This is a genomic window from Streptomyces sp. NPDC039736 (assembly GCF_055596485.1).
This window is the reverse complement of sequence record NZ_JBVIUQ010000006.1, coordinates 34,519-92,189: the sequence shown is the minus strand read 5'-3', so window position 1 is coordinate 92,189 and position 57,671 is coordinate 34,519. Positions and strand designations below refer to the sequence as shown.

At 73.6% G+C, this 57,671-nt stretch carries 43 protein-coding genes (1 of these 43 running past the window's edge); 16 read left to right on the top strand and 27 right to left on the bottom strand.

What is annotated here, in order from left to right; genetic code table 11:
• A protein-coding gene (gene purN / locus ACZ56L_RS19840; RefSeq protein ID WP_468691713.1) for a phosphoribosylglycinamide formyltransferase crosses the window boundary here: on the bottom strand, positions 1-480 show its 5' portion. The gene continues 186 nt to the left of window position 1, outside the view; the window shows 480 of its 666 coding nt (coding positions 1-480); its start codon is at positions 478-480; its stop codon lies off the left edge, out of view.
• Positions 481-825: 345 nt separating this feature from the next.
• Here purN and ACZ56L_RS19835 point away from each other — a divergent pair, with 345 nt between their 5' ends.
• A complete protein-coding gene (locus ACZ56L_RS19835) occupies positions 826-1,584 on the top strand; it encodes a hypothetical protein (protein WP_468691711.1) in 759 nt (252 codons plus the stop codon).
• Between the two features lie 40 nt (positions 1,585-1,624).
• Here the strand turns inward: ACZ56L_RS19835 and ACZ56L_RS19830 are convergent, their stop codons facing one another.
• Entirely contained in the window at positions 1,625-3,439 is a 1,815-nt protein-coding gene (locus tag ACZ56L_RS19830; RefSeq protein ID WP_471065327.1) for a cell division protein PerM, read from the bottom strand.
• 131 nt (positions 3,440-3,570) lie between these two features.
• Here ACZ56L_RS19830 and ACZ56L_RS19825 point away from each other — a divergent pair, with 131 nt between their 5' ends.
• Positions 3,571-4,914 carry a sigma factor-like helix-turn-helix DNA-binding protein gene (locus ACZ56L_RS19825; RefSeq protein ID WP_471065325.1) on the top strand — a complete coding sequence of 448 codons (1,344 nt, stop codon included), beginning with the start codon at positions 3,571-3,573 and terminating at the stop codon, positions 4,912-4,914.
• A 118-nt stretch (positions 4,915-5,032) separates the two neighbouring features.
• On the opposite strand, the gene sucD is transcribed toward ACZ56L_RS19825, so the two are convergent.
• The 6 genes from sucD to ACZ56L_RS19795 all read right to left on the bottom strand — a co-directional run bounded on the left by sucD (position 5,033) and on the right by ACZ56L_RS19795 (position 12,917).
• A complete protein-coding gene (sucD, locus tag ACZ56L_RS19820) occupies positions 5,033-5,917 on the bottom strand; it encodes a succinate--CoA ligase subunit alpha (RefSeq protein ID WP_345228861.1) in 885 nt (294 codons plus the stop codon).
• A 21-nt stretch (positions 5,918-5,938) separates the two neighbouring features.
• Positions 5,939-7,120, bottom strand: coding sequence for an ADP-forming succinate--CoA ligase subunit beta (sucC, locus tag ACZ56L_RS19815; RefSeq protein WP_345228862.1), 1,182 nt, complete (start codon positions 7,118-7,120; stop codon positions 5,939-5,941).
• A gap of 250 nt (positions 7,121-7,370) precedes the next feature.
• Complete coding sequence (locus ACZ56L_RS19810) at positions 7,371-8,555, bottom strand: VWA domain-containing protein (RefSeq protein ID WP_471065323.1); 1,185 nt, start codon at positions 8,553-8,555, stop codon at positions 7,371-7,373.
• Positions 8,552-11,203 carry a DUF5682 family protein gene (locus ACZ56L_RS19805; protein ID WP_471065321.1) on the bottom strand — a complete coding sequence of 884 codons (2,652 nt, stop codon included), beginning with the start codon at positions 11,201-11,203 and terminating at the stop codon, positions 8,552-8,554. Before ACZ56L_RS19805 ends, ACZ56L_RS19810 begins: the two co-directional genes overlap by 4 nt.
• Positions 11,200-12,327 (bottom strand): ATP-binding protein, encoded by a 1,128-nt coding sequence (locus ACZ56L_RS19800; RefSeq protein WP_401756661.1) that lies wholly within the window; start codon positions 12,325-12,327, stop codon positions 11,200-11,202. Before ACZ56L_RS19800 ends, ACZ56L_RS19805 begins: the two co-directional genes overlap by 4 nt.
• A 140-nt stretch (positions 12,328-12,467) precedes the next feature.
• Complete coding sequence (locus ACZ56L_RS19795) at positions 12,468-12,917, bottom strand: hypothetical protein (protein WP_345228866.1); 450 nt, start codon at positions 12,915-12,917, stop codon at positions 12,468-12,470.
• Positions 12,918-13,046: 129 nt separating this feature from the next.
• On the opposite strand from ACZ56L_RS19795, the gene ACZ56L_RS19790 reads away from it, so the two are divergent.
• Together ACZ56L_RS19790 and ACZ56L_RS19785 are read left to right on the top strand one after the other, a co-directional pair.
• A complete protein-coding gene (locus ACZ56L_RS19790; RefSeq protein ID WP_471065318.1) occupies positions 13,047-14,417 on the top strand; it encodes an SWIM zinc finger family protein in 1,371 nt (456 codons plus the stop codon).
• 199 nt (positions 14,418-14,616) lie between these two features.
• Complete coding sequence (locus ACZ56L_RS19785; protein WP_471065316.1) at positions 14,617-16,221, top strand: DUF5691 domain-containing protein; 1,605 nt, start codon at positions 14,617-14,619, stop codon at positions 16,219-16,221.
• Between the two features lie 462 nt (positions 16,222-16,683).
• Here ACZ56L_RS19785 and ACZ56L_RS19780 read toward each other — a convergent pair whose 3' ends face one another.
• Positions 16,684-17,097, bottom strand: a complete 414-nt coding sequence (locus ACZ56L_RS19780) for a cobalamin B12-binding domain-containing protein (protein ID WP_345228869.1) — start codon at positions 17,095-17,097, stop codon at positions 16,684-16,686.
• A 405-nt stretch (positions 17,098-17,502) separates the two neighbouring features.
• On the opposite strand from ACZ56L_RS19780, the gene ACZ56L_RS19775 reads away from it, so the two are divergent.
• Both ACZ56L_RS19775 and ACZ56L_RS19770 read left to right on the top strand, forming a co-directional pair.
• Positions 17,503-18,336 carry an esterase/lipase family protein gene (locus ACZ56L_RS19775; RefSeq protein ID WP_471065314.1) on the top strand — a complete coding sequence of 278 codons (834 nt, stop codon included), beginning with the start codon at positions 17,503-17,505 and terminating at the stop codon, positions 18,334-18,336.
• Between the two features lie 165 nt (positions 18,337-18,501).
• Complete coding sequence (locus ACZ56L_RS19770) at positions 18,502-20,154, top strand: M23 family metallopeptidase (protein WP_471065312.1); 1,653 nt, start codon at positions 18,502-18,504, stop codon at positions 20,152-20,154.
• Positions 20,155-20,225: 71 nt separating this feature from the next.
• On the opposite strand, the gene pcrA is transcribed toward ACZ56L_RS19770, so the two are convergent.
• The gene (gene pcrA, locus ACZ56L_RS19765) at positions 20,226-22,712 is read right to left on the bottom strand and encodes a DNA helicase PcrA (RefSeq protein WP_345228872.1); all 2,487 of its coding nucleotides are present in this window, start codon (positions 22,710-22,712) and stop codon (positions 20,226-20,228) included.
• A 132-nt stretch (positions 22,713-22,844) separates the two neighbouring features.
• The gene (locus ACZ56L_RS19760) at positions 22,845-23,198 is read right to left on the bottom strand and encodes a hypothetical protein (RefSeq protein WP_345228873.1); all 354 of its coding nucleotides are present in this window, start codon (positions 23,196-23,198) and stop codon (positions 22,845-22,847) included.
• 254 nt (positions 23,199-23,452) lie between these two features.
• On the opposite strand from ACZ56L_RS19760, the gene ACZ56L_RS19755 reads away from it, so the two are divergent.
• The gene (locus tag ACZ56L_RS19755) at positions 23,453-24,520 is read left to right on the top strand and encodes a C40 family peptidase (protein WP_468691686.1); all 1,068 of its coding nucleotides are present in this window, start codon (positions 23,453-23,455) and stop codon (positions 24,518-24,520) included.
• An 84-nt stretch (positions 24,521-24,604) separates the two neighbouring features.
• Positions 24,605-24,772, top strand: coding sequence for a hypothetical protein (locus ACZ56L_RS19750; protein WP_471065309.1), 168 nt, complete (start codon positions 24,605-24,607; stop codon positions 24,770-24,772).
• Positions 24,773-24,867: 95 nt separating this feature from the next.
• Here the strand turns inward: ACZ56L_RS19750 and ACZ56L_RS19745 are convergent, their stop codons facing one another.
• The 3 genes from ACZ56L_RS19745 to ACZ56L_RS19735 form a co-directional block, all read right to left on the bottom strand.
• Positions 24,868-25,986 (bottom strand): alpha/beta hydrolase, encoded by a 1,119-nt coding sequence (locus ACZ56L_RS19745; RefSeq protein WP_345228876.1) that lies wholly within the window; start codon positions 25,984-25,986, stop codon positions 24,868-24,870.
• A gap of 64 nt (positions 25,987-26,050) precedes the next feature.
• Positions 26,051-26,749, bottom strand: a complete 699-nt coding sequence (locus ACZ56L_RS19740) for a response regulator transcription factor (RefSeq protein ID WP_345228877.1) — start codon at positions 26,747-26,749, stop codon at positions 26,051-26,053.
• Positions 26,746-28,059 carry an ATP-binding protein gene (locus tag ACZ56L_RS19735; protein WP_345228878.1) on the bottom strand — a complete coding sequence of 438 codons (1,314 nt, stop codon included), beginning with the start codon at positions 28,057-28,059 and terminating at the stop codon, positions 26,746-26,748. Before ACZ56L_RS19735 ends, ACZ56L_RS19740 begins: the two co-directional genes overlap by 4 nt.
• Positions 28,060-28,200: 141 nt before the next feature.
• Between ACZ56L_RS19735 and ACZ56L_RS19730 the strand changes: the two genes are divergently transcribed.
• Positions 28,201-29,499 carry a PspC domain-containing protein gene (locus ACZ56L_RS19730; RefSeq protein ID WP_468691682.1) on the top strand — a complete coding sequence of 433 codons (1,299 nt, stop codon included), beginning with the start codon at positions 28,201-28,203 and terminating at the stop codon, positions 29,497-29,499.
• Positions 29,486-29,749 carry a hypothetical protein gene (locus ACZ56L_RS19725; RefSeq protein WP_471065306.1) on the top strand — a complete coding sequence of 88 codons (264 nt, stop codon included), beginning with the start codon at positions 29,486-29,488 and terminating at the stop codon, positions 29,747-29,749. The genes ACZ56L_RS19730 and ACZ56L_RS19725 overlap by 14 nt, the downstream gene beginning before the upstream one ends.
• Here ACZ56L_RS19725 and ACZ56L_RS19720 read toward each other — a convergent pair.
• The 6 genes from ACZ56L_RS19720 to guaA form a co-directional block, all read right to left on the bottom strand.
• Positions 29,656-30,177 (bottom strand): DoxX family protein, encoded by a 522-nt coding sequence (locus ACZ56L_RS19720; RefSeq protein ID WP_471065305.1) that lies wholly within the window; start codon positions 30,175-30,177, stop codon positions 29,656-29,658. The two genes, ACZ56L_RS19725 and ACZ56L_RS19720, sit on opposite strands and share 94 nt — an antisense overlap.
• A 91-nt stretch (positions 30,178-30,268) precedes the next feature.
• Complete coding sequence (locus ACZ56L_RS19715) at positions 30,269-31,546, bottom strand: hypothetical protein (RefSeq protein WP_471065304.1); 1,278 nt, start codon at positions 31,544-31,546, stop codon at positions 30,269-30,271.
• A 106-nt stretch (positions 31,547-31,652) separates the two neighbouring features.
• Positions 31,653-32,246, bottom strand: a complete 594-nt coding sequence (locus ACZ56L_RS19710; protein ID WP_471065303.1) for a hypothetical protein — start codon at positions 32,244-32,246, stop codon at positions 31,653-31,655.
• A 37-nt stretch (positions 32,247-32,283) separates the two neighbouring features.
• Positions 32,284-33,081, bottom strand: a complete 798-nt coding sequence (locus ACZ56L_RS19705) for a class II aldolase/adducin family protein (RefSeq protein ID WP_345228884.1) — start codon at positions 33,079-33,081, stop codon at positions 32,284-32,286.
• Positions 33,082-33,121: 40 nt separating this feature from the next.
• The gene (locus ACZ56L_RS19700; protein WP_401756683.1) at positions 33,122-33,730 is read right to left on the bottom strand and encodes a Uma2 family endonuclease; all 609 of its coding nucleotides are present in this window, start codon (positions 33,728-33,730) and stop codon (positions 33,122-33,124) included.
• Positions 33,731-33,855: 125 nt separating this feature from the next.
• Complete coding sequence (guaA, locus tag ACZ56L_RS19695) at positions 33,856-35,430, bottom strand: glutamine-hydrolyzing GMP synthase (RefSeq protein ID WP_345228886.1); 1,575 nt, start codon at positions 35,428-35,430, stop codon at positions 33,856-33,858.
• Between the two features lie 348 nt (positions 35,431-35,778).
• On the opposite strand from guaA, the gene ACZ56L_RS19690 reads away from it, so the two are divergent.
• Together ACZ56L_RS19690 and ACZ56L_RS19685 are read left to right on the top strand one after the other, a co-directional pair.
• Positions 35,779-36,087 carry a chorismate mutase gene (locus tag ACZ56L_RS19690; RefSeq protein ID WP_471065301.1) on the top strand — a complete coding sequence of 103 codons (309 nt, stop codon included), beginning with the start codon at positions 35,779-35,781 and terminating at the stop codon, positions 36,085-36,087.
• A gap of 458 nt (positions 36,088-36,545) precedes the next feature.
• Positions 36,546-37,676, top strand: a complete 1,131-nt coding sequence (locus tag ACZ56L_RS19685; protein ID WP_471065299.1) for an LAETG motif-containing sortase-dependent surface protein — start codon at positions 36,546-36,548, stop codon at positions 37,674-37,676.
• Between the two features lie 79 nt (positions 37,677-37,755).
• Here the strand turns inward: ACZ56L_RS19685 and ACZ56L_RS19680 are convergent, their stop codons facing one another.
• The 7 genes from ACZ56L_RS19680 to ACZ56L_RS19650 all read right to left on the bottom strand — a co-directional run bounded on the left by ACZ56L_RS19680 (position 37,756) and on the right by ACZ56L_RS19650 (position 52,646).
• Positions 37,756-39,606: a GMC family oxidoreductase gene (locus ACZ56L_RS19680; RefSeq protein ID WP_345228889.1), complete on the bottom strand. Its 1,851-nt coding sequence runs from the start codon at positions 39,604-39,606 to the stop codon at positions 37,756-37,758.
• 85 nt (positions 39,607-39,691) lie between these two features.
• Positions 39,692-41,308 (bottom strand): succinic semialdehyde dehydrogenase, encoded by a 1,617-nt coding sequence (locus tag ACZ56L_RS19675; RefSeq protein WP_345228890.1) that lies wholly within the window; start codon positions 41,306-41,308, stop codon positions 39,692-39,694.
• Positions 41,309-41,430: 122 nt separating this feature from the next.
• Positions 41,431-43,134 (bottom strand): serine/threonine-protein kinase, encoded by a 1,704-nt coding sequence (locus tag ACZ56L_RS19670; protein WP_471065296.1) that lies wholly within the window; start codon positions 43,132-43,134, stop codon positions 41,431-41,433.
• Between the two features lie 105 nt (positions 43,135-43,239).
• Positions 43,240-44,985, bottom strand: coding sequence for a serine/threonine-protein kinase (locus ACZ56L_RS19665; protein ID WP_471065708.1), 1,746 nt, complete (start codon positions 44,983-44,985; stop codon positions 43,240-43,242).
• Positions 44,986-45,239: 254 nt separating this feature from the next.
• Positions 45,240-47,975: a protein kinase domain-containing protein gene (locus ACZ56L_RS19660; RefSeq protein WP_471065294.1), complete on the bottom strand. Its 2,736-nt coding sequence runs from the start codon at positions 47,973-47,975 to the stop codon at positions 45,240-45,242.
• A gap of 197 nt (positions 47,976-48,172) precedes the next feature.
• Positions 48,173-50,629: a serine/threonine-protein kinase gene (locus tag ACZ56L_RS19655; protein WP_471065292.1), complete on the bottom strand. Its 2,457-nt coding sequence runs from the start codon at positions 50,627-50,629 to the stop codon at positions 48,173-48,175.
• 310 nt (positions 50,630-50,939) lie between these two features.
• Complete coding sequence (locus ACZ56L_RS19650; RefSeq protein ID WP_345228894.1) at positions 50,940-52,646, bottom strand: glycerol-3-phosphate dehydrogenase/oxidase; 1,707 nt, start codon at positions 52,644-52,646, stop codon at positions 50,940-50,942.
• Positions 52,647-52,968: 322 nt separating this feature from the next.
• On the opposite strand from ACZ56L_RS19650, the gene ACZ56L_RS19645 reads away from it, so the two are divergent.
• The 4 genes from ACZ56L_RS19645 (at position 52,969) to ACZ56L_RS19630 (ending at position 57,547) form a co-directional block, all read left to right on the top strand.
• A complete protein-coding gene (locus tag ACZ56L_RS19645; RefSeq protein ID WP_471065290.1) occupies positions 52,969-54,231 on the top strand; it encodes a nucleotide sugar dehydrogenase in 1,263 nt (420 codons plus the stop codon).
• 95 nt (positions 54,232-54,326) lie between these two features.
• Positions 54,327-55,280, top strand: coding sequence for a hypothetical protein (locus ACZ56L_RS19640; RefSeq protein WP_471065288.1), 954 nt, complete (start codon positions 54,327-54,329; stop codon positions 55,278-55,280).
• A gap of 2 nt (positions 55,281-55,282) precedes the next feature.
• Positions 55,283-56,860: a M16 family metallopeptidase gene (locus ACZ56L_RS19635; protein ID WP_471065286.1), complete on the top strand. Its 1,578-nt coding sequence runs from the start codon at positions 55,283-55,285 to the stop codon at positions 56,858-56,860.
• 105 nt (positions 56,861-56,965) lie between these two features.
• Entirely contained in the window at positions 56,966-57,547 is a 582-nt protein-coding gene (locus ACZ56L_RS19630) for a hypothetical protein (RefSeq protein ID WP_471065284.1), read from the top strand.
• The last annotated feature ends 124 nt before the right edge of the window (positions 57,548-57,671 follow it).

Sequence of the window (57,671 nt, the reverse complement as noted above, 5' to 3'; positions counted from 1 at the left end):
GTCGTCGACGAAGTGGACGGTGCACCCGGTGACCTTCGCGCCGTACGCGAGAGCGTCGCGGACGCCGTGCGCACCGGGAAAACTGGGCAGCAGGGCGGGGTGCGTGTTGACCACGCGCCCGCCGAACCGGGCGAGGAAATTCCTGCCCACGATCTTCATGAACCCGGCCGAGACGACCAGGTCGGGCTCGTACGCGGCGGTCCGGGCCGTCAGCGCCGCGTCCCACTCCTCGCGCGTCCCGTAATCCTTCACCCGGCACACGAACGTGGGGATCGCGGCGTTCCTCGCCCGCTCCAGGCCGACGATGCCGTCGCGGTCGGCGCCGACCGCGACGATCTCCGCGCCGTAGTGGGGGACCGCGTCGATGACGTCGAGCAGGGCTTGGAGGTTCGTACCGGACCCGGAGACCAGGACCACCAGACGGGCGGGGCGTCCGGAGGGGGGCGGGAAGGCGGAAGCGGAGGGGGGCGGGGAGGCCACGGCGGGTCTCTTTCTCGCGGCTCGTGCGGTTTCTGGGCGCGAACGCGGCTTTGTGGGGTCGTACGAAGGAATCGCAGCCCGCTGTACGGGGAACCCTACGAAGGCGCCGGACGTCAGCAACGATACCGGCACACCGGCCCGCCCCCACGGGACGGGTGCACCCGCGCCAGGTAGCGTCAGGGCAGGACTCGCATCCCGTCACGGGCCCGGCGTCGCCGCCGGGCCGCCGCCGGGCCGCGGGCCCGGCCCTCACCCGGCCGGGCACCAACGACACACGACCTTCCGCACCGCGGAGCACAACGCTCCGGGCACCGACGGAAGGTCCGAGGGGAAGACGTTCACCAGATGACGGACCGACGCCGCGACGCGGCCCCGAGCCGCCACCCGTTCCCGCTGCCGCAGCACTCGGCCGGCGGTGGGCTCCTGCTGCGGGACCGCAAGGGCGGCGGGGAGACGGACGCCGCGCCGGACTCGTCCGCCCCGCCCCGGGACGACAATCCGTTCGCGCCGCCGCCGGAGGGCACGCCGGACCGGCCCTGGCAGCCGCGGAAGCCGTCCGGGTCCTCGGAGGACTCGGGTACGGGTACGGGCTCGGGCTGGGGCGGCCAGTGGAGCAACCGTCAGCCGGGCCGCGGCAGCGGCGGCTTCGGCGGCCCGCAGTCCCCGGGTCGCGGCCAGAACGGACCGGAGGGCCAGGACGGCGGACCGGGCCACGGGCTGCGCTGGGACCCGACGGACCCGGTCCAGCGGCGCGCCCGGTACGCGCTGCTCGCGGGCATGTGGGCGTTCTTCTTCGCGGTGTTCACGCTGCGGGAGATCGCGCTGCTGCTGGGCGCGCTGGCGCTGTACTGGGGCATCAGCTCGCTGCGCAACCGCACCGAGGCGGACCCGGCCACGAGCACCCGCCCGCAGACGACGGCGGCGGTGAGCGGGCTGGTCACGGCGGGCCTGGCGCTGCTGATCGTGGCGGCGACGTTCACGGCGCAGCTCGTGTACCGGGACTACTACACGTGCGTGGCCGACTCCCTGACGAAGTCGGCCCAGGTGGCCTGCAACGAGGAACTGCCGAAGTCCCTGGTGCCGATGCTCGGGGTGCGGGAGTAGGCAGCCGCGCGGGGTTCGGGCAAGGGAGGGGGAGGAACCGTCATCCGCCGGGGGCGGGCGGCGGCTCCTCCCCCTCGTCCCGCACCTCCGCCGCGATCCCCCCGGACCCCTCCCGCAGCGCGGCCCACCGCACGTCACGCGCCCCGCTGTCGTGCCGGGAGCCGTGTTCGGGCGACGAGCGCACGGCTGTGCCGGGGGGCCCGGACGCGTAGGCGGCCCGCGCCGGGGGCGTGGAGGACGGGACGGCTGGTACGGGGGGTGCGTGTTCGGGGGCCGGGGGCCAGGGGCCCGCGGGCCCGGAGGGCGCGGGCAGGGAGGCCGCCTGCGCGGAGACACCGGGGTGCCGCGTCGCCGGAGTCGGAACCACCGCCGGAATCGGACCCGCCGCCGGAACCGGAACCACTGCCGGCGTCGGACCCGCCGCCGGAACCGCCGTCGGCGTCGGAGCCGCGTCCGCGGCCGGAAGCACGGCCGGGGGCCTTCGCCACCCCGCCCTTTCCCGCAGCCGCCAGGCCCTCATCCCCAGCGCCGCCGGCACCCCCACCAGCACCACCCACCCCGCCGCCGCCAGGCCCGCCGCCCACCCCACCGGCCCGAACTCCGCCAGCCGGCCCACCCCGAGCGGCCCGCCCGACGCCGCCGCGAGCACCGCCGTCAGCGCCCCGCACGCCCCGCCCGCCAGGGCCACCGCCCCGGCCGTCCGCCGCCGCCCCCAGGCCTCCTCCCGTACGGCACAGACGGGCGCGGCCACCCGTACGACCATCCACGCGACCACCACGGCGGCGGCCAACGGCACCCCCGCGGCCGCCCAGTTGAGCGCCGTCCCGCGGCCTTCGCCGGGCAGTGCGGCCAGCAGCGGGAAGGGCGGCACCGCACCCGTCCCCGCTGCGGCCAGCGGGGCGACCGTCGCGCCCGCGCCCGCCTCGAAGCCCGCCCCGAGGCCGTAACACGCGCCCCACACCGCCGCGTTCGGGGCGAGTGCGAGGGCGAGCAGCAGCACCCCGACGCGTCCCGACCACTCCCCCGCGAGCCGCACGAAGGTCTCCTGGGCGAGATCCGCGTGCCACCCCAGCGAAATCCCGACGAGCAGGGCGCCGCCGCCCACCAGCACCGCGACCCCCGCGCCCGCCGCGCGCGCCGCCACCGTGAGCCGGGGGGGCGTAAGTGCGCGCCGCACGCCCCCCGGAACCCAGTGCGGCAGCGGTCCGCGCGGCCGTCCGTACGCCCGCCACACCCCGGCAGCGGTGGCGGCCCCCACCACGAGCGGCAGGTGCAGTGCCGTGCTGCCGGCCGTCGCGGGCAGCGGACCACCGGCCGCGTGCGCCGCCGCCAGCGCTCCCACCAGCAGGTATCCGAGCGTCACGCCTCCGAACGCCTGCCACCGGGACGCGGCGCTCCGTGTCGCCCCGTCCTCGCCGTCCTCCTCGCAGGCGTCCCGCGCGGTGCGGTGGGCCAGCCACAGTGGCAGCACCGAGCACAGCAGCGGGGTCAGCCCGACGGGCGCGGCGACGGCGTCGAGCGTGTCGTGCCGCACGAGGTCCGCCCCGTGGGCGAGCAGCCAGAGCCCGGCGGCGACGCGCAGCGCGGCACCGGCCCCCGCGTCCGGGTACGGCGAACTGATCCACAGCACCATCGCCAGCACCGCGAACGTCCCGAGCCCCAGCCCGGCGGCGAGCGCGCCCCGCACCACGCAGGCCGCCCAGACGGCCCGCGGACTCTTCGCCGCGTCCGTCGGCCGGGGCCGCGGTTCCTGCTGCTCCCACTGCCCCTGCTGCCCCTGATGTCCCGTGCGCTCCGGGCCCTCGTGGTGCGGGGCCTGCGGCAACGGCTGCTCGGTCACTGGATTCGGGTTCACCCGGCCATGCTGCCCACGACACGCGCCAACTTCGCGTAACGGGAGAATGGCCGACGTGTCGCCCAATATACTTTTATGTACTTTTTCGCCCACCGTGCTGCTACGGGAACTCCGGGGAGGGTGGTCCGCCGATGACCAGGACCACCGGGACCGCCCCCGCCGCCCCCGCCGTCGACCTGCCGTCCCCGAAGGAACGCCTCAGGCTGCGCGAGGCGAAGGCGCTGTCACAGGCGCAGGTGGCGGAGATCGTGGGTGTCACCCGCGAAACGGTCCGCTCCTGGGAGCTCGGCCGCACCTCCCCCCGCGGCCGCAAACGTGACCTCTACGTCCGCCTCCTCACCACCGAACCCGCCCTCCACGGCCGAGCCGCCCCCGGCCCCGACCGACGGGCCCGCCCCGATTCCGCAGGCCCGCTGGGGCGACGGGGCCGCCGCCCCAAGGGGGCGGGCAAGGGGGCAGCCCCCGGCGGAGCCGAACCCTCCGCCCAGGCCAAGCCCGGCACGGCCCCGGTTCCGGCCCCGGCCCTCCCGGCGCTCGCCGCACCCGAGCCCGGCCCCTCCCGGAAGCGTCTCCGTCCCCGTACGACACGCGAAAGACCTTCCCGCTCCGAAGCCGTCGCCGTCGTCGAGCCCTCCCACCGCACCCCCTGCGAAGCCTTCGACCACCTCTACTCGCGCACCGCCCCCTCCCTCCTGCGCCAGGCCTACCTCCTCACCGGCCGCCACCGCCTCTCCCAGGAGACCGTCGAGCGCGCCTTCCAGCTCGCCTGGCAGCGCTGGCCCGAGGTCGCCACGGACCGCGACCCGGCGGGCTGGGTCCGGGCGGCGGCGTACGAGTACGCGCTGTCCCCCTGGCACCGCTTCCGCCCGTCCCACCTGCGCGTCAACCCCTCGCCGGCCCCGCGAACGGAGAGCGCGGACCCCGCGTCGCACGCCCTCCTGGAGGCCCTCCTCGAACTCCCGCCCGCCTACCGCCGCACCCTCGTCCTCTACGACGGCCTCGGCCTCGACCTCCCCGAGACCGCCGCCGAGACCGAGGCCACCACCCCCGCCGCCGCCCACCGCCTGGAGCACGCCCGCGCGGTCGTCGCCCGGAGAGTCCCGGAACTGGGCGGGACCCGCAGCCCCGCCGAGCAGTCCGCCCTCCTGCAGGAACGTCTCAGCGCCCTGGCTGCCGCCCAGCCCGTGCACGCCCTGCCGACCGGCCGCACGGTCCGCACCAGGAGCGAGCGCACGACCCGCTTCTGGACGCGGGCGGCCATCGCGTTCACCACGTTGATCATCGGCGCGACGAGTTTCACCCTGACCACGGCGCCGACCCGGTACGAGGCCCCGGTCCCGCCGGGCGCGCGGGTCGGCGGCGTCCCCGTCCTGGGCGGTCCCCAGCACCTGGACCTCCAGGACGAGCAGCTCCGCGCCAAGCTCCGCGCCGACCCGGACAACGGCCCGCAACGCCTGGTCCCGCAGGGCCGCTGACCGCCGCCGGGCGACGCGAAAGGCCCGCACCCCCCGTCGGGGGTGCGGGCCTTTCGCGTGGCGACAGCCGTGTCACCGGCCGCAGCCGGTATCAACAGCCGTGCCGGAAGCCGGGAACTCAGCCCGCGAGGATCGCGCGCGCCAGCTTCGCCGTCTCGGTCGGCGTCTTGCCGACCTTGACGCCGGCGGCCTCAAGGGCCTCCTTCTTCGCCTGGGCGGTGCCGGACGAGCCCGACACGATCGCGCCGGCGTGACCCATCGTCTTGCCCTCGGGGGCGGTGAAGCCCGCGACGTAGCCGACGACCGGCTTGGTCACGTTCTTCGCGATGTAGTCGGCCGCGCGCTCCTCGGCGTCGCCGCCGATCTCGCCGATCATGACGATGAGCTCGGTCTCCGGGTCCGCCTCGAACGCCGCGAGGGCGTCGATGTGCGTGGTGCCGATGACCGGGTCGCCACCGATGCCGACGGCGGAGGTGAAGCCGATGTCACGGAGCTCGTACATCATCTGGTACGTCAGCGTGCCGGACTTCGAGACCAGGCCGATCTTGCCGGGCTTGGTGATGTCGCCCGGGATGATGCCGGCGTTGGACTGGCCCGGGGTGATGAGGCCGGGGCAGTTCGGGCCGATGATGCGGGTCTTGTTGCCCTTGGCCGTCGCGTACGCCCAGAAGGCGGCCGAGTCGTGGACGGCGATGCCCTCGGTGATGACGACGGCGAGGGGGATCTCCGCGTCGATGGCCTCGACGACGGCGGCCTTGGCGAAGGCCGGCGGCACGAAGAGGACGGAGACGTCCGCGCCCGTCTTCTCCATGGCCTCCTTGACGGAGCCGAAGACGGGGACCTCGGTGCCGTCGAAGTCGACGGACGTGCCGGCCTTGCGCGGGTTCACGCCGCCGACGATGTTGGTGCCGTCGCCGAGCATGAGCTTGGTGTGCTTCATGCCCGTGGCACCGGTCATGCCCTGGACGATGACCTTGCTGTCCTTGGTGAGGAAGATAGCCATGGTGTTTGGAGTCCCTCTTCCTTACTTCGCAGCCGCGGCGAGCTCGGCGGCCTTGTCGGCCGCGCCGTCCATGGTGTCCACGCGCTGCACGAGCGGGTGGTTGGCGTCCGAGAGGATCTTGCGACCCAGCTCGGCGTTGTTGCCGTCGAGACGGACAACGAGGGGCTTGGTGACTTCCTCGCCCTTGGTCTTCAGGAGTTCCAGGGCCTGGACGATGCCGTTGGCGACCTCGTCGCAGGCGGTGATGCCACCGAAGACGTTGACGAACACGGACTTGACGTCCGGGTCGCCGAGGATGATCTCCAGGCCGTTCGCCATGACCTCGGCGGAGGCGCCGCCGCCGATGTCCAGGAAGTTGGCGGGCTTGACGTTGCCGTGGTTCTCACCGGCGTACGCGACCACGTCGAGGGTGCTCATCACGAGACCCGCGCCGTTGCCGATGATGCCGACCTCGCCGTCGAGCTTGACGTAGTTGAGGTTCTTGGCCTTGGCGGCAGCCTCGAGCGGGTTGGCTGCGTCCTTGTCCTCCAGCGCCTCGTGGTCGGCCTGGCGGAAGTCGGCGTTCTCGTCCAGCGAGACCTTGCCGTCGAGGGCCAGGATGCGGCCGTCCTTGGTCTTGACCAGCGGGTTCACCTCGACGAGGAGGGCGTCCTCGGCGACGAAGGTGTCCCACAGCGTCACCAGGGCCTCGGCGACGCCCTCGGCCACGTCGGCCGGGAACTTCGCGAGGGCCACGATCTCGCGGGCCTTCTCGATGTCGACGCCGTCCACGGCGTTGACCGGGACCTTCGCGAGGGCCTCGGGGGTCTTCTCCGCGACCTCCTCGATGTCCATGCCGCCCTGCACCGAGGCCATGGCCAGGAAGGTGCGGTTGGTGCGGTCGAGGAGGTACGAGACGTAGTACTCGGCCTCGATCTCGGGGGACAGCTCGGCGATCATCACCTTGTGGACCGTGTGGCCCTTGATGTCCATGCCGAGGATGTCGGTGGCGCGGGCCACCGCCTCGTCGGCGTCGCCGGCCAGCTTGACGCCACCGGCCTTGCCGCGGCCGCCGACCTTCACCTGCGCCTTGACGACCGACTTGCCGCCCAGTCGCTCGGTGGCTTCGCGCGCCGCCTCAGGCGTGTCGATGACTTCACCGGCCAGCACCGGTACACCGTGCTTGGCGAAGAGGTCCCTCGCCTGGTACTCGAACAGGTCCACGCGCGTCCGTCCCTTTTCTGAAGATCGCGGGTTCTGGTGATCGCGTTGCGTTCAATGCGATGGGCGTGCCGCGAAGGCAACGTGACGGCGCTGTCACAAGGGAGGCGTACACGGTGTCCGGTACGCGGCATGTCCGTCTCGCAGGTTATCCCCGAGGGACGTAGGTCCCTAAATCGCAGGTCGCACCTGAACGGTGATACCTGTCACAGAGTGCCGCCGATGACCATGACCGGTGTCACTGAGTGTCCGATCATGCGGCCTCCGGTATCGGCAGGGGCCGCTTTTCGATCGCCGCCGCCATGATCTCGGGGAAGAGGTCCGGAGTGCAGGCGAAGGCGGGGACGCCGAGGGCGGCGAGCGCGGCGGCGTGCTCGCGGTCGTGGGCGGGGGCTCCCTCGTCGGAGAGGGCGAGCAGGGTGACGAACTGCACGCCGGAGGCCTGCATCGCGGCGACCCGCTTGAGCATCTCGTGGCGGATGCCGCCCTCGTACAGGTCGCTGATCAGCACGACGACGGTGTCGGCGGGCCGGGTGATCCGCGACTGGCAGTACGCGAGCGCCCGGTTGATGTCGGTGCCGCCGCCGAGCTGCGTGCCGAAGAGGATGTCGACGGGGTCGTCCAACTGGTCGGTGAGGTCGACGACCGCCGTGTCGAACACGACGAGCCGGGTCCGGATCGACCGCATTGAGGCGAGCACCGCCCCGAAGACGGAGGCGTGGACGACGGAGGCGGCCATCGAGCCGGACTGGTCGACGCAGAGCACGACCTCCTTCTGCACGGCCCGGGAGGCGCGTCCGTGACCGATCAGCCGTTCGGGGACGATCGTGCCGTGCTCCGGCAGGTAGTTCTTGAGGTTGGCGCGGATCGTGCGGTCCCAGTCGATGTCGCGGTGCCGGGGGCGGTGGACGCGGACGCTGCGGTCGAGGGCGCCGGTGAGGGTGGCGCGGGTGCGGGCGGCGAGGCGCCGCTCCAGGTCCTCGACGACCTTGCGGACGACGGCGCGGGCGGTCTCCCTGGTCGTCTCGGGCATGGCCTTGTGGAGGGAGAGGAGGGTGCCGACGAGGTGGACGTCGGCTTCGACGGCCTCCAGCATCTCCGGCTCCAGGAGCAGCCCGGCGAGCCCGAGCCGCTCGATGGCGTCGCGCTGCATGACCTGCACGACGGAGCTGGGGAAGTACGTGCGGATGTCCCCGAGCCAGCGCGCGACGGACGGCGCGGAGGCCCCCAGCCCGGCGCCCCGGTCGCCGGTGCGGCCGTCTCGCCCGGCGGCGGGGTCCTTGCGGCCGTAGAGGGCGGCGAGGGCGCCGTCCATGGCGGCGTCCTGCCCGGAGAGCCGGTGGCCGGTGCCGTCGGCGGACTCCCCGCCGAGCACCATCCGCCAGCGCCGCAGCCGCTCCTCGGCCGCTGGGCGGGGCGGGTCCGGGGTCGTGGTCATCGCGGGGACACCTCCGTCGGGTCGTGGTTCTCCGGTGCGGGTGGGGTGCCGAGCAGCAGGTGCAGCAGGGGCAGTACGGCGTCGGCTCGGGTGGGGTCGAGGGCGGGGCCGAAGCCGGGGACCCCTGCTTCGGCGGGCCCGCCGGGCGCCGGCGGGGTGCCGCCGGGCGGGGCCGGGCCGCGGCGGACCAGTTCGCCGAGGGTGCGGCGCACTCCTGGTTCGTACGCCGAGAACGTCCGGCGCAGCAGCGGCAGTACGTCGGTGAAGGCGTCCGCGGGGACTTCGGTGAGCCAGGAGTCGAGCAGTCCCAGGAGGCGTGCGTCGTGGACCAGGAGCATGCCCGAGCCGGACGCGCCGCCGACGAAGCCCTCGATCCAGGCGGCCGCGTCGGCGGGCGGGGCGCCGGGTGAGAGGGCGAGGCCCATCAGGCGGGCGACGGCGTCCTCGTCGAGGCGTCCGTCGTCCAGGAGGAGGCGTACGGCGCGGCCGCGGAGGACGCCCGCGACGGTGTCCCGGTCGGCGAGGGCGCGCAGGGCCCTCGCCCAGCGGCCGGTCAGGTCGTGCGGGTCGTGGGCGTGGTGCGGGCGGCGGGCTGCGTGCGGGTCGTGGGCGTGGTGCGGGTCGTGGGCGTGGTGCGGGTCGTGGGCGTGGTGCGGGCCGTGGGCATCGCGTGGGTCGTGGGCTGCGTGTGCGTCGAGCGGGTCGCGGGCTGCGTGCGGGGCGGGCGCGGTGCGCGGGCCGGTGCCGTCGGGTGACCGGGTCAGCAGGCCGACGGAGGTGTGCACGGCGTCGAGGTGGCCGCGCATCGCGGCGGCGCCGTCGTCGTCCAGGCCGGTGCAGGCCGGCGGCAGTCCGACGCAGATCCGCATCGTGAGGCCGGCCGCGACCTCGGCGAGGGCGGTGGTGTCGGTGCCGCGCACGTCGCCGTAGCGCAGGGTGCGGGCGAGCGCGGGAAGGGCCTGGGCGAGGTGGCCGACGTCGCTGTCCAGGGCGGCGCGGTCGGCGAGGGCGTTCATCACCACCGGGAGGGCGTCGGGCAGTTCGGCCAGCAGGCACTGTTCGGCGAGGGCGGTGACGGCGGAGAGCGCGGTGGCCCGCCCGGCCTCGGACTCCGCTTTCGCGGTGGCCGCGGCCAGGACGGTGGTGCCCCAGATGCCGGCCTCGGCGACCTTCACCGACAGCTCGGGGTCCCAGCGCAGCCGCCAGCCCTCGCGGAAGGTGCCGGTGCTGCCCCGGAATTCGGCCGGTTCGCCCCAGCCGACGCCGAGCAGGCGCAGCCGGTGCAGGAGGCGGCTGCGGGCGGCGTCGGTGTCCTTGCGCAGGTCGAGCTCCAGCTCCCGCTCGGCTGCTTCCGGTTTCAGCCGCAGGGTGCGCTGCCGCCGGGTGAGGTCGCGTTGCAGGGGGACGACGGGGGCGCTGTCCGGCACTTCGCCGAGGACGTCGCCGACGATCAGCCGGTCCCGCACGAGCGAGAGCGGCACGTCGGAGCCGTCGCACAGCACGGCCCGGATCGCGTCGGTCGTCTCGGTGAGCCCGGCGAGCGGCCGGCCGCGCATCGCGGCGAGGGCCTCGGCGAGCCGGACGGCCTCGATGACGTGGGCGGAGGAGACGAGGCGGTCCTCGTCCCGCAGCAGGCCCGCGACCTTGGTCATCCAGCGCGCGACGGGCCGGTCCGGCGCGCCGAACAGATGCCCGTACCAGCCCGGCGAGTCGATGCCCGCCCCGTACCCGCTGTGCCGGGCGAGTCTGCGGTGCGTCCAGGGCACCCAGGTCAGCTCGGCCCTGACCTTGGGCAGGCCCTTGAGGAGGGCGCGGTCGGCGGTGAGCGTCGGGGGCTTCCCGGCGAGCGCGGGCACGTGCCAGGCGCCGCAGACGACGGCGACCTCGTCCCCGAACTCCTTTCTGGCGGTGCGGAGCTGGATGCGCATGTACGCCTCACGGACCAGGTCGCGGGCGTGTCCGCCGTGCCCGTACTCCTCGCGGAGCGCCCCCATCGCCTCGGCGAGCGCCTCGAACGGGGCCAACGGGGCGAGGGGGCCGGTCCCCCGGGCGCCGCGGTGCTCCACGACGTCCTCCCACCAGCGCTCGGGGTCGTCGTACCCGGCGGCCTCGGCGAGCACGGCGAGCGGGTCGACGGCGAGGGCGTCGATGCCACCGGCGGCTCCGGGGCCGGTTTCGGGGCCGGGGCCGTCCCCCTGCTCCGTTCCCCCCTGTGCGGCGCTCTGCTCCCGCGCGGCCAGCGAGTGCGCGGCGGGGAGGTCGATGAAGCGGACCCGCGCCCCGTGGTCCAGGGCCCAGCGGACGGCGACCCACTCCGGGGAGAACGCGGCGAACGGCCAGAACGACGCCCGGCCGGGGTCGTCCGTGACGTGTGCGAGCAGCGCGACCGGCGGCCGCATCTGCGGGTCGGCGGCGAGCGGCAGCAGTGCGTCGGCCTCCGGCGGGCCCTCGATCAGTACGGCCCGGGGCCGCGCCGCGTCGAGCGCGTCCCGTACGGCACGCGCCGAGCCGGGCCCGTGATGCCGCACCCCGAGCAGCCAGGGCCCGCGCGGAACGGGGGCGGCGGCCGACGCGGACGGCGTGTCCGTGACGCGGGGCACGGGGCCGGCGGCGTCCGGCGCGGCGGCGACGGCCGCGGGGGGCGTCATGCGCCCGCCTCGCGGCAGGCGCGGTAGAAGTCCTTCCAGCCGTCGCGCTCGCGCACGACCGTCTCCAGGTACTCCTGCCAGATGACCCGGTCCGCCGCCGGGTCGCGGACGACCGCGCCGAGGACTCCGGCGGCGACGTCACCGGAGCGCAGCACGCCGTCGCCGAAGTGGGCGGCGAGGGCGAGGCCGCCCGTGACCACGGAGATCGCCTCGGCCGTGGACAGGGTCCCCGACGGCGACTTCAGCTTGGTGCGCCCGTCGGCCGTGACGCCGGAACGCAGCTCGCGGAAGACGGTGACCACGCGGCGGATCTCGTCGACGGCGTCCGTGCCGCCGGGCAGGTCCAGGGAGCGGCCCAACTGGTCGACCCGCCGGGAGACGATGTCGACCTCTTCCTCGGGGGTGGCGGGCAGCGGCAGCACGACCGTGTTGAACCGGCGGCGCAGCGCGCTGGAGAGGTCGTTGACGCCCCGGTCCCGGTCGTTGGCGGTGGCGATGAGGTTGAACCCGGAGACGGCCTGGCACTCTTGGCCCAGCTCCGGTATCGGCAGGGTCTTCTCCGACAGGATCGTGATCAGGGTGTCCTGGACGTCCGCCGGGATGCGGGTCAGCTCCTCGACGCGGGCGGTCATGCCCTCGGCCATGGCCCGCATGACGGGGCTGGGCACCAGGGCCTCGCGGCTGGGGCCGTGGGCGAGCAGCCGGGCGTAGTTCCACCCGTACCGGACGGCCTCTTCGGGGGTGCCCGCCGTGCCCTGGACGAGCAGGGTGGAGTCGCCGCTGACGGCGGCGGCCAGGTGCTCGGAGACCCAGGTCTTGGCCGTGCCCGGGACGCCGAGGAGGAGCAGGGCGCGGTCGGTGGCCAGCGTGGTGACGGCGACCTCGACGATCCGGCGCGGGCCCACGTACTTGGGGGTGATGACCGTGCCGTCGGGCAGCGTGCCGCCGAGGAGGTAGGTGGCGACGGCCCACGGCGAGAGCCTCCAGCGGGTGGGCCGCGGCCGGTCGTCGGCCGCGGCCAGCGCCTTCAGCTCGTGCGCGAACGCGTCCTCCGCGTGCGGCCGCAGGACCGCTGCGGCGTCCGCCCCCGCGGCGGAGTCGAAGTCGGTGGCAGGCGTGGTCATGGAATCCCCCTCCAGATTTCCCGGATGTGGTTCCCACGGTGCACCATGCCACTGACAATCAAGCGTCCGCGCAGGTCAGACCGCCGATTGAGGTGTTGCGGCGGCTATTTCACGACCGGCGGGGCGGCCGTGTCCGGCGGCTACCCCGCGACCGGCGAGGCGGCGATGCAGCCGCCCGCCATGGCCTTCTCGCCCGACGCCTCGGCGAGGACCTTGCCCTTGTGCGTGACCTTGCACTTCAGGTCGGCGAGGCCGGTGACGGAGATCGGAGTGACGTTCGCCGGCATGATCCCCTTCAGCGTGACGGTCTTCGTCCACGGCGAGGCCGGCTTCTTCACCGATTCCAGCTTGGGCTCCAGGGCAGTGCCGCCGCCCGCGTGGAACTCGATGGACTCGATGTCCTTGCCCGTGACCTCGTAGGTGACCTCGTAGGTCTCGTTGACGGCCTTGTCGACCTGGTCGACGGCCTTGTCCGAGCCCTCGGAGGCGGCTGACTTGGCGGCCTCCTTCACCTCGGAGCAGGCGCCGAGGCCGAGGACGAGGCCGGTGACGGCGGCGGCGCAAAGGGCGGTGCGGGCTGTGCGGTTCATCGCGAGGACCCCCGGTTTGGCTGGTGCTGGAGACCGCACCACATCGCAAAGGGAGGGTAAAGTCAAGCCGGTCCTCAGTGGAATCGCAGGTCAGAGCGATTGTCAGTGGGGGCCTCTACCGTCGGGGACATGAATCAGCTGGGGGTGCGCCGGACGGCGGATCAGGTGCTGGCACTGGCTCCTGACGTCGCTTCGCGCGAAGCGGGAAGCAGGCTCGGGACGGCCGGGCCGTGGTCGGACGCGGGCTGCGACGGCGCGGGGGCGCTGTGGGGCCTGTGCGAGGGCAGCGGCAGCAGGCCGTACCGCACGGTGGTGGATCTGGCGGGCCCGGCCCCGGCCTCCCAGTGCAGTTGCCCGAGCCGGAAGTCCCCCTGCAAGCACGCGCTGGGGCTGCTGCTGCTCTGGGCGGCCGAGGACCCGGTCGTGACGGCCGGCGCGGAGCCCGCCGGGTGGGCCGGGGAGTGGCTGCGGGCCCGCCGGGAGCGCGCCGGGGCGCGGCAGGAGGGGGTGCCGGCGGAGCCGGGCGGCGCCTCCGCGGAGAGGACCGCCGACCCGGAGGCGGCCCGGCGACGGGCCGAACGCCGGGCCGCCCGGATCGAGTCGGGCGCCGCCGAGCTGGAGCAGCGGCTCACGGACCTGCTGCGCGAGGGTCTGGCCTCGGCGGAGCGGGAGGGGCACGGGTACTGGGAGGAGACGGCCGCGCGGATGGTGGACGCCCAGGCCCCGGGGCTCGCGGCCCGGGTGCGGGAGTTGGGCGCGATACCGGCCTCGGGACCGGACTGGCCGGGACGGCTGCTGGAGGAGTGCGCGCTGCTGCACCTGCTCGACGCGGCCTGGCTGGGCCGCGACCGGCTGCCCGACGCCCTGGCGGCGACGGTACGGACGAGGGTCGGCCTGCCGTCCGCGCCGGCCGGACCCGCGGTCCGCGACAGTTGGCTGGTCCTCGCCCAGTACGACCAGTCCGACGGCAAGGTCACCACCCGCCGCATCTGGCTGTACGGCCGGGACACGGGCCGCACGGTGCTGGTGCTGTCCTTCGGGGCGGCGGGGCGCGCGCCGGAGATCTCACTGCCCGTGGGCCTCGCCGTCGACGCGGAGGTGCTGCCGCACGGCGGGGCGGGGCAGTTGCGGGCCACGCTCGGGGAGCGGTTCGGGGCGCCGTACGAGGGGGGTGCGCTGCCGCGGGGGGCCGGGGTGCGGGAGGCACTGGAGGAGTACGGGCGGGCGCTGCGCGAGGACCCGTGGCTGGAGTCCGTGCCGGTGACGCTGGACGGGGTGGTTCCGGTGCCGGTGGGCGAGGGGTGGCAACTGGCCGACGCGGACGGGAAGGCAGCGCTGCCGGTCGCCCGGGGGGCGGTGGGAAGACCCGGGCTGTGGAAGCTGGCGGCCCTCTCCGGCGGGGGGCCGGTGGCCGTCTTCGGGGAGTGCGGGCACCAGGGCTTCCAGCCCTTGGCGGCGTGGGGGGCTTCGGGCACCGGCGAGCCGATACCGCTGCTGTGAGGCATTTCGGGGCGGGGCGGGGGCGGGCCGGTGCTCGCGTCGGCCTCCGGGGTGGGCGAGGGCGGGGCCGGGTGCTCGTGCCGGCCGCCGGGGCGGGGGTCGCCGGGACGGAACCCGCTCCCGTGCCGCGCCCGGTACTTCGGTCGCCTGCGGCGCTGCCCGAGCCCCAGCCCTCCACACCGTTCGAGAAGGGAACCCCATGAGCACCATCGCTCCTCCGCCCCACTGGGAAGAGCTGGTCACCGCCGCTCTCCTGGGCACCGACCGGCGGCCCGCCCCGGGGGCGGAGACCGCCCCCGCGCTGCTGGACGCCGCCGCCGTGCACACCGTGCGACGACGGGCCGGGCTCACTCCCGCCGCCGCGGATGAACTGCCCGCCCCCGCACCGCGGGACAGCCGGGCGCGGCTTCCCGGGCCCGCGCGGCGCAGGCTCGCCCTGTTGCTGGCGGACCGGGCGGCCCCCGCCCAGTCCGGTGGGCGACGGGGCAGCACGCCCGACCTGACGGAACTGCTGCCGCAGTGGCTGGCCGCCGCCAACGGACACCGGTACCGGGCTCCCGAGGATCTGCTGCCCGCACTGCTGGACGCCGCGCGGGCCCGGACCGATCTGCGGCCGCAGGCGCTGGAGTTCGCCGGGGCGCGGGGCCTCTGGCTGGCCCGGCTCAACCCGGAGTGGAAGTACGCGCTGCGCGGGACCTCGGGCGGGGCCGTGCTCCCCGCCCTGGAGGACGCCGAGGCCGTACGGGCGCTGTGGGAGGAGGGCCTGTTCGCCGAACGCGTGCGGCTGCTCGGTGCGGTGCGGGCCGCCGACCCGGCCGCCGCGCTCACCCTGCTCACCGGCACCTGGGCGACCGAGCGGGCCGAGGACCGGCTGATGTTCCTGGACTCGCTGCGGACCGGGCTGAGCGCCGGCGACGAGGAGTTCCTGGAGCAGGCGCTCGCCGACCGCAGCCGCAATGTCCGCGCGGTGGCCGCGGAGCTGCTCTCGGCGCTGCCGGCCTCCGCGTTCGCCGCGCGGATGGCGGACCGGGCCACGTCCTGCGTGAGCCCGGACCGTACGGGCACGCTCGGCGGGATCGTGGTGGAGGCCCCGCACGAGTGCGACGCCGCGATGCAGCGGGACGGCGTGGTCGCCAAGCCCCCGGCCGGGCGGGGCGAACGGTCGTGGTGGCTGGGCCAACTGGTGGAGTCCGCACCGCTTTCCGCCTGGCCGCCCCGGCTGAACGGCCGCACCCCTCAGGAGATCACCGCGCTGCCGGTGTCCGACGGGTGGGGCGAGGAACTGCACGCGGCGTGGTGCCGGGCGGCGATCCGGCAGGGGGACGCGACATGGGCACGGGCACTGCTCGGCGCGCCGTCGGTGCCGCCGGAAGCGGGAACGGGCACGGCGTCGCTCGCCGAGCGGGCCAAGCTGCTGACGACGCTGCCGGACGCGGAACGGGCGGACTGGGTGGCCGGTTTCGTGTCGGCGCACGGTCTGTCGGAGGCGTTCCAACTGCTGGGGGTGTGCGTGGTGCCGTGGTCGCAGGCGCTGGGCCGGGCGGTGGTGGACGCGCTGGACATCGCGCGGGACGCGGGGAGTTACCCGTGGAGCTTCAGCGGGGTGATGGGGCTGGCGGAGCGGTGCCTGGACCCCGGGGAGGCGGACCGCTTGGAGATCCTGACGACGACCCCGGCGGAGTCGGAGGGCGCGTCGCCGGGTGCCGGGGGCTACTGGTCGGAGGCGTTCCAGCGCCTGGTGGGAACCCTGCGGCTGCGCGCGGCGATGATGCGGGAACTCTCGGGCGAGGCGGAGGCTCCGTAGACCACGCGGATCGGCACGAGCGCGCCAGGGGCGCGGGGAACCGCGCGAGCGCCCCACCGCACAGCCGCGCGGCGAGCGCTCTCAGTGAAGGGGCGGGACCGGGGCGCAAACCAGGGGGCCCGGGGGAAGCGCCCCCGGCATGAGCAGCAACCCCGAGCCGCCCCGCACCCGCACCCTGCCGAAGCCCCACCCCGCACCCGCAGTCACGCCCCGCCGAAGCCGCGCCCTGCACCCACAGTCACGCCCCACCGAGGCCCCGCACCTCAAACCCGCTCGTATCCGAAGCCCCGCACCCCAAGCTGCTCCGCACCCGCAGTCACGCCCCGCCGAAGCCCCGCATCCCAAACCGGCTCGCATCCGAAGCCTCGCGCCACCCCGCCCGCCGAAGCCCCGCACCCCAAGCCGCCCCGCACACCGAAGCCCCGCGCCACCCCGCGCCGAAGCCCCCCCGACGCCCCAACCTCACGCCCCCGCCGGCTGCCTCACGTTCGCCCGGACCCACTCCACGATCTCCGTCGTCGTCGCCCCCGGCGTGAAGAGCTCCGCGACCCCCTTCGCCTTCAGCGGCGCGATGTCCTCCTCCGGAATGATGCCGCCCCCGAAGACCTTGATGTCCGCCGCGTCCCGCTCCCGCAGCAGGTCGATGACCTTCACGAAGAGCGTGTTGTGCGCACCGGAGAGGATCGACATGCCGATCGCGTCCGCGTCCTCCTGGATCGCGGTGTCCACGATCTGCTCGGGCGTCTGGTGCAGGCCCGTGTAGATGACCTCCATGCCCGCGTCGCGCAGCGCCCGCGCGATGACCTTGGCCCCCCGGTCGTGCCCGTCGAGCCCCGGCTTCGCCACCACCACACGGATCGGACCCGTAACACCCATCGCTGCTGCCTCCCAGTACGCACCGCGCCGCCGTTGGCGCAACGTCCCCCCGCCCCAGGAGGAGCGGGGAAGTGAACGAACGTTATCCACAGCATCCCGCACGCCGCCGTTTCGCGGTGGAGACAGAGGGGGAAATCACACGGTGAGAAACACGTTCGCTGTGCGTCGCACCCACACCGTCCGGCACCGCGCCCCGGGTCGTCAGGAGCCCGGGAGCAACAGCCGTGGCGGGGCCGTCGCACGGGGGGCCGCAACGAGGTCGCCGCACCAGCGCGCCGTCAGCCGCACGGCACGGTGGTGCGGCCGCTCTTTTCCTCCCGACCCGCCCGGCCTCGGCGCAGCACCCCCACGAGGGCACCCGGGGACGGAGCCGTCTCCCGTGTGCTGTCCGGAAGGTCGGCCGCCATGAGCATTTCTCCTCCCCCGCCCGCCCCCCTCATCCCGTTGCTGCGGGCTGCCGCTCTCGAACTGGCGGTCCTCCTCGGGCATGTGATGCTCTACCCCGCCGGGATGCGCCCCGAGCAGTCCGCCGGTCCCGGGACCCGCCCGGGGCGCGGAAGCGACGGGGCCGGGGCCGAGTCCGCGCTCCTCACCGCGGCCGTCGGCCGCCCCCCGGTGGTCCTGCTGCACGGCTTCGTCGACAACCGCTCCGTGTTCGTCCCGCTCCGCCGCTCCCTCGCCCGGCACGGCTGGCACCACCTGACCTCGCTCAACTACTCCCCCCTCACCTGCGACCTGCGCACCGCCGCCGAGCTCCTCGCCCGGCACGTCGAGGACCTCTGCGCGCGGACGGGACACCCCCGCGTCGACATCGTCGGGCACAGCCTGGGCGGCCTGATCGCGCGCTATTACACGCAACGGCTCGGCGGCGACACGCGCGTGCGCACACTCATCACTCTCGGAACTCCGCACGAGGGCACGCGCGTCGCGCCGCCGATGAGCGCGCACCCCCTCGTACGGCAGATGCGCCCCGGCTCTTCCTTGATCGCGGAACTCGCCCTGCCCGCCCCGGGATGCCGCACTCGATTCGTGAGTTTCTGGAGTGACCTTGATCGAATAATGGTCCCCACGGAAACTGCCCGCCTCCACCATCCCGATCTCGTCGCGACGAATGTGCAGGTCAGCGGCGTCGGTCATCTCACTCTGCCGGTGCACCCCGCGGTCGCCGCCACAATCCGGCAGGAACTCCGGGCACCGGCCGACGCGGACGGGACCGCCGTCGGAGTCCGGGTGGCGTAACGCCGCGAAGGCAAACACCCGGACGAGTGCGCGGCGTGTGAATGTGCGGTGATCAAGCCCTCGCATTCCTCGAACAATCGCCGAACGCAGCGCCAAGCCGGTGCCCGCCGTCCGCCAAAAGGCGGCTGATTGCCCGGTTCCTGATTGCTCAAAACCTGCGGGAGATTGTCGCCGCCGCATACCGCCGGGTACAGTCGCGCCACTGCTTTCACTCTGGGTGCTCATGGCTCCCGGAAGACAGGTCCTGCTGCCGAGGCGAGAGAGACGTTGGTGAACGACCAGCAACCCCACGCCGGGTACGACACGTACCCCACCGGCAACTTCGGCACCGATCCGCTCTTCGGCGGACTGCCCGGCACCGGTGATCACAGCGACCACAGCGGCCAGTACGACGCCACCGCGTGGGACACCGGTTCACACCAGAACCTTTCCGCCGGGTACGACGTGTACGGCTCGCATACCCCGCAACAGGGCTACGACACCACCGGCACGTGGACGAACCTCGCGGACGCCCCGGCGCAGGGCGGCCCGTCGTACGACACCCGGGGTTACCAGGCCGACGGTCCGGGGACCGGCCCGGCGGCGGCCGACCCGGGAACCGGCCAGTGGGACGCCACCGCGTGGAACGAGGCGAACCGGGTCCACCAGGTGCACCAGGGCGCTTTCGACACCGGCCAGTTCGACGCCGGACAGTTCGGGCACACCGACGCCGGACACCTCGACACCGGGCACAACCAGACCGGTCAGTTCGACGCCACGCAGTTCGCCCACCCCGCCGACCCCTCCTCCGGTCACCCGTGGCAGCCCTACGATTCCAGCCCGGAGACCGGCGCGTTCGACGCGACCGCCTGGAACACCGGCCACGACGCTCCGGACACCCCGGACGCCTCCGGGCACCTCACCGGTGAACCGGACGCCCCCGGACACCTCACCGGTGAAATGGACGTCCACACCACCGAGTTCCCGATCGTCACCCCCCGCACCCCCCACGCCCACGACGAGGCCGGTTCCGGTCCGGGCCCCGAGCCGGAACCCGCGGCGGCCGGCTCCCGCGCCGACCGCCGTGTCCCCGCGAACCGCGGCCGCCGCCGCCCGCCCGCCAAGCGCTCCGCCCTCTTCACCGTCGCCGTCCCCTCCGCCTGTGTCATGGGCGTCGCAGGAATCGCCGCGGCCTCCATCGGCGGAGTCGCCGGCGCCGACGAGGCGAAGAAGCCAGTGGCCATGGCCGTCGCCGATCCGGCGACCGTGAAGCCCGTCGCCGTGAACAACAAGCTCGACACCATGGCCGCCGGAGTCAGCGCCAACGCCCGCGACTTCGGCGACCGCGCCAGCCGTACGCAGGAGCGCATCGACCTCCGCGAACGCCAGGCGGCCGAGAAGAAGCGCAAGGCCGAGGAGGCCGCCCGCAAGGAGGCCGCCCGCCCCAAGTACGTCCTGCCGGTCAAGCAGCACGGGCTGAGCGCGTACTACGGTCAGGCGGGCGTCAACTGGGCCGCCGTCCACACGGGCATCGACTTCCCCGTCGACATGGGCACACCGGTGATGGCCGCGACCGACGGCACGGTCAGCTACCAGTACAACTCGGCGTACGGGAACATGATGAAGGTCGTCTCGCCCAAGGGCGTGGAGACCTGGTACTGCCACCTCTCCCGCACCAAGATGCGCTCCGGCACGGTCAAGGCCGGCGACGTCATCGGTTACGCGGGCGATTCCGGCAACTCCACCGGCGCGCACCTGCACTTCGAGGTCCGCCCGGGCGGCGGCTCCGCCGTCGACCCGCTGGCCTGGCTCCGCAGCCACGGCCTGGACCCGTCGTAAGACGCACCCGTACGACGCGGGGGCCGCACCGGACATCCGGTGCGGCCCCCGCGTCGTCGTACGGCGACGTGCTACAGCTTCTCGACCGGCGCGTACCGCAGCAGCAGCTTCTTCGGGCGTTCGTCGCCGAAGTCGATGGTGGCCTGCGCGTCCGAACCCGAGCCGGTCACCGTCATCACGGTGCCGAGGCCGAACTGGTCGTGCGTGACCCGGTCGCCGACGGCGAGGTTGATCACCGGCTTGTCCGCGCCCCGGCCGGTGGCGAAGCCCGAGGGCCCCTTGCGGGAGCGGGAGTTGGCGAGCGACGACGACAGCGAGGCTGCCGCCGCGCCCACGCCGCCGCCCCGGGAACCGGAGGAGACCGGGCCCGCCGGGATCTGCGCGCCGGTGCGCTTCCACTCCAGGTGGGTGTCCGGGATCTCCTCCAGGAAGCGGGAGGCCGGGTTGTACGAGGGCTGGCCCCAGGCGCTGCGCAGCGTGGAGCGGGTGAGGTAGAGGCGTTCGCGGGCGCGGGTGATGCCGACGTACGCGAGGCGGCGCTCCTCCTCCAGCTCCTTGGTGTTGCCCAGCGAGCGCATGTGCGGGAAGACGCCGTCCTCCATGCCGGTGAGGAAGACCACCGGGAATTCGAGGCCCTTGGCCGTGTGCAGCGTCATCAGGGTGATGACGCCCGAGCCGTCCGTGTCCTCGTCGGGGATCTGGTCGGAGTCGGCGACCAGCGCGACCTTCTCCAGGAAGTCGGCGAGGGTGCCCGGGTTGTCCTCGTCGCCGTTCTCCTGCTCGAACTCCAGGGCGACGGCGGCGAGTTCCTGGAGGTTCTCGACGCGGGTCTCGTCCTGGGGGTCGGTGGAGGACTGGAGCTCGGCGAGGTAGCCCGTGCGTTCCAGGACCGCTTCGAGGACGGTGGCCGGTCCGGCTCCCGATTCGACGATCGTACGGAGCTCCTCCATCAGCGTGTTGAACCGCTTGACGGCGTTGGTGGAGCGGGCGGCCATGCCGTACGCCTCGTCCACCCGGCGCAGGGCCTGCGGGAAGCTGATCCGCTCGCGCAGCGAGAGCGCGTCGATCATGGCCTCGGCGCGCTCGCCGATGCCGCGCTTGGGCACGTTGAGGATGCGGCGCAGCGGGACGGTGTCCTCGGGGTTGGACAGGACGCGCAGGTAGGCCAGGATGTCCCGGACCTCCTTGCGCTCGTAGAAGCGGACGCCGCCGACGACCTTGTACGGCAGGCCGACCCGGATGAAGATCTCTTCGAAGACGCGGGACTGGGCGTTGGTGCGGTAGAAGACGGCGACGTCGCCGGCCTTGGCCTCGCCCGCGTCGGTGAGGCGGTCGATCTCCTCGGCGATGAACTGAGCCTCGTCGTGTTCGGTGTCGGCGACGTACCCGGTGATCAGGGAGCCCGCGCCGGCGTCGGTCCAGAGGTTCTTCGCGCGGCGGTTCTCGTTGCGCTCGATGACGGCGTTCGCGGCGGTGAGGATCGTCTGGGTGGAGCGGTAGTTCTGCTCCAGCAGGATCGTCGTGGCGTCCGGGTAGTCCTCCTCGAACTGGAGGATGTTGCGGATCGTCGCGCCGCGGAAGGCGTAGATCGACTGGTCGGCGTCGCCGACGACGCACAGCTCGCCGGGCGCGGTGCCGGGGCCGGAGGGGCCGACCAGCTCGCGGACCAGCGTGTACTGGGCGTGGTTGGTGTCCTGGTACTCGTCCACCATGACGTGGCGGAAGCGCATCCGGTAGTGCTCGGCGACGTCCGGGAACGCCTGGAGCAGATGCACCGTCGTCATGATGATGTCGTCGAAGTCCAGCGCGTTCGCCTCGCGGAGGCGGGACTGGTACATCGCGTACGCCTGGGCGAGGGTCTTCTCGAAGCCGTCGGCGGCCTGGCCGGCGAAGGTCTCCTCGTCGATCAGCTCGTTCTTGAGGTTGGAGACCTTGGCGCTGAAGGACTTCGGCGGGAACTTCTTCGGGTCGAGGTCCAGGTCGCGGCAGACCAGGGCCATCAGGCGCTTGGAGTCGGCGGCGTCGTAGATCGAGAAGGACGAGGTGAAGCCCAGCTTCTTGGACTCGCGGCGCAGGATGCGCACGCACGCGCTGTGGAAGGTGGACACCCACATCGCGCCCGCGCGCGGGCCGACCAGGGCCTCCACGCGCTCCTTCATCTCGGCGGCGGCCTTGTTGGTGAAGGTGATCGCGAGGATCTGCCCGGGGTGCACACCGCGCGCAGAGAGCAGGTGCGCGATGCGGTGCGTGAGCACCCGGGTCTTGCCGGAACCGGCTCCGGCGACGATGAGCAGCGGCGAGCCGGCGTGCACGACGGCGGCGCGCTGGTTGTCGTTCAGCCCGTCGAGCAGGGCCGCCGGGTCGAGGACCGGGCGGGGGGCGCCGTCCCGGTAGTAGCCGTCCCGGGGCGGCGGCGGGCCGTCGAACTTCCCCTCGAACAGGTCGTGCGGGACCTCCTCCGGAGGGGCACCTTCGTGGGTGTCCTCCGGGGGCGGCGGGGCCGAGTCGTCCTTGTTCTGGAGGTCGGCCAGGAAGCTGTCGTCAAAGAGGCTGCTCATCGCCTACCGAGTCTAGGCGGCCCCACCGACAACCCGGCCCGGATTCCGGCAGAAGCACGGTCGTACGGGGCCGGTTCCGGCCGGGCGCCACCGTACGTGACCGGGCCCTCACGGCAAGCGGTTCCGTCCGTTTCAGTTCCACAGGACGGCGATGAAGACATTGCCGACCGTCAGCCCGCCGACCGCGCCGAACAGGGCCTTCTCCACCTTCTCCTCGTCGCGCTTGACGTAGACGAGGCCCAGGATCACCACGAGGACCGCCAGCTTGACGCCGATCTTGAGGTTGTTGACGCCGTGGCCCTGGGCCTGGTGGAGGCCGACCAGGGCGACCCCGGTGACCAGCATGGTCAGCGCGCCGTGCAGCATCGCGGGGCTGAAGCGGGCGGTGCCCGCGCCCATCGCCTTCATCTGGGTCAGGAATCCGCCGAGGAGGGAGGCGATACCGATGATGTGCAGGCCGACGAAGACATTGAGGAGTACGTCCATGGGGCGGAGCCTAATCAGCCGTTAGCACGCCTCACGCGGCAGGGCGGGCCGTTCCGCCCCATCGGTCACGGGGGGCACGGAAGCGGTGATTCCGCCTCCGCCGTCGTGATCGTCCACGACCAGTGGCTGAGCACTTCCGGGCATTAGCGGTCGTTCGAAGGCTGCCCCGTGACGGCCGGGTTTAGCGTCCCTCCCCAGATGGCCGGCTCCCCCACCCGCACCGGCCGTACCCGTGGAAGGACGTGAACGCCCTCGTGGCAGCGCACCGGAAGCCCAAGCAGCGCTCACTCGGCGGCAGCACCGCCCGCACCACCGCGGTCGCCCTCGCACTGGCGGGCGCCGCGGGCACCACCGCACTGGAGGGCGCCGCGCAGGCGGCGCCGCGCCCCACCCCGGCCGAGATCAAGGCGAAGGTCGACCGGCTCTACCACGACGCCGAGGCCGCCACCGAGACGTACAACGGCGTGCGGGAGAAGACCGCACGGACCAGGAGGTCCCTGGCCCTGCTCCGCGACGAGGCCGCCCGGCGCACCGAGCAGCTCAACGCCGAGCGCGCCTCGCTCGGTTCGATGGCCGCCGCCCAGTACCGGTCCGGCGGGATCGAGCCGGCCGTGCAGGTCGCCCTCACCTCCGACCCCGACCAGTACCTGGAGCGGGCCGCCGTCGCGGGGCGGGCCGGGGACCGGCAGGCCGCCGCGGTGCGGGGGGTGCAGCGGCAGCTCGCGCAGATCGCCCGGCTGCGGGGCACGGCCGACCGGCACTTCGCCCGGCTCGCCCAGGAGGAGGGCGTGCTGAAGAAGCAGAAGGAGACGATCCGGCGGAACATCGCCCGGGCCGAGGAACTGCTCTCCCGGCTGACCGCGGACGAGCGCGCGCGGTACGCCGCCCAGGACGGGCACGGCGGCGACGGGGAGCGCGCCGGGCGGGCGGCGGCGGACCGGGAGCTGCCGGGCGGGGCCGTCCGGGCGCCCGACGCCCGGGCCTCGCAGGCCGTCTCCTTCGCCTACTCCGCCCTCGGCAAGCCCTATGTCTGGGGCGCCACGGGCCCCTCCTCCTTCGACTGCTCGGGCCTGACCCAGGCCGCCTGGCGGTCGGCCGGGGTGTCGCTGCCCCGGACCACGTACACCCAGATCAACGCGGGAGAGCGGATTCCGCGGTCCCGGCTCGCGCCGGGGGACCTGCTGTTCTTCTACTCCGGGATCACCCACGTCGGGCTCTACATCGGCGACGGCCGGATGATCCACGCCCCGCGTCCCGGAGCGCCGGTGCGGATCGCGCCGATCGACCAGATGCCGTTGGTGGGGGCGACCCGGCCGGCGTGATCGGCCGCATCAGTGCGGCGGGCAGGGGTACACGCGGTGCAGGGCCGTGACCTCCACGGCGCAGTGGACCACCGGAGGAACCCCATGCCCGGCATCATCAGCAAGCTCAAGAACTACGCCCGCAGCCCGCAGGGCCGCCGCACCATCGCCCGCGGCCGCCGCGAGGCCGCCGACCCGCGCAGGCGCGCACAGGCCAAGTCGCTGCTCGGCCGGCTGCGCGGCGGGCGCGGCCACGGCGGCGCCCGCTACTGAGGCCCCGGGGCGCGTCCGGGCCCTGGGCGCCAGGGGTCTGCGGGGCTGCGGGCCCGCTGAGCCCCGAGGGCCCGCCGAGCCCCGGAGCCCCCGGATCACTTCCCGAGCTGCTCCGACAGCCACCGGAAGACCTCCGGCACCTGTGTCTTCCACACACTGGTGCCGTGAGGTCCGACGGTCTTCACCACCCGTACCGTCGTCGGCTTCCTCGCCGCGCCCTTGAGCGCGCCCGCCGCCTCGAAGCCGTCGCCCGCCGCGCCCGACAGGAACAGCGCGGTGTGCGGCGGCTTCCCGGCGTCGTTGGCGTTCTTCAGCATGAAGTACGGGTTGTTGGCGCGGCGCAGTTCGGGGGTGGCGGCGGTGAGGGCGGCCGGTTCGCCGTTCGGGTCGTTGAAGCCGGAGAGGCTGACGCCCGCGCGGTAGCGGTCGGGGTGCGCGATCGCCAGCTTGGCGGCGCAGTGCGCGCCCGCCGAGTAGCCGCCGACCGCCCAGTCGGCCGCCCTGTCCGAGGCCCGGAAGGTGTCGGTGACCATCTTGCGGACGTCGACGCTCAGCCAGGTGTCCGCGTTGACCTTCCCCGGGGTGTTCGCGCAGCCGGTGTCGGTCTGGTCGCCCAGCAGCGTGGTGCGCGGCGACACCAGGATGAACGGCTTCACCTTGCCCTGCTGCATGAGCGGCTTGAGCTGCTTGTTCACCTGGAGCGCGCCGAACCAGGCCTTCGCCGAGCCCGGGTAGCCCGGCAGCAGCTGTACGACGGGGAACTTCTTGTCGCGGTGCGCCGGATCGTCGTACTGCGGCGGCAGCCAGACGTACACCTCGCCCTCGACGCCCGAGATGCGCCCCTTGAGGTCGGTGACCCGTACGCCCTCGCCCACCTTGGGGTCGTCGACGGGCCGGAAGACCGCGGCCTCCTTGGGCTGCTCGGAGAGCTTGCGGCCGCCCGTGCCGTCGGGGCCGAGGTCCGCGGCGACGCCCGCGTGGTCGCCCGTGCCCAGGAGGTCCTCCCACGTGTCGTACAGCCCGTTGGCGTTGTTGACCGCGACGAACACGACCGTGATGGCGGTGAGCTGCGCGAACAGCAGCATCAGCAGCCGGACGAGGCCACGCACCGCGGCAGGGCCCCGCAGCCGGCTCCAGAACGCCAGCGGCAGAACAAAAGCGATCACGAGCAGGCATATCGCGATCACGAAGAAGGGGGTCCCGGTCAGACTCATCACATGGTGAGTAGAGGGCCCTTTCCGGGCGGCGGTTGCGCGCGGCCGCCGCCTGTCGCGCGGCTCACACCAGCCGGCGGGCCGTCGCCCAGCGGGTCAGCTCGTGCCGGTTGGAGAGCTGGAGCTTGCGCAGCACCGCCGAGACGTGCGACTCGACCGTCTTGACCGAGATGAAGAGCTGCTTGGCGATCTCCTTGTACGCGTATCCGCGCGCGATCAGCCGCAGCACCTCGCGCTCGCGCTGGGTGAGCCGGTCCATGTCCTCGTCGACCGGCGGCGCGTCCGTCGACGCGAACGCGTCGAGCACGAAGCCCGCCAGCCGGGGCGAGAACACCGCGTCGCCGTCCTGCACCCGGAACACCGAGTCGATCAGGTCCGCGCCGGTGATCGTCTTGGTGACGTACCCGCGCGCGCCGCCCCGGATGACCCCGATGACGTCCTCGGCGGCGTCGGAGACCGACAGCGCCAGGAACCGCACGGGCCGCTCCGGGTCCGCCATCAGCGGGGCGCAGCGGCGCAGCACCTCCACCCCGCCGCCGCCCGGCAGGTGCACGTCGAGCAGGACGACCTCGGGGCGGGTGGCGGTGATGACGGTGACGGCCTGGTCGACGTCGGCCGCCTCGCCGACGACCTCCACGCCGGTCGTCGCGGTCTGCCCGATCTCGGCCTGCACGCCGGTGCGGAACATCCGGTGGTCGTCCACCAGCACCACCCTGACGTGCCGTTCCCCGGCGCTCTCCGTGGTGCTGTGCTGCTCGGTCATGCGTCCGCCGCCCTCTCCATCTCAAGCTCCACTGCCGTGCCCCCGTCGGGCGCGGAACGCAGGGTCGCCGTTCCGCCGTGACGTTCCATCCGGCCGATGATCGATTCTCGTACGCCCATCCTGTCGGCCGGAATGGAGTCGAGGTCGAAGCCGGGGCCCCGGTCCCGCACGGACACGAAGACCGTGCGGCCCTCGACCTCCGCGAAGACCTGCACCGCCCCGCCCCCGCCACCGTACTTGGCGGCGTTCACCATGGCCTCGCGCGCGGCCTGCATCTGCGCGGTCAGCTTGTCGTCGAGCGGGCAGTCGCCGACGACGACCACCTCGAGGGGCACCCCGTGCTTGTCCTCCACCTCCGCCGCCGACCGTTTCACGGCCTCCGCGAGGGTGCTCGGCTCCTCCCCCGCGTCCTTGCCGGTGCCCTCCGGCCTGTAGAGCCAGTTGCGCAGCTCGCGCTCCTGGGCGCGGGCCAGGCGGCGCACCTCGGAGCCGTCGTCGGCGCTGCGCTGGATCAGGGTGAGGGTGTGCAGCACGGAGTCGTGGACGTGGGCGGCGACCTCGGCGCGCTCCTGGGCGCGGATGCGCATCAGCCGCTCCTCGGAGAGGTCCTGGGTCATGCGGACGAGATAGGGCCCGGCCAGCAGTCCGACGCCGGCGATCACGGCGAGGGCGGCGGTGAGCACATTGCCGAGCTGGGCGGCCGAGCCCCGCACGACGATGAACACGGTGAGGCCGACGGCGACCAGGGCGACGCCCGCGATGCCGCGCAGCACCTGGAGGGTGCGGCGCCGGCGGCTGTCGCCCTCGGTCCAGTGCGCGCGCCGCGCGTTGTCGGCCTGCCGCCAGACCAGGACGACGCCGGCGCCGGTGAGCAGCAGCGGCCACACATAGCGCTCGTTGCCGGCGGTGTCGACGTTCCCGATGAAGATGGCCGCGCCCACGCACAGCGCGATCAGGGCGACGATCTGCCCCTTGTCGGGCATCCGCAGTCTGCGCCGCCCGTCGGGGAGCGTCTCGAAGACGCTGCGCGGTTCGGCGTTCACCCCGCCGACGCCCAGCGGCACGAAGAACCAGAACACCGCGTACAGCAGCGCGCCGAGCCCCTGCATCAGGAACAGCGCGAAGAACGCGATGCGCACCCAGACGACCGGCAGCCCGAGGTGGCCGGCGAGCCCGCGGGCCACCCCGCCGAGCATCCGGCCGTCCGCGCTGCGGTAGAGCTTGCGCGGCGGTGTGGCCCGCGGGCCCGCCGGGTCCTGCTCGGCGGCGGGGGTGCGGGCCGCTCGGCGGCTCGGGGCGGTGGACGACATGCCTCGATGGTCACACGCGTCCGGGGCCCGGCACATGGGGGTAAACCCCCGATTCCCCGAGGTGGCGGCGGCGTGGAAATCAGGGATCAGCCAGGGTCGCCCCAGGTGCCGCGCCCCGCCGGAGGCCGTCACCATGGGCGTATGACAGAAGTCCACGACGCAGCACCGGCGGCGCCTGCCGCGGGCCCGGACCCCGGCGCGCCGTCCGACGCCGCGCCCCGGCGGCCGCTGCACCGCAGCCGCCGCCACCGCGCGGTCGGCGGGGTGTGCGGCGGGCTCGGCGAGTACTTCGACGTCGACCCGGTGATCTTCCGGGTGGTGCTCGCGGTGACCTCGGTGACCGGCGGCATCGGACTGATCGCGTACGGCTTCGCCTGGCTGGTGGTGCCCCTGGAGGGCGACGACGAGAACGAGGGGAAGCGGCTGCTGACCGGCCGGGTCGACGGCCCGGCGCTGATCGCGGTGCTGCTGGCCCTGGTGGGCTGCGGGATGTTCCTGTCGCTGCGGCACAACGGCGGCGTCTTCGGGTTCTCCGTGATGCTGCTGCTGGTCGTCGGGGCGAGCACGGTGTGGTCCCGGCAGCGCAGGTCCGCCGCCCTGGAGGAGCCGGGGGCGACGCAGGTGCAGGACGTGGTGGCGCCGCCGGAGACGAAGGCGCCGCCGGTGGTGGGCGCGCCCTCCTGGTGGCGGGACCCGATCGTCAAGGACGGCACGACCGGCCCGGTGCCGCACGGGTACCTGTGGGGGCCGGCCGACGAGGCGGGCGGGGACGCGCCCGCGCGGCGCCCGTGGCGGGCGGTCGACCACCGGCCGCGCTCCCTGGGCGGGCTGATCTTCCTGGCGGCCCTGCTGGCGGGTGCGGCGGGCACGGCGGCGACCTGGCACAGCGACCCGCTGGGGGTGAGCCTGGCGACGGGTCTGGCGTGCGCGCTGGGGGTGTTCGGGGCCGGTCTGGTGCTCGGCTCCTTCTTCGGCCGGGTCGGCGTCGGGACGATCTTCCTGGGGCTGCTCACGGCGGGACTGCTGACGGCCGCGACGACCATCCCCAAGAACATCCCCACCGACTGGGCCACCACGAACTGGCGGCCGGCCACCGCGCAGCAGGTGCGGCCGCTGTACGAGCTGGGCGCGGGCGAGGGGCAGCTCGACCTCAGCCGGCTGGCGGTGCCCCGGGGCAGCACACTGGCCACCCGGGTCGAGGTCGGGGCGGGGGCGCTGCGCGTCGTCGTGCCGAGGGACGTGACGGTGCGGGTCGACATGGAGCTCGGCGTGGGCGACATCCGACTGCCGGGAGAGGGCGCGGACGACATCGACATCCACACCGACCAGCAGGAGGTGCGCACCCTGGTGCCGCCGCCGGGAGCACGGCCCGCGGGCACGGTCGACCTGCGTCTCGAAGTCGGCGTCGGACAGGTGGCGGTGGAACGTGCTGCGTCATGACTTCCAGCCCGGGCGCGCGGTCCTGGGCCTCACCCTGCTGGGGGCGGTCGCGGTGCACGCCGCCGACGTGGCGGGCGAGTGGGACACCCCGTGGTGGGCGCTGGTCCCGCTGGTGGCGTGCGGCCTGGTCGTGGCGGCGGTCGTCGGCGCGGTCGGCTACGGATTGCGCCGCCGGCGCAGGGCGCGCATCGCGTCCACCGAGAACACGGACGCCCCCGCGAGCACCAGCGGCAGCCACCCCATCAGGTAGGGCAGGTCGTTGCCGTAGTAGTACGGGGTCGCCGCCCAGCTGACGGTCAGCCACAGGCTGAGCGAGATCAGCGCCCCGCCGACGGCGGCCACCCGGGTGAACAGGCCGAGCAGGGTGCCGACGCCGACGAGGAGTTCGCCGATCGCGACGGCGTACCCGAAACCGGTGGGCGCCTTCAGCGCGAGGTCCACCAGCCAGGGCACGGCGGAGGTGTCGCGGACGGCGGTCATCATCGCGCCGACGGAGCCGTCGCCGCTGTCCGACAGGAAGGCGCTGTCGGTGAGCTTGTCGAGGCCCGCGTAGCCGAAGGTGACGCCGAGGAAGAGGCGCAGCGGCAGCAGCGCGTGGCGGCTCGCGGTGTGCTTGAGGCCCTGTGGCGCGTTGGTCCCGTACGCGCGCGTGCCGTTCGTCCCGTATCCGTACGCCATGGCTCAGGCCCTGCCTTCCTCGCGCTCACCGTCCGTTCCCCGACCCTACGTTCGACGGCAGGGCGGGGCGCAGCGGGCGGGGCCGCGGTGCTCAGTCGGTGACGTCGATGCGGTGGCTGCCGGTCGCGGCGCCGGCCGCGGTGACCACCTGGACCTCGACCTCGCCGGGCTCCACCTCGACCGGTACGGGCACGGTCAGCACGCCGTCGGTGGGGTTGGCGAATCCGCCGGGCACGGGCACCAGCGGGACGTGCACGTGGACCTGGCCGATGCGCACGACCACGCGGGCCAGCAGGTCGGGGGTGTGCGCCCCGGGCGGCACGAAGCCCGCGCCGCGGATCTCGATGTCGTCGCCGGTACGGATCGGGCCGTCCAGGTCGCCCGCCTCCCGGGCGCGCACGACCGACAGCACCACCGGCCGCCCGCCCTCGGCGAACTTCCCGGCGAGGTAGGCGGCCGCGGACACCGCCACGAGCAGGGCGAGCCCCCACGGCAGGTCCGGGAGCTGCTCGGGCCGCCTGGCGAGGCGTACCGCGGCGAAGACGACGGCCACGCCCGACGCGAGGACGTAGGCGATGTCGCCGAAGTCGCCCCGCCCGGAGTCGTCGGTGAGCAGGTCGGCGGCGCGCGGGCGGTCGGCCCGCACCTTCTGGAGGGTCTGCCTGCGCACCCGTGTGCCCACCACGTGCCGCAGCAGCACGGCGACGGCACAGGTCAGCGCGAGGACGGTCAGCACACCCGCGCAGCGCTCGAGTTCCAGCCCGGCGACGAGCGCGTCCCGGTCGGCCGGGTCCGACGCCCCGGCCAGCTCCACCGCGAGCACGAGCACCGCGAAGACGGCCAGCAGCACCCAGCAGGCGGCGACGGCGCGCGAGGTGGAGAGCCGGTTGTCCTCGCCGATCAGCGGGGCGAGCAGCCCGCCGCGGGAGCGGTGCACCCGTGCCGCGGCGGTGAGCGCGGTCGCCGCGGTCACCCCTGCGACGAGCCCCGCGGTACGGGCGGGGGTCCAGCCCGTACCGATCGCGGTGAACGCCTGCACCAGGGCGAGGACCACGACCCCGCCCCACAGCGCGAGCAGCGTTCCGCGCCACAGGTTCCGCAGCCATGTCTCGCCGGCCTGGCGGGAGCGGTCGGCGACCTCGCGGGCGGACCGGGTCAGCTCGTCGGAGACCCACTGCCGGGACGCGCCCGTGGAGTGCGCGACGGCGGTGGGCAGGCCCTCCCCGTCGGCGAGTTCGTCGCGCTTGGCCAGAAAGGCGGCCACGGCCCGCCGGTGCCCCTCCCGGGCCCCGCCCGGACAGCTCCCGCAGACGCAGCCCCCGCCGTGCCCTCCGCCGTGCGTGCTCTGCCTCGCCTCGTGCACCGCCACGACAGACGCCGCCCTTTCCCGTAACGACCGACTCACTATCAACATGTGAACGTTCATGTGCTGAAAGGGAATTGTGCCGTACGGAACGGCCGGGGCGCCCGGGGGTTCAGGTGGGGAGGGGTGACGGCCCGGACGCGGTGTTGACGCGCAGGGGGCTTGAGCGGCGCAGCGCGTGGCTGCCGGAGGCGAGCAGGACGCCGCCGAGGGTGAGAACCGTGAGGGCGCGGGCGAGGCGGGCGTCGGCGATGCCGGCGGGGTCGTCGAGGGATCGCTGGGCGGCACCGTCGCGCCGGATCTCCAGGATGCCGACGAAGCCCAGGCTGGAGGCGTTCAGGAGGTCGCCGACGCGCACGTTCCGCACCACCGGCCCGCTCGCCGCGAAGCGGGCCCGTGCGGTGTTGTCGCACTCCGCGCAGTCGTCGAAATCGCTGACCGGCTTCAGGTGGAGCCAGGTGCCCGAGCCGTGCGGCCCCTCGCTCGGCTGCTTGCCGGTGACCACGTACGGATCGGTGGTCAGGCAGCCCCCGTTCATGTGCAGGGAACCCGTGTCGGGACCGCAGAGCGGCGCACGCACGGCCGCCCGCGCGAAGTCCGGGTCGCTCCACCAGTGCAGGAGCGCGCCGAGCCCCGCGAGCACTGTCACGGCGCCGCACGCCACTGCCGCGACGGCCGCCCGGAGTACCGCTCTCTTCCCGATCACCCGCCCAACGTACGCCGGGCCCTCGCCCGCGGGGCCCTCAGTCCAGCAGCTCCGGTTCCGCCCGGCTGATCCGGCGCCACATCGCCTGGTGGTTGATCCACGCGACCAGGTCCCCGCCGATCTGGTCGCGCGTTCCGACCGCCTCCTCGTGCCCGATCAGCACCGGCTTGCCCGCCGCCATGGCCGCCAACTGCACCTGGCAGGACCGCTCCAGGGTGTGGAACCACCAGGCCGCCGCGTCCACCGAGTCGCCCACCGTCAGCAGCCCGTGGTTGCGCAGGATCACCGCCTTGTGGCCGCCGAGCGCCCCGGCGATCCAGCGCCCCTCGGTGGGGTCCACGGCGACGCCCGTGTACGCGTCGTAGAGCGCGTGGGACTCGTAGAAGGCGCAGGACTCCTGGGTGATCGGGTCGAGCAGCTCGCCCAGCGCGGAGAAGGCCCGGCCGTGCACCGAGTGGGTGTGCACGACGGCGACCACGTCCGGGCGCGCCTTGTGCACCTGGGCGTGCACGGTGAACGCGGCCTGGTTGACGTGCCGGCGGCCCTGGACGACCTGCCCGTCCCCGTTGACCAGCAGCAGGTCGCTCACCGTGACGTCGGCGAAGGCGAGGCCGAAGGGGTTCACCCAGTAGCAGTCGGCGTACTCGGGGTCGCGGGCGGTGATGTGCCCCGAGACGCCTTCCTCGTACCCGTACGAGGCGAAGATCCGCAGCGCGCCCGCCAGCCGCTCCTTGCGGTAGCGGCGTTCGTCGGCCGGGTCGTCGTGCACGGGCGGCATCGAGAAGTCGAGCCGGTCCAGGGGGACGGGCGGGGGCGCGGGCAGCTCGGCGGTCATGGGGCGGAAGCTACCGGGTGGTACGGCGGGGGGAAAGGGGTCAGCGGGGACCGCGGCGCCGGTCGATCGCGGTGAGGTCGATCCCGATCGGGTACGGGACGTCCAGCTTGAGGGTGCGGTGGTGGATGCCGGTCGGGACGTACGCCTTGATCGCGGGGTCGAGTTCGTAGACGTACACGACCGGCAGCCCCTCGTTCTCCTCCACCCGCCAGAAGTGCGGGACGCCGGCGGCGGCGTACTTCCGGGGCTTGACCTCGCGGTCGCGGTCGCGGGACTCGTCGGAGACGACTTCGACGGCGAGGACGACGTCCTCGGCCCGGAAGCAGGTCTGCCGGGGCCCGGAGTCCGCGTCCACCGGCACCACCAGCACATCCGGCTCCGGACGGTTCCGGTCGTCCAACTTGACCGTCATCTCCCGGATGGCCTCAAGGTGCTCAGGGGCCTGGTCCCACAGCGCCGTCTCCAGAAGGAGCAGGGTACGGCTGTGGAAGCGGGTCTGCGGACTCATGAAGACGAGGCTCCCGTCGATCAGCTCCGTGTGCGGAGGCAGATTGGGAAGCGTGTCGAGGTCGTCCGCGAGCCAGCCGCCCGCGGGAGGGCGGGGCCACTCGTAGTCCTCGGGCAGCTCGTAGTCACGTGCGGCGCTCATGGTTGCTCCCATGGGACGGAGTCTCGCCTGTCGATTGAGCGTACCCAGCGGATACGACAACGCCGCCGCCCAAACGAATGAGCGACGGCGTCGGCGTTGACCTCAAGCGGGTCCGAGCTGGGGAGTCACTCCCACTCGATCGTCCCCGGCGGCTTGCTCGTGACGTCGAGGACGACGCGGTTGACGTCCTTGACCTCGTTGGTGATGCGCGTCGAGATCTTCGCGAGGACCTCGTACGGCATGCGCGTCCAGTCCGCCGTCATGGCGTCCTCGGACGAGACCGGGCGCAGCACGATCGGGTGGCCGTAGGTGCGGCCGTCGCCCTGCACGCCCACCGAGCGCACGTCGGCGAGCAGCACCACCGGGCACTGCCAGATCTCACGGTCCAGACCGGCCGCGGACAGCTCCTCGCGGGCGATGGCGTCGGCGTCGCGCAGCAGGTCCAGGCGCTCCTTGGTGACCTCGCCGACGATGCGGATGCCGAGGCCGGGGCCGGGGAACGGCTGGCGCTGGACGATCTCCTCCGGGAGGCCCAGCTCCTGGCCGACCATCCGGACCTCGTCCTTGAACAACTGGCGCAGCGGCTCGACCAGCTCGAACTCGATGTCGTCGGGGAGTCCGCCCACGTTGTGGTGCGACTTGATGTTCGCGGTGCCGGTGCCGCCGCCGGACTCGACGACGTCCGGGTACAGGGTGCCCTGGACCAGGAACGCGACCTCCGGGCCGTCCTCCTGGAGGATCTCCAGCTGGGCCTGCTCGAAGACGCGGATGAACTCGCGGCCGATGATCTTCCGCTTGGTCTCCGGGTCGGAGACGCCGGCCAGTGCGTCCAGGAAGCGCTTCTCGGCGTCCACCACGACCAGCCGGGCGCCGGTCGCGGCGACGAAGTCCTTCTGGACCTGCTCGGTCTCGCCCTTGCGCATCAGGCCGTGGTCGACGTAGACGCAGGTGAGCTGGTCGCCGATGGCGCGCTGGACGAGGGCCGCGGCGACCGCAGAGTCCACGCCGCCGGACAGGCCGCAGATGGCGCGCTTGTCGCCGACCTGCTCGCGGATGAGGGCGACCTGCTCCTCGATGACGTTGCCGGTCGTCCAGGTGGGCTCGATGCCCGCGCCCCGGTAGAGGAAGTGCTCCAGGACCTGCTGGCCGTGCGTGGAGTGCAGCACCTCGGGGTGGTACTGGACGCCGTAGAGCTTCTTCTCGTCGTTCTCGAAGGCGGCGACCGGGACCACGTCGGTGGACGCGGTGACGGTGAAGCCCTCGGGGGCCGCCGAGCAGGCGTCGCCGTGCGACATCCACACCGACTGCTCGTCCGGGGTGCCCTCGAACAGCGTGGAGCCGGAACGGGTGACCTTCAGCGGGGTGCGGCCGTACTCGCGGGCGCCGTTGTCGTCGACGGTGCCGCCGAGCGTGGTGGCCATGATCTGGAAGCCGTAGCACATGCCGAAGACGGGGACGCCGGCCTCGAAGAGCGCGCGGTCGATGGCCGGGGCTCCCTCGGCGTACACCGAGGAGGGACCGCCGGAGAGGATGATCGCCTTCGGGTTCTTCGCGAGCATCTCCGACACCGGCATGGTGCTCGGGACGATCTCGCTGTAGATCCGGGCCTCGCGGACACGGCGGGCGATGAGCTGGGCGTACTGCGCGCCGAAGTCGACGACGAGGACGACGTCGGGGGCGGCAAGGGGCGCTGCGGGCACGGGCGGCCTTCCGGCGGTAAAAAGGGGTCGGGAATGTCGATTCTACCGGGGTCGCCCGATGCCCCCGTTGGACGGCCGCGACGGCGGCCGCTCCTGGGACGCCCGTCTCATCATCCGGGCCCGCGTTGGCCGGTGCGGGGCGCGGGGGCCATAATGCCCTCCATGCGCTCGTACACGACCTTCGTCTTTACCTATGGCACCCGGCCCGTCCGGCTGCCACGGTCGTGCTGCTTGTAGCAACTGACAAGCGACTTCCCAGGCGCCCCGGGCCGACAGGCCCGGGGCGTTCTGTCGTTTCCGGACCTGGTGGCCCGCCGCGGGCGCTTCTCTCACCCCAGGAGTACGGACATGAGCAACGCCACCACCACCAGCGCCGCCGCCACCACCGAGGCCACCGGAGCGCGCACCGAGGACGCGGCCGCCCTCATCACCGGTGCGCGCGGGCGCGTCGACGCGCTGGACGACCGGATCATCGGGCTCGTGCAGGAGCGGATGGCCGTCTCGGCGGTCATCCAGGAGGCCCGGATCACCTCGGGCGGGCGCCGGGTGAACCTGTCGCGCGAGACGGAGATCCTGACCCGCTACCGGGACGCCCTCGGCAAGCCGGGCACGACGCTGGCCCTGACGCTGCTGGAGCTGTGCCGGGGCCGCGTCTGAAGGGGTTCCGGGCACCCGGGTTGCGGGCGCGCAGGGGGGCGCGTGCGTTCCTGCGGTCACTCGTACGGCGCGTGACCGGGGCGTCGGCGGCTTCGTTGGTCCCGGTGCCACGCGTGGCCCCGGCTGGGGCGTGAGACGTACGGGCTCGGCCGGTACGTCGTGGGACCTCGCTCCAGCGTGTGCGACCGGACGGCAGGGGACAGCCGCACGGTCGCCCCAGGCGGTCGGCTCCGGGGACGCCCGGAGCCGGTCGGCAGGGTTGCCCCCCCCTCTCGGCCGCCGCAGGGCGCGTGGTGGCGCAGATCACGTGAGGATTGCGCATCCGCGCGTACAACCCTCTGCGTCGATCATGAGTCTCCCCTGCGTATCTGTGGACATTGGTGCGACTCCAGCACCTTGGCCCCTCACATCTCGTGCCACGTCCCCCGTAGTGGGCACGCCAGACTTTCTGAGGTCCCATGAAATTGCGCCGTTCCCTGGCCCTCGCGGCCGCCACGGCCGTCATAGCCCCCGTCTCGCTGCTGTCGGCGACGGCCGCCTTCGCGGACACCCCGGTCCCGGGCTCCACCCCGACGGCCACCCCCGTCCCGGGCGCGTCCCAGGACGACAAGAAGCCGGGCGACGTCACGGGCGAGAAGCCCGCCGACAAGCCGGGCGACAAGCCCGCGGACAAGCCGGCCGACAAGCCCGGCGACAAGCCCGCCGACAAGCCGGGCGGTGTCACGGGGGAGAAGCCCGCGGACAAGCCGGGCGACAAGCCGGCCGACAAGCCCGATGACAAGCCCGCCCCCGGCGAGGGCGACGAAGAGGGCGTTCCGGAGATGCCCCCGTACTGCGAGGAGATCGACGAGGGCTTCGTCGAGGAGGCCCTCGACGCGAAGATCTCCGGCCTGCCGGGCAAGATCGTCGCGGGCAGCGGCTGGAAGAACTTCTCGCTCCAGCTCTCCAACGTCTCCAAGACCGACCTCAAGGAGGTCGCGTTCTGGGCCGAGGTGGAGAACTACGAGCTCGACGAGGACAAGTTCCTCAGCAAGTTCGTCACGCTCCAGTTCAAGGAGCCGGAGTCCGGCAAGTGGATCGGCATCGGGGACAAGGACCTCGCGGGCGACTACTTCTGGGGTGTCGAGAACATCCGGCCCAACCAGTTCGTGAAGATCGACCTGCGGGTCGGCATCGACAAGAACGCCCCGGCCGGTGACAGCTACACCTTCGGCACCGGCGCCTACCTCGCCAACGTCAAGGGCAAGGAGTGCATCGCCGAGAACTACGGCGCCGAGGTCGCCTTCGCCGTCCTGAAGCCGGGCACCGACCCGGGCAAGGAGGAGGAGGCCAAGCCGGTCGAGCCCGGCGAGAAGCCCGGCAAGCCCGGCAGCCCCGATGCCAAGCCCGGCAAGCCCGGCCAGAAGCCCGGAAAGCCGGGTCCGGACCACAAGCCGCAGGGCGACGTCCAGAAGTTCCCGGTCACCGGCAACCTCGCCGAGACCGGCGCCTCCTCGCAGTTGCCGATGTTCGCCCTGGCGGGCGGCGCGGCCGTGGCGCTGGGCGTCGGCGCGATGTTCGTCGTACGCCGCAAGAAGGCGCAGGCGTGATGACGCGGGCGTGACCGCGTGACGTGAGGGGGGCTGCATTCGGAGGGGGATGCAGCCCCTTTCGCGTACCCGCCCGCCGCTACGGCGTCTTCCTCGGCTCCCGTTTCGGCGGCACCGCCGGAACCGCCAGCAGCGGCAGCCGCAGCGCGCCGAAGGCGTCGGCGGGGACGGCCGGGGACCTGGGCTCGACGGGCGCGAGCCGCACGTATGCCTCGCCCTGGGCCGGGCGGGGGTCCGGCTCGCCCTTGTTGGGCCACAGCGACATGGCGCGCTCCGCCTGCGCGGTGATGGTGAGGGAGGGGTTGACCCCGAGGTTGGCGGAGACCGCCGAGCCGTCGACGACGGAGATGCCGGGGTGCCCGTGGAGGCGGTGGTACGGATCGATGACGCCCTCGGCCGCGCTCGCGCCGATCGGGCAGCCGCCCAGGAAGTGCGCGGTGAGCGGGGTGCCCATCAGCTCGCCGACGTTGCTGCCCGCGAAGCCGTTGATCTCCTCGGCCAGCAGGGAGGCGGCCCGGGTGGCCTCGGGGATCTGCTGGGGGTTGGGCGCGCCGTGGCCCTGGCGGGCGGTGAGCAGGCCCTTTCCGATGCCGCCCGGCTTGCGGTACGTGGTCAGGGAGTTGTCCAGGGACTGCATGACGAGGCCGATGATGGTCTTCTCCGACCAGCGGTGGTTGGAGAGGGAGCGCGCGGCGAGGGTGGGGTGGCGCAGCATGTTGACCGCCCAGCCGAGGACGCGCGGGAACTTCTCCGCGTACGGCACCTGGAGGATGGACAGCGCGCCCATGGCGTTGGAGCCCTTGCCGTAGCGGACCGGCTCGATGTGGGTGCTGGCGTCGGGGTGGATCGAGGACGTGATGGCGACGCCGCGGGTGAAGTCGACCTTCCCGGAGCCGTCGGAGGTGCCGAGCTGGGCGCCGTGCGCCTTGCGGTAGCGGCGGTCGGTGGTCTGGGAGCCCACCAGGGCCTCGGAGTTGGTACGGGTCAGCTCGCCCAGCTTCGCGGAGACGCGGGGCAGGTGGCCGCCGTCCTTCATGGCGTGCAGGAGGGTCTGGGTGCCGTACGTTCCGGCCGCGACGACGACCCGGCGGGCCCGGAAGATCTTCCGGGTGCCCTTGCGGCGGGCGTCGGTGGGGGCGGTGGCGACGCGGTACCCGCCGTCGGGGTGCTCGGCCAGGCCGAGGACGGAGGTCATGGGGTGGATGACGGCGCCGGCCCGCTCGGCGAGGTGGAGGTAGTTCTCGTTGAGGGTGTTCTTCGCGCCGTGCCGGCAGCCGGTCATGCACTCGCCGCACTCGATGCACCCCTTGCGGGCCGGTCCCCTGCCGCCGAAGTAGGGGTCGGGAACCTCCTCGCCCGGCGTGGACGCCGAGGTGGCGTCGGCGTCCCGCCCGTCGCCGTAGAAGACGCCCACCGGGGCCAGCCGGAAGGTGTCGCCCACCCCCATCGCCTCGGCGGTCGCCAGCAGGTGGACGTCGGAGGGGGTCATGGTCGGGTTGACGCGTACGCCCAGCATCCGCTTGGCCTGGTCGTAGTACGGAGCGAGTTCGGCCTGCCAGTCGGTGATGCCCGCCCACTGCGGGTCCTCGAAGAAGGGGGCGGGGGGCACGTACAGGGTGTTGGCGTAGTTCAGCGAGCCGCCGCCGACGCCCGCGCCTGCCAGGACCATGACCTTTCCCAGCAGGTGCACGCGCTGGATGCCGAAGAGGCCCAGCGCGGGAGCCCACAGGTAGTTCCTCAGGTCCCAGGAGTTCTTGGGCAGGGTGTCGCGGGTGAAGCGGCGGCCGGCCTCCAGGACGCCGACGCGGTACCCCTTCTCGGTGAGCCGGAGCGCGGAGACGGCTCCGCCGAAGCCCGAGCCGACGACGATCACGTCGTAGTCGAACTCGCCGTCGTCCCCGGTGTTCTGGGCAGAGCTCTCCTGTGACACGTGCACTCCTCGTTCTGGTGAAAGGTGGAGGGAGCGGCCGGGCAGGGCGGGCGGGGCGCCGCTCCCGGCGCCCCGCCCCGGTCCGTCAGCGCAGGCGCAGGGCCTTCATCGCCCTGAGGCCGGCGGTCATGAAGGCCGCGTACTTCTCGTCGTCCATTCCGAAGGCCGGGGCGAGCGGGATCAGCCGCTGCTGGGCGACGGTCTGCGCCTCGGTGTACTTCAGGATGCCCTCGGAGCCGTGCCGGCGGCTCAGCCCGGACTCCTTCATGCCGCCCATCGGGGCCCGGACGCTGGCGTACGCGGGGCCGTAGCCCTCGTTGATGTTCACCGTGCCGGTGCGCAGGCGGGAGGCGACCGCGTGGCCGCGCTTGGCGCTCTTGGTCCAGACGCTCGCATTCAGGCCGTACGGGGTCCCGTTGGCCTCCGCGACCGCCTGGTCCTCGTCGCGGAACCGGTAGATCGAGACGACCGGGCCGAAGGTCTCCTCGCCGCAGACCGCCATCGGGCTCTCGACGCCCTCCAGGACGGTCGGCTCGTAGAAGTACGGGCCGACGTCGGGGCGGGCGGTGCCGCCGGTGAGGACGGTGGCGCCCTTGCTGACGGCCTCCTCGACGTGCCGGGTGACGGTCTCCAACTGGCGCGGGCCGACCAGCGAGCCCAGGTCGGCGCCGTACGCGAGGGCGTTGCCCAGGCGCATCGCCCTGGTGCGGGCGACGAAGCGCTGCACGAAGTCGTCGGCGACCGACTCGTGGACGTACAGCCGCTCGATGGAGATGCACAGTTGCCCGGCGGAGGCGAAGCAGGCGCGGACGGCGCCGGCGGCGGCCTTCTCCACGTCGGCGTCCGCGAGCACCAGCATGGCGTTCTTGCCGCCGAGTTCGAGGGAGACGCCGACCAGGCGGGCGCCCGCGTTCTGCGCGATCTCGCGGCCGGTGCGGGTGGAGCCGGTGAAGGACACGTAGTCGGCGTGCTGGACGACGGCGGGGCCGACGACCGGGCCCTCGCCGAGGACGACCTGGAAGACCTCCGGCGGCAGACCCGCCTCGACCAGCAGGTCACGGCCCCACAGGGCGGACAGCGCGGTCTCCGTGTCGGGCTTCATGACGAGCGCGTTGCCCGCGACCAGGGCGGGCAGGCAGTCGCCGACGGACAGCTCGAAGGGGTAGTTCCACGGCGAGATCTGGCCGACGACGCCGCGCGGCTGGCGCTGCTCGGTGACCTTGGTGAGGACGGGCACCGCGCCCGTGTGCCGCTTGGGCTTCAGGTAGGCGGGGGCCTGGCGGCCGTAGTGGCGGGCGGCCATCGCGACGGCCTGGATCTCCTCGTGCGCGTGCAGGCGGGCCTTGCCGGTCTCCAGTTGGATCAGGTCGAGGATCTCGGCCTGCCGCTCCAGGACCAGGTCGTGGAAGCGCAGCAGGACGGCGGCGCGCTGCTTGACCGGCAGGCCGCCCCAGGCGATCTGCGCGGTGCGGGCCCGCTCGAAGGCGAGGGCGACGTCCTCGGGGGTGGACTCGGGGAGGTCGGCCAGCTTCTCGCCGGTGAAGGGGGTGTGGCTCGCGGTCCGCCCCGAACCGACCACGCCCCGGGTCAGTTGCGCCACCACTTCGGGGGTGACCACGTCGGCGGCGGTGCGCGCGCCGGCGGGCGCGGGGGCGAGGGGGTTGGTGCCGAGGGGTGCCGTGAGGGCCTGCGAGTCCGTCATGAACGCGAGCGTATGGCCCGGCGGGCACTTTTGGTACCCGTCGGTAACGGCTTTTCACCGGCCCCGCACGACCGTGCCAGCAGTCGCTGGCACATAGGCCCTGATCAGGGGCGCTTCCCGGGTCAGGAGTCGGCGGATCCCTGAAGATCCAGGATCTTGAGGTACTTGGCGATGTCGTCGAACAACCGCTCGCCCTCGGCCGCGAACCTGCCCTCCGAGGGCATGGACACCTTCAGCCGCCAGTACGCCTGCTTCTCCTTGCTCACCAGCATCCGCTCGTGGTGCCGGTAGCGGATCGGGTCCTTGTCGCTGTCGCTGGTGCTGTAGGGCGTGTAGTCGACGACGGTGTCGAAGGACTCCCTCCCCTGCCAGGTGGTGTCGAGGCTCCTCACCTCCGCCTTCTTCATGTCCATGCCGTTCTTGCCGCCCTTGCGGTAGTACTCCGCCCAGTCCGACTTCTCCGGCTGCACGTCGGTGCCCTTGACCTCGGCCAGCGGGCGCCGCTCGAAATGGACCTGGAAGACGTATCCGGGCTCGTAGTACCGCTCGATCCCCGGGTCGTCGTCCTCCTGCTTCTTGTAGTCGCCCGGCAGGTACACCTCGGCGGTGACGCTCTGGAGTTCGCGGTGCAGCTTCCAGCCGTCCGGCGGACCGTCACCGGCGAAGGGGTTGAGCAGGACGAGCAGCAGCGCCAGGGCGACCACCACGACACCGCCGAGCAGCCCGAACCGCGCCTTCCTGCTGCGCCGGAGCACCGGCGGCACCCAGTCCCCGGCCGTGGACCGGTTCAGCACCCGGGTGACCGGCGGCGGCGGAGCCTGTCCGGCGGCCTTCTCCAGGGCCCGGCGCACCTCGGCGGCGCCCGGCCGGGCCGCCGGGTCCTTGTGGAGCAGGCGCATCACCAGCGACCCCAGCGCGCCGGAGCCCCGGGCGGGGGCCTGCGGCTCGGCGGACAGCACGGCCTGGAGGGTGGCGGGGGTGTTGGAGCGCCGGTACGGGGACATGCCCTCGACGGCCGCGTACAGCACGACGCCCAGCGACCACAGGTCGGAGGCGGGGCCCGGCCGCTGCCCCAGCACCCGTTCGGGGGCGACGAACTCGGGCGAGCCGACGAAGCCGCCGGTCTCGGTGAGGCCCTGCTCGCCCTCGACCCGGGCGATGCCGAAGTCGCTGAGGACGACGCGGTCGTTCTGCCCGAGGAGCACGTTGTCGGGCTTGACGTCGCGGTGCAGCACCCCCGCCTGGTGGGCGGCGGTCAGCGCGCCGAGGACGGCGAGGCCGATGCGGGCGGCGTCCCGTGCGTCGAGGGTGCCCTCCTGGAGGCGGCCGGCCAGCGAGTGGCCCTGGACCAGCTCCATCACGATCCACGGCTTGCCGTCCTCGACCACCACGTCGTGCACCGTGACCACGTTGGGGTGGTCGATCCGGGCGGCGGCCCGCGCCTCGCGCTGCATGCGCAGGTAGACGTTCTGCCGGTCGCGCTCGGGGAGGTGGTCAGGGACGCGCGGCTCCTTCACCGCCACGTCGCGGTCCACGATCTCGTCGTGGGCCCGCCAGACCGTGCCCATGCCGCCGTGCCCGAGGCGGGACACCAGCCGGTAGCGGCCGCCGATGGTGCGGCCCGACCACGGGTCGGCCGAACGGGCCGGTGCGGCGGGCGCCTGATCACGCGCGGGGCCCTGCGGCGGGCGGGGCGGCGGGAGCGGCGCCCGGGCCTGCGTGGGCCGGGTGCCGTCGTGGGCGCGTGCGGGCTGCTGCTGTGGTGCGTCCGGCGGCCGGAGCCCGTAACTGGTGGGCTCGAACGCCTGTCCCCCGTCGTTCGTCATGCGCCCATCCTGACGCGTACACGCTCCCCGTCGCCACGGAGGCGGCTGAGCGATGCAGAGCCGTGACCGCGTCAGCACACCGGCGCCACGGGCCGGTGGGGAGCGCTACCGCTTGATGCGCCAGCCCCTGGTCAGGACGTCGAAGCGCTCCTTGGTGGTCTCGCGTTCGGCGGCGGGCCCGGTGACGTACAGCGCGTACTCGGGGCCGGTCTCGTCGACGTAGAGCATGTCCACCGCGTACCGGGGGCCGGGCGTCCTGCCCTTCTCGCGGAAGGTGAACTCCAGGACGCCGCTCCTCCGGTCGCGGTAGGTGTCCTGTTCCAGGCGCTCCCGCCGGAAGTCGGGGAGCTGCTTGCCGAGGCCCTTCTCCAACTGGACGAGGTGGTCGTAGGGGTTGTCGTAGTCGGGCGTGGGATCGACGTTGATGCGGATCATGTGGCGGCCGTCGTCCGGCGTGTAGTCGTACTGGTTCGGCCCGGTCTGCTTCCGCTGCCAGCCCTTCGGCACGGGCAGGCTGAACCGGCTCTCGCCGACCTCGCGCCAGCCGGCCGGAAGCGTGTCCTTCGTCGGCTCGCCCTTGCCGGTCTCCTTGGCGGTGTCCTTGCCGGACTCCTTGCCGGCTTCCTGGTCCTGCCCCTTGGTGGACTCGCCGCCGCCCTGCCGGCCTCCGGAGACGGAGGCCTGGTCGTCGCCGGTGGAGGTGTCGCCGCCCTTCCACTGGAGCACGCCGAAGACGGCCCCGCCGCCGATGGCCGCCGCCGCCAGCACCACGAGCAGCACCTTGCCCGGCGACTTGCCCTGCGCGGACGACGGGGAGGACGGTGGCGTCGGCGACGGCGGGTACGGCTGCGGATACGCGGGGGCCTGCGGCGACGTGTGCGGGAACGGCGGCGCCTGCCCGCCGGACGACGCGTGCGGATGTCCGGTCGGGTGCGTGTGCCCGGCCGACGGGTGCTGGTGGGCGGGCGGGTAGGGGTACTGCTGCGGTACGTTCACCGCCTCCGGCTGCGGCGTCGTCGGCGGCATCGGCGTCACGGGGTTCAGCTCCTCCTGGGACACCGCCCGCGTCGGTACGTACTCCTGCGCCGCCCGGGGCCGCCGCCCCTCCCGCACCTCCCACAGCATCCGCTCCGTCTCGGCCGCCGAGGGGCGTTCACCGGCCTCCTTGTGCAGCAGGGCGGTGATCACCGGGGCGAGCGCCCCCGCGTGGTACGACGGCGAGGGCTCCTCCGCCACCACCGCCTGCATGGTGCTGATCGGCGAGGTCCTGCGGAACGGCGAGCGCTCCTCGACCGCCGTGTAGAGCGTCGCGCCGAGCGCCCACAGGTCGGAGGCGGGTCCCGGGTCCTCGCCCCGGATGCGCTCGGGGGCCAAGTAGTCCAGCGAGCCGACCAGTTCACCGGTCCTGGTGATCGTGGAGTCGCCCTCGATGGCGGCGATGCCGAAGTCGGTGAGCAGCACCCGCCCGTCCTTGGCCAGCATCACGTTGCCCGGCTTCACGTCCCGGTGCAGCACGCCGACCCCGTGCGCGGCCCGCAGCGCGCCCAGGACCTGCAGGCCGATCCGGGCCGCCTCCTGCGGGGAGACGCTGCCGGTCTCCTTGAGGGCGTCCGCGAGGGAGGGCCCGTCCACGTACTCCATGACGATCCACGGACGGTCGTCGTGCTCCAGCACGTCGTGCACGGTGACGACGCCCGGGTGGTTGATGCGGGCGGCGGCCCGCGCCTCCTTCTGGGTGCGGGCGTGCAGCACGATCCGGTCGGCCTCGGCGGCGTACAGTCCGGCCCGCAACTCCTTGACGGCGACGGTGCGGTGCAGCACTTCGTCCCTGGCCCGCCAGACCCGGCCCATGCCGCCGCTGCCCAGGACGTCGCCCAGCCGGTAGCGGCCGGCGAGCAGTTCGCCCGTCCGTATGCCGCTTCCCGCGCCGTCCGCCGCGTTCCTGCCGCCTGCGTTCTCCGCGTGCCCCGCGTGTTCCACGATCCCGCCCACCGCCCCGTGTCTCGGCGACCCAGATTACGGATCGCGGGCGCGGACGGGGAACACAGGGGCGATCAGCGAGACCGCACCGTGATGCCGCGCGGCCGGAACCGGGGGCGCGGAACTCAGGACGTGGGCCGGTAGTGCGGGGCCGCCGCCTCGTAGACCCGGGTGACCTCGTCGCGCTGCGAGTCCGGCCCGATGACCTGGACGATGTGGTACTTCTCGTTGAAGATCATCACCCGGTTGCGGACGAAGACCCACCGCGTGCTGCGGTCCCGCCACTTGAACTGCGCCTCGGCGCCCGCCTGTCGGCCGACGCCGATGCTGCGCAGGCCCTCGCTGGTGGCCCAGGTGGAGTCGCGCAGCGGCTGCGTCTCGGGCTCCGTCTTGAGCTGGTACTCCATGGGGTCGGGCCCCATCTCCCTGACGGTGTCCCGGCCCGGCACGACGACGAGTTCGATGTCGCCGTTGTAGTAGCGCACCTGGCCGTTGCTGCCCGCCTCGCGCCGCCAGTTCTTGCCGACGGCGATCTCGAAGCCCTTCGCGTCCTTGACCAGTTCGTACCCGGGCGTCAGCCCGGAGTCCGCGGTGCGCTCGGGCGGTGGCGCGGGCTCGGACGCCCTGCCGGACTCCTCGGGCGGCTCGCCGTCGGACGTCTGCGCGGGCTGCGGGGGCTGCTGCGACCGCGCGGGCTGCCCGCTGCCGGTGTTCTGGCCGTTGGCCGCCCCCTGGTCCTGCGGCATGAACTTCACCGCGTACACCACGGCCGCCGCCAGCACCGCGAACACCAGCACGAGCAGCCACCGCCCCAGTGAGCGCGGCTGCCGGGCCCCGATGCGCGGCTCGCGGGGGCCGCGCTGCGGCCTGGGCGGCCGGGCGGGTTCGGCCTTCGCCGCACCCTTGGGCTGCTTGTGCCGGTGCCGGCCCTGGTTCGCGGCGCTCTTCCCCTTGCCCTTGCGCCTGCGGACGAGTTCGCCCCTGCGCCGTACGATCGGCAGCCGCGCCGCGTCGGGCGGCGAGGGCACCGGCACGACCTTGGCGCCCGCCTCCGGCTCCGGCGCCGAGCGCACCAGGGACCGCAGCCAGCCGCGCAGTTCCTCGAAGTCGGGCCGCTCGGTGGGGTCCTGACGCAGCAGCGACTCCACGACGGGCCGCAGCGGACCGCAGTCCTCCGCGAAGGCGGGCGGCTCGGCGCACACCATCTGCACCAGCTCGGCCGCGTTGTCCTCCGGATAGGGGGCGTGGCCCTGCACGACGCGGAACAGCAGCGCGCCGAGCGCCCACAGGTCGGTGGCGGGCCCGATCGGGGGCGCGAGCTGCCAGTTGACGTGCACCGGGCCCGCCTGCTCGGGCGCCCAGCGTTCGGTGACCGCGCCGACGACGTTGATGCGGGTCTGCCGGGCACGCTCGGCGGCCAGCGGCGTGCTCGGGCCCCGGTAGGGCAGCCCGGCGATGACGTCGTCCCAGCGCCCGCCGCCCTTCGACGGCCGCTGCTCGGGCTTGTGGCCCGGCGCGGGAAGCTGCGCGCGGGCCGCGTGGGGTGCGCCCGGCGCCGGGGCGGGGCGGCCGTGGCGCATGTCGTCGGCGCGCAGGGCCTCGCCGCCGGCGCCGCTCCCGCCCCGGGGCACCGCGCCGTGCCAGCCCGCGCCGGGCGCGGACTCACCGGCCCGCTCGACACCGGCGCCGGGGGCGCTCGCCGTCGTACGGGAGTCCTCGGACGCACGGGAAGCGCCGGACGTACGGGAGCCCTCGGACGTGCGGAGGGCCTCCGGCGTGCGGGGGGCGTCGGGCGTGCGCGGCGGTGCGCCCGGGGCGGAGGCCGGGCGGCCGGTGGTCCCGGGGTACGGCGGGGCCGCGCCCGGGCGTTGGCCCAGCGGGGCGACGGCGGGGGTGCGGGGGCGGTCCGGCGGGTCGCCGTAGGGGGATATCGGGCCCGTGCCAGCGCCGTAGTCCGCGGCGGGCGGCCGGCCGCCGTCCTGGTCCTGGAGGTACGGCCCACGGGCCGGGTCGGCCTGGCGGCGCTGCTCCTCGGTCGCCTGGACCGCCGCCCGCGCGCCCGCCCGGTAAGCGGCTATGGCCCCGGCCCTGGCGGCTCTGGGGTCCTGCGCGGGGGGCCGCTCCTCGCTCTGGAAGGCGGAGGGGAGCGCCGGAAGGGCGGGGCGCTCGGCGGTCTCCTCCTCACCCGGGGCGACGTGCCCGCGAGGCACCGGGACCGTACCGTCCGACCAGCCGCCGTCCTGCGTGCCGGGGTCGGCGGGGGCGCGGCCGGGAATCGGGGCGTACCCGCACAACGCCTCCTCGGCGGCGCCCGCCGCGAGACCGGTGAGCACGATGCGGCCGTCGTCGCAGACCAGCACGGTGCGCACGGTGATGTTGCGGTGGGTCCAGCCGTGCGCGTGCAGCACGCGCAGCGCGGTCAGCACGTCGGAGGCGACCTCGGCGGCCCGGTAGGGGCTGAGCGGGGCCTCGGCGAGCAGGGCGGCGAGCGGACGCGCGGAGACCAGCTCGCTGACGATCCACAGCGAGCCGTCCTCCTGGAAGACGTCGTAGACCTGGTCTATCCGGGGGTGGTCGGGGATCTGCGCGACCGCCTCCACGGCCTCGACGGCGCGCAGCACGGTCGGATCGGTGGCGCGGGGCGGCGTCCCGCGCCCGGGGACGTTGCGCCGGTGGACGGGCGCGCCGTCGGCGTCGAGGAACTCGGCGTCCACCACTTCCGGCAGCGGCACCTGGCGGACCAGGACCTCCTGGCCGCTGTGGGTGTCGAAGGCGCGCGTCTCCACGAGGTCGTACTCGTCGGAGGGGGGCAGCGGAAGGCGGTAGCGATCGGCAAGCACCCGTCCCGCGTACTCGTCCACGACGCCTCCCCCATGTGCGCGTTCGCCCGCCGCTCCTGACCGGCGGAACCGTCCACCGAGACCGTGCGGGCCGTCCGAAGCCGTCAATTCCGGTCCTTTACCGGCCCATTGCGGCTGCGTACGGTCCACGGGGTCTCACGATACGTGGCAATACCCCGTTGCGCGGCGGTGTCACCTCATCCCGGCAAAGTCGCCGCTCAGCCGGTCGGCTTGAACGTGGCGAAGGCGGTGTCGCGGAGCTGCTTGCACTCGGGGCCGTCCCACTCGTCGGCGGGGCAGCTCACCATGATCGCGTAGCCGCGCTTGTCGTCGACCTTGAAGCCGCGGTTGAGGACGTGCGTCCGGCGGCCCTGCTCGGTGCGCTCGAAGTGCCAGTCGGCGGTCGAGGGGTAGCCGTTGTAGTCCACCGGCTCGATGCCGATCTGCTTGAAGTCACTGCTGGAGCGGGCGACGGAGGTGACCGCCCCGAACCAGGCGGCGGCCGCGTTGGGGCCGGGGGTGGGGGTGAAGTCGACCTGGACGCGCGGGAAGCCGCCCTTCTCCTTGTTGTATATGCCGCCCGAGTTCTTGCCCGCTATGTCCGTGCGGCGGAACCCCTCGGGCATCGCCATCGTGAAGTGGAAGCGGTCGTCGGTGACGGTCGTGTAGCCCGCGGGGGCCGCGCCGTCGGCGGGCTTGCCCTGGTCCGGCGTGCCGGGGGGCGTGCTGCCGCCGGTGCCCTTGTCCGGGGCGGCGGTGTTCTTGTCCTTGTCCTTGTCCTTGGCGGGGTCCTTCGCCGGGTCCTTGTCCGCGTTCTTGGAGTCGCCGCCGGCGGTGGCGCCGCTGGTCTGCGCGCCGCCCTTGCCGGTGGCGCCCGGGTCCTGGTCCTGGCCGCTGAGGGCGATGACGAGCACGGTGGCGAGGACGGCGAGGACCGCGACCAGCGCGACGGCCAGGAGGACCTTCTTGCGCGTGTCGGGTGACATCCCGCCGGTCGTGCCGGGCGGCGTGCCGCCGGAACCGGAACCCGTTCCGCTGGACTGCATCGCGGCGGTCGCCGCACCCGCCGCGGCGGGGCCCGCCACCGCGGGAGCGACGGGGGCCGCCGCGGCGGCCGAGGCGGCGGCGGGTTTCGTGACCTTGGGGGCCTTCTGCGCCTTGGCCGCCTTCGGCGGGCGCGGGGCGGACCTCTCCTCCGGGACCGGCGGAAGCGGAACCAGCTTCGTGGCGTCGGAGCGGGCCAGTTCGTCCCCGGCGGCGTCCGCCTCGTCCAGGCGGACCAGCACGTCGTTCAGCAGGGCGCGGGCGCCCGCGTCGTCGAGGCGCTGCTCGGGGTCCTTGGCGAGGAGGCCGTAGATGACGTCCTCCAGCGGGCCCGCGTGCTTGGGCGGGTCCACCGGCTCGGTCATCACGGCGGTCAGGGTGGCGATCGCCGAACCCTTGTCGTACGGCGGAACGCCTTCCACCGAGGCGTAGATGAGCCCGCCGAGCGACCACATGTCGGCGGCGGGGCCGGGCTTGTGGCCGCGCGCCCGCTCCGGGGAGATGTACGAGGGCGCGCCGACGAGCATGCCGGTGGAGGTGATCGAGGGGTCGCCCTCGACCTGGGCGATGCCGAAGTCGGTCAGGACGACCCGGCCGTCCTCGGCGATCAGCACGTTGGAGGGCTTGACGTCGCGGTGCAGGATGCCCTGGCGGTGGGCGGCGCGCAGCACGTCGAGGATGGCGAGGCCGACCTCGGCGGCGCGGCGGGGCGTCAGCAGGCCGTCCTCGCGGATGGCTTCGGCGAGGGACTTGCCCTCGATCAGCTCCATCACGATCCACGGACGGTCGTCCTCGTCGACGACGTCGAAGACGGTGACCGCGCCGTGGTTGCGGATCCGGGCGATCGCCTTGGCCTCGCGCAGGGTGCGGGTGATCAGGCGGCGCTTCTCGTCCTCGTCGATGGCGGTGGGGAAGCGCAGTTCCTTGACGGCGACGGTGCGGCCCAGCGTCTCGTCGACGGCACGCCAGACGGTGCCCATGCCGCCCCGCCCCAGCACGTCGCCGAGCCGGTAGCGCCCGGCGAGCAACCGCCCCTCGACCTCCTTGGAGGTGTCGGACGCGGCGTCCCTGGCTGCCTCGGAGGCGGCCTCGTCGGACACGGCGCTGTTCCGGCGACCGCTGCCGGCCCTGGCCTCACGGACCTTGGCGTCACCGGCCTTGGGGGCGGAGGCCGGCTTGGCATCGGCGGCCTTGGAACCGGTCACCGGCTTGGCATCGGCGGCCTTGGGGGCGGACGCCGACTGGGCGTCACCAGCCCTGGAGCCGATCACCGGCTTGGCCTCCGCGGCCTTGGAACCGGACGCCGGCTTGGCGTCGCTCGTCGCCCTGGGGTCACGGGCCTTGGCGTCTCCGGCGGCGCGCTCGGGGCCACCCGCGGTCCCGGGGCCGCCCACCGGCCCGGAATCGCTCGCCGGCCTGGCGCCCGGCACCTTGGGACCGGCCACGGCCTCGTCGCCGGGCCGGGGCCCGTCGCCCCGGGGTCCGTCCGCCCGCGAGCCGTCGCCCCGGGGAGCGACACCCCGAGGCGCACCCGTCCCGGCGTCCCGCCCGCCGCCGGACGCAGCATCCCGCTTCTCGTCGGACACGGCATCCTGCGTGCTCTTCCGCGACTGCTCCGGCTCGTCCGACATGCGTCCCCTCTGCGATCCCTGATCTTCGCCCCGCGCCCCGGCCGTACACACATGTACGCACTCGTTACGCACGCGTACGCACATGCCGCAGACCTTCTCGGCAGCTTCTCCGACGATGCGGCAACCCGCCCTGGCAGAGCCCCCATTGTCCCCCACGCACGGACCGCCAACACCCCCGGGGCGCGACGGACAACCGCCGCACCCCGCACCCGCTCTCCCGTGCGGACCTCCCGTACGGATATCCCGTCAGATACCCGTACGGAATCCACCCGGACCGGCGCCGGACACCGGCACCTCGTCCCCGTCCTCCTTACAGCGGCACGATGTCCGGCGCGCCCAGCCGGGCCGCGTCCGCCGTCAGGTCGTCGGGCTGGCGCTGCGACTCGCGTTCGGCCTCCACCCGCTTCTGGTAGTGCTCCACCTCCCGCTCCACCTGTCCCTTGTCCCACCCGAGCACCGGCGCCATCAGCTCCGCGCACTCCAGCGCGCTGAGCGTGCCCCGGTCGAAGGTCTCGATCGAGATGCGGGTGCGCCGGGTCAGCACGTCGTCCAGGTGCCGGGCCCCCTCGTGCGAGGCGGCGTAGACGACCTCCGCCCGCAGGTAGTCGTCCGCCCCGGTCACCGGCTCGCCCAGACCGGGGTCCCCGGCGATCAGCTCCAGCACCTCCTCGGCCAGCGATCCGTACCTGTTCAGCAGGTGCTCCACCCGCACCACGTGCAGCCCCGTACGGGCGGCGATCCTCGCCCGGGCGTTCCACATCGCCCGGTAGCCCTCGGCCCCGGCCAGCGGCACGTCCTCGGTGACGCACTCCGCGACCCGCACGTCCAGCGCGTGCACGGCCTCGTCCACGGCGTCCTTCGCCATCACCCGGTACGTCGTGTACTTGCCGCCCGCGACCACCACCAGGCCCGGCACCGGGTGGGCGACCGTGTGCTCCCGGGAGAGCTTGCTGGTGGCGTCCGACTCACCGGCCAGCAGCGGCCGCAGGCCGGCGTACACGCCCTGCACGTCGTCGCGGGTCAGCGGAACGGCCAGCACGGAATTCACGTGCTCCAGCAGATAGTCGATATCGGCACTGGAAGCCGCGGGATGCGCCTTGTCCAGATCCCAATCGGTGTCCGTCGTCCCGACAATCCAGTGCCTGCCCCACGGAATGACGAAAAGGACCGATTTCTCGGTGCGCAAAATCAATCCGGTCGACGAATGAATTCGATCTTTCGGTACGACGAGATGAATTCCCTTGGAGGCGCGGACGTGGAACTGCCCGCGTTCCCCGATGAGCGCCTGGGTGTCGTCCGTCCACACCCCGGTCGCGTTGACCACCTGCTTGGCGCGGATCTCGTACTCGCCCTGCGCCTCCACGTCCTGGACCCGCACCCCGACGACCCGCTCGCCCTCGCGCAGGAAGCCGATCACCCGGGCCCGGTTGGCGACGTGCGCGCCGTAGGCGGCGGCGGTCCGCACCAGGGTCGCCACGTAGCGGGCGTCGTCCATCTGCGCGTCGTAGTACTGCAGGGCCCCGGTCAGCGCGTCCTTCTTCAACGCCGGTGCCACCCGCAGCGCGTGCCGCCGCGTCAGGTGACGGTGCATCGGCAGGCCGCGCCCGTGCCCCGAGGACACCGACATCGCGTCGTACAGCGCCACGCCCGAGCCCGCGTACCAGCGCTCCCACCCCTTGTGCTGGAGCGGGTAGAGGAAGGGCACCGGCTTCACCAGGTGCGGCGCGAGCCGCTCCAGCAGCAGCCCCCGCTCCTTCAGCGCCTCCCGCACGAGGGCGAAGTCGAGCATCTCCAGATAGCGCAGGCCGCCGTGGATCAGCTTGCTGGAGCGGCTGGAGGTGCCCGAGGCCCAGTCGCGGGCCTCGACCAGGCCGGTGGACAGGCCCCGGGTCACGGCGTCCAGCGCCGTGCCCGCACCGACCACGCCCGCGCCCACCACCAGCACGTCCAGTTCCCGTTCGGCCATCGCGGCGAGCGCCTCGTCGCGCTCGGCCGGTCCCAGTGTCGCTGTCCTCACTGCTGCCTCCCGTTGGTGCGGTTGGTGCGGCTGGTGCGCTTGGTGCGGTGGTCCCGTACAGGTACGAGCCGGGTCACTCCCCCCGATTCTCGCCGCAGGCGGCCGCTTCAGCCACCGCCTGTGGACAACGGGGGGACGAAGGGGAGGCGCGAAGGGGGTGACGAGGGACGGCCCGAGCCGCAAATCCCCCATCACGGTCATATTTACGCCTAGTCTGACATTTCCTCGGCTCGAACTGTCCACAGCGGTTGCGCACCGACCCGCCCTCGGTTAAGGGCGATCCCGGCGCCCCTGCGGACTCAAGGGAAGGACGGCTCACGCCATGCCCGCAGATCTCGCCGTCATCGGACTCGGTCACCTCGGTCTCCCTCTCGCCCAGGCCGCCGTCGCCGCCGGCATCGCCACCATCGGTTACGACACCGATCCGCGTTCCGTCGCCGAGCTCGCGGCCGGCCGCCCGCCCGTCGAGGGCTCGCTCACCGCCGCCGAGATCCGCCGGATGCTCGCCCGGGGCTTCCGCCCCACCACCGACCCCGCCGAGCTGGGCCGGGTCCGTACCGCCGTGATCTGCGCCCCCACCCGGATCGGCCCGGACCGCACCCTCGACCTGTCCGCCGTCGAGGCCGCCGCCCGCACGCTCGCCGCCCGGCTGCGCCCGCACACCACCGTTCTGCTGGAGTCGGCCGCCTACCCCGGCGCCACCGAAGAATTCCTGCGCCCCCTCCTGGAGCAGGGCTCGGGCCTGCGGGCCGGCCGCGACTTCCACCTCGCCCACTCCCCCAGCCGCCTGGACCCCGGCAACCGCACCCACGGCTACGCCCACACCCCCAAGGTGATCGGCGGCCTCACCTCCGCCTGCACCGAGTCCGCCGCCGCCTTCTACGGCCGCCTCACCGACAAGGTCGTCCGCGCCCGGGGCCCCCGCGAGGCCGAGACCGTCGCCGTACTCGAAACCAACTACCGGCACGTCAACATCGCCTTCGCCAACGAGATGGCCGTCCTCTGCCACGACCTCGGCGTCGACCTCTGGGACGTCATCCGCTGCGCCGAGACCAAGCCCTACGGCTTCCAGGCCTTCCGCCCCGGGCCCGGGGTCGGCGGCCACAGCCTGCCCCTCGACCCCAACTACCTCTCGTACAACAGCCGCACCCCCGGCCACCCGCTGCGCATGGTGGGCCTCGCCCAGGAGATCAACGGACGGATGCCCGCGTACGTCATCCAGCGCTGCGCCACCCTCCTCAACGAGCACGGCAAGTCCGCCCGGGGCGCCCGCGTCCTGCTCCTCGGCGTCTCCTACAAGCCCGACCTCGCCGACCAGGAGAACTCCCCCGCCCCCGAGATCGCCTCCCGGCTGCGCGACATGGGCGCCCACCTCACCTACCACGACCCGTACGTGCCGCACTGGCGCGTGCGCGACGTGCCCGTCCCGCGCGCCGACTCCCTCTACGAGGCGGCGGCGGCGGCCGACCTCACGATCCTGCTCCAGAACCACCGCACGTACGACCTCCAGGGCCTGGCCGTGAAGGCCCAACTCCTCCTGGACACCCGGGGCGCGAGCCCGGCGGGCGCGGCGCACCGGCTCTGACCGGCCACTCCGCCCCCTCCCCGCCCGCGGCGTCCGGCGCGGGCCCGCCGATACGGGCTTGTCCGCACACTCCCCCCACCACCTATGATCCGGCGGTGCCCCCTGCTCCGCCGTCCGCACGGCCCCAGTTCGACCCGCTGGTCGTCTCGCCCCCGCTCGCCCGCGCCCGCCACCTGACGGGCGCCCGGGACTGGCCGGGTCTGGTCCGGTACTTCGCCGCCCTCGACCACCCGGACGAGGAGGCCGCGGCCTGCCGGACCGTGGGCGGCACCCACGGCAGCGAAACGTTTCTGCGGCAGGTGGCGGACCTGTATCCGGCCGACCCGCTGCCCCGCGTGCTGCTGGCGGACCGGCTGATCTCGCTGGGCTGGGAGATCCGCAGCGGCGCCCGCGCCCAGCACGTGACGGCGGCTCAGTTCGAGCAGTTCCACGCCCACTTGCGGCAGGCCGAACAGCTCCTCATCGCGGTGTGCGCGCAGTACCCCGCGTACGCGCTCGCCTGGTACCTGCGCGGCATCACCGCCCGCGGCCTGGAACTCGGCCAGAGCGAGGCCCGCCGCCGCTACGACCGCCTCGCCGCCCACCACCCGCACCACTACCCGGCGCAGCGCCAGCTCCTGCAGCAGTCGTGCCCCAAGTGGGGCGGCTCCTGGGAGGCCGCACACGGCTTCGCCGAGGCGTGCGCGCGGGCCGCGCCGCCCGGCAGCCAGAGCCCCGCGGTCGTCGCCGAGGCCCACTTCGAGCACTGGAGCGACCTGGACGGCGCCGAGGCCACCGGCTACCTGCGCCGCCCCGACGTCCGCGACTCCCTCCTGAACGCCGCCGCCGCGTCCGTGCTGCACCCGTCCTTCCGGCCGGGCTTCCACGGCGTCACCGCGCACACCTACTTCGCGTTCGCGCACTCCGTCGCGGGCCGCCACGCCGAGGCCGCCCCGCACTTCCGCGCGCTCGGCAACTGCGCGGACGAGCACCCGTGGCTCTTCCTCCCCGGCCGCGACGCCGCCGCCGCGTTCTCCAAGCACCGCGCGTCCGCGCTCGGGAGAGGCTGACCATGACGCACTACGACGTCCCCCTGTACGAGGGCCCCGCGCACTGCCCGACGCCGGTGGCCGAACACCCCGACGGCATCCGCCTCCTGGAGGTCCAGGGGGTACGGGTCCTGCTCGCCCCGCGCCCGGGCCCGGTCTCCGCCGGGCTCTTCTTCCGCGTGGGCCGCGCCGACGAGACCCTCGCCACCGCCGGCCTCACCCACCTCGTGGAGCACCTCGCCCTGCACCGGCACGGCCTCTCCGACCTGCACTACAACGGCGCCACCGCCGCCACGTACACCCATTTCCACGTCGACGGCGACCTCGCCGACGTCGCCGCCCACCTCAACGGCGTCTGCGCCGCCCTGCGCGACCTCCCTCTGGAACGTCTGGAGACCGAGCGCGAGATCCTGCGCACCGAGGCCGCCCACCGCGGGCACGGCGCGAACCACCAGATGGCGCTGTGGCGCTACGGCGCGCGCGGCCACGGCCTGCTCAGTTACCCTGAACACGGCCTGTGGCACCTGGGCCCCGAGCACGTACGGCACTGGGCGCGGACCCGCTTCACACGGGAGAACGCCGTCCTGTGGATCACCAGCGACACCCTCCCCGCCGGGCTCGACCTCACCCTGCCCACCGGCCCGCCGCACCCCGTGCCGCAGGTCCACTCCGCGCTGCCGCAGACCCCCGCGTACTTCCGCGGCGCATCCGGCGTCGTCGTCATGGACGCGGTCGTCCGGCGCTCCACCGCGGCCGGCCTGTTCGCCGACGTGCTGGGCCGGGTGCTCTTCCGCGAACTGCGCCAGGAGGGCGGCTTCTCCTACACGGCGACCGCCGACTACTCCCCGCGCGACGCCGGCTTCGCCACGATCACCGCCCTCGCGGACGCCCTGCCGCAGAAGCAGGACGCCGTCGTCGGCGGCTTCGTCGACGTCCTGGCCGCGCTGCGCGCGGGCCGTGTCGCCCAGGCCGACCTGGACGCCGTACGGACGGCCAAGCTGCGGCAGTTCGAGACGCCGGACCTGGCGGCGGCCCTGCTGCCCGCCCACGCCCTCTCCCTCCTCACCGGCCACCGCCGCGCCTCCGTCGCGGAACTCACCGCCGAACTGCACGCCGCCACCGTCGCCGACCTGCACGCGGTCGCCGAGCAGGTGTCCGCCGACGCCCTCCTCCAGGTCCCCACCCGGGGCGCCGACTGGGCGGGCTTCGCCGAGGCCCCGCAGCAGTCCGCCGAGATCGTCACCGGCCGCCGCTTCCCCGCGCTCGACGACAGCGGGGAGACGCTGATCATCCACCCGCAGGCCGTCACCCTGACCGCCCCGGGCAACGCGGTGACCGTCAAGTACGCGGAGTGCGCGGCCCTCCTCGTCCGCCCCGACGGCGCCCGGCACCTGACCGGCTTCGACGGCTTCACCCTGACCGTCGAGCCGACCCTCTTCCCCGTCACCCCCGCCGACCTCGCCGTCATCGACGCGGGAGTCCCCGCCCACGCGGTGGTCCCGATGCCGCCCCGCCCCCCGGAGGCCGTCCCGCAGCCGAACACCGGACGCGCCCGGTCCACCCTGTGGAAACGGGCCCGCCGCAGGCTCCGCCAGGGCTGACCCCGTCATCCGCACACCACCTGTCGGCACCGGCTGCTACCGTCAGCCCGCACAATCGAACTTACGCGCGCTTTACACACGTGCGCGCCCAGGGGGGAACCGTCCATGTCCTACTCCGCTCCGCCGCCCCAGCAGCCCGGCGGCAATCCGTACGGCCAACCGCCCGGCCCGTACGGCCGGCCGCAGCAGCCGGACCAGTTCCCGCAGGGCCAGTTCCCCGGCCGGCCGCAGGGCGGGCAGTCCGGCGGCTTCGGCGGCGGCCACCCGCGTCCCCCGGCACGCCGGGGCAACGTGGGGCTGGGCCTCCTGGCCGGACTGGCGGCGGCGCTGGTCGGCGGAGGGATCTACGCCGTGATCCTGAGCAACGTGACCTTCCAGGTCGGCTACTTCACCTTCGGCATCGGTCTCCTCGCCGGCCTGGTCGCGGCCAGGATCGCCGGCCCGAACCCGGTGGTGCCCGTGGTCACGGCGGTGTTCGCGCTGATCGCGGCCTACCTGGGCCAGATCCTGGGCATCGCGCTCCTCATCGGCAAGACCTTCGGCGGCGCTTCCTTCGTCGACGTGCTGGTCGAGGACTTCTCCGCCGTCCACGACCTGTGGCAGGAAAGCCTGGAGCCGATCAGCTTCCTCTTCTTCGCCCTGGCCGCCTTCGGCGCGGTGACCGGAGCCAAGAAGGCCGCCCGCTAGGGGCCCGCACACGCGAAGTGGCCCGGGGGGCCTCTCCTCCGTTAACCGGTTCCGCTTTTCTCGTTCCGGTAGGGATGGGAGGGGCTGCCGTGTATGTGTTTACCCCCGCCCCACCCGCCCTAGC

Excerpts from the sequence above, each read along its gene's own strand:
- ACZ56L_RS19835 (WP_468691711.1), top strand. The coding sequence starts at position 826 with ATGACGGACCGACGCCGCGACGCGGCCCCGAGCCGCCACCCGTTCCCG.
- ACZ56L_RS19670 (WP_471065296.1), bottom strand. The coding sequence starts at position 43,134 with ATGACGAACGACGGGGGACAGGCGTTCGAGCCCACCAGTTACGGGCTC.
- ACZ56L_RS19635 (WP_471065286.1), top strand. The coding sequence starts at position 55,283 with ATGACGCACTACGACGTCCCCCTGTACGAGGGCCCCGCGCACTGCCCG.
- ACZ56L_RS19630 (WP_471065284.1), top strand. The coding sequence starts at position 56,966 with ATGTCCTACTCCGCTCCGCCGCCCCAGCAGCCCGGCGGCAATCCGTAC.
- ACZ56L_RS19750 (WP_471065309.1), top strand. The coding sequence starts at position 24,605 with ATGCCCGGCATCATCAGCAAGCTCAAGAACTACGCCCGCAGCCCGCAG.
- ACZ56L_RS19705 (WP_345228884.1), bottom strand. The coding sequence starts at position 33,081 with ATGACCGCCGAGCTGCCCGCGCCCCCGCCCGTCCCCCTGGACCGGCTC.
- ACZ56L_RS19785 (WP_471065316.1), top strand. The coding sequence starts at position 14,617 with ATGAGCACCATCGCTCCTCCGCCCCACTGGGAAGAGCTGGTCACCGCC.
- ACZ56L_RS19665 (WP_471065708.1), bottom strand. The coding sequence starts at position 44,985 with ATGGGCCGGGTCTGGCGGGCCAGGGACGAAGTGCTGCACCGCACCGTC.
- ACZ56L_RS19825 (WP_471065325.1), top strand. The coding sequence starts at position 3,571 with ATGACCAGGACCACCGGGACCGCCCCCGCCGCCCCCGCCGTCGACCTG.
- ACZ56L_RS19730 (WP_468691682.1), top strand. The coding sequence starts at position 28,201 with ATGACAGAAGTCCACGACGCAGCACCGGCGGCGCCTGCCGCGGGCCCG.
- ACZ56L_RS19690 (WP_471065301.1), top strand. The coding sequence starts at position 35,779 with ATGAGCAACGCCACCACCACCAGCGCCGCCGCCACCACCGAGGCCACC.
- ACZ56L_RS19760 (WP_345228873.1), bottom strand. The coding sequence starts at position 23,198 with ATGGACGTACTCCTCAATGTCTTCGTCGGCCTGCACATCATCGGTATC.
- ACZ56L_RS19810 (WP_471065323.1), bottom strand. The coding sequence starts at position 8,555 with ATGACCACGACCCCGGACCCGCCCCGCCCAGCGGCCGAGGAGCGGCTG.
- sucD (WP_345228861.1), bottom strand. The coding sequence starts at position 5,917 with ATGGCTATCTTCCTCACCAAGGACAGCAAGGTCATCGTCCAGGGCATG.
- ACZ56L_RS19800 (WP_401756661.1), bottom strand. The coding sequence starts at position 12,327 with ATGACCACGCCTGCCACCGACTTCGACTCCGCCGCGGGGGCGGACGCC.
- ACZ56L_RS19795 (WP_345228866.1), bottom strand. The coding sequence starts at position 12,917 with ATGAACCGCACAGCCCGCACCGCCCTTTGCGCCGCCGCCGTCACCGGC.
- ACZ56L_RS19700 (WP_401756683.1), bottom strand. The coding sequence starts at position 33,730 with ATGAGCGCCGCACGTGACTACGAGCTGCCCGAGGACTACGAGTGGCCC.
- ACZ56L_RS19790 (WP_471065318.1), top strand. The coding sequence starts at position 13,047 with ATGAATCAGCTGGGGGTGCGCCGGACGGCGGATCAGGTGCTGGCACTG.
- ACZ56L_RS19740 (WP_345228877.1), bottom strand. The coding sequence starts at position 26,749 with ATGACCGAGCAGCACAGCACCACGGAGAGCGCCGGGGAACGGCACGTC.
- ACZ56L_RS19735 (WP_345228878.1), bottom strand. The coding sequence starts at position 28,059 with ATGTCGTCCACCGCCCCGAGCCGCCGAGCGGCCCGCACCCCCGCCGCC.
- ACZ56L_RS19675 (WP_345228890.1), bottom strand. The coding sequence starts at position 41,308 with ATGACGGACTCGCAGGCCCTCACGGCACCCCTCGGCACCAACCCCCTC.
- ACZ56L_RS19805 (WP_471065321.1), bottom strand. The coding sequence starts at position 11,203 with ATGACGCCCCCCGCGGCCGTCGCCGCCGCGCCGGACGCCGCCGGCCCC.
- ACZ56L_RS19655 (WP_471065292.1), bottom strand. The coding sequence starts at position 50,629 with ATGTCGGACGAGCCGGAGCAGTCGCGGAAGAGCACGCAGGATGCCGTG.
- ACZ56L_RS19780 (WP_345228869.1), bottom strand. The coding sequence starts at position 17,097 with ATGGGTGTTACGGGTCCGATCCGTGTGGTGGTGGCGAAGCCGGGGCTC.
- ACZ56L_RS19775 (WP_471065314.1), top strand. The coding sequence starts at position 17,503 with ATGAGCATTTCTCCTCCCCCGCCCGCCCCCCTCATCCCGTTGCTGCGG.
- ACZ56L_RS19745 (WP_345228876.1), bottom strand. The coding sequence starts at position 25,986 with ATGAGTCTGACCGGGACCCCCTTCTTCGTGATCGCGATATGCCTGCTC.
- ACZ56L_RS19685 (WP_471065299.1), top strand. The coding sequence starts at position 36,546 with ATGAAATTGCGCCGTTCCCTGGCCCTCGCGGCCGCCACGGCCGTCATA.
- ACZ56L_RS19645 (WP_471065290.1), top strand. The coding sequence starts at position 52,969 with ATGCCCGCAGATCTCGCCGTCATCGGACTCGGTCACCTCGGTCTCCCT.
- pcrA (WP_345228872.1), bottom strand. The coding sequence starts at position 22,712 with ATGAGCAGCCTCTTTGACGACAGCTTCCTGGCCGACCTCCAGAACAAG.
- ACZ56L_RS19720 (WP_471065305.1), bottom strand. The coding sequence starts at position 30,177 with ATGGCGTACGGATACGGGACGAACGGCACGCGCGCGTACGGGACCAAC.